This is a genomic window from Bradyrhizobium sp. MOS001 (genome assembly GCF_004634465.1).
Classification (GTDB): Bacteria; Pseudomonadota; Alphaproteobacteria; order Rhizobiales; family Xanthobacteraceae; genus Bradyrhizobium; species Bradyrhizobium barranii.
Map to the genome: position 1 here is coordinate 1 of NZ_SPVJ01000055.1, position 44738 is coordinate 44738.

The window sequence follows — 44738 nt, forward strand, 5'->3', positions numbered from 1 at the left end:
CCGCGCGCATCGTGGCCCACGACATGGAACGAGTTTTTGCCGATATCGATGCCGATCACGGCGATCGCGGTATTGAGTGTCTGGGACATGGCGTGCTCCTTGTCTTGGCGCCCCTGGCCAGCTTATCGCTGGCGGGGCAGGAGCACGGCCGGACCATCCCATTAGCAGAAATCGCCGTTGAAACCAATCATTGCCCGCAATCCATCGGCACCTCACGCTCATGTGTCCCCGGCGAGGCCACCAATTCTATTGAATTACGATCGTAATTTAATATTGTGACCGTAATGGCATCGAGCTGAGCCGCTGTTGGGCGGCGGCCGGGTGCCGCCAAACAGCTCCTAGCGAGGATTTCATGGACGACACGACCACGGCCTCACGCCACGTCGCATCGCGACAAACCACAGATGTCGACTCGCTTGGGCTCGCAACCGCTGCAGCAGCGATTCGCAACGGCGACATCACCTCGGAGGCCTACACCGCGGCGCTCTTACAGCGCGCCCGAGCGCTTGCCGAGCTGAACGCCTTCATCACTATCGACGAGGCCGGGGTGCTCGCGGCCGCGAGGGCCGCAGACAAATCGCGTGCGGCCGGATCGGCGGCCCCGCTCCTTGGCGTGCCGCTTGGGGTGAAGGACAGTTATTTGACGAAAGGGCTACCTACCAGCCTGGGCGTCGAAGGCCTCGCTCACTTCGTGCCGCGCGAAGATGCCGACGCTGTCCGGGCCATTAAGGGGGCAGGCGCCTTGGTCTTCGGCAAGAACAACCTCGTCGAGATGTCATACGGCTTGACTGGTCACAACGCACGTTATGGCCAGGTGAAGAATCCGCACGCACGAGATCGCGTGTCGGGCGGCTCCTCGAGCGGCTCCGCCGCATCCGTGGCCGCCGGCATCGTTCCCGCGTCCTTGGGCGGTGACACCGTTGGGTCCATCCGGGTACCCGCATCGTTCTGTGGGGTCGTGGGCTTCAAGCCAACCACTGGACGTTGGCCACGCGACGGCGTTGCGCCGATCTCCCATACGCTCGATACGACGGGCGTGTTCGCCCGAAACGTCGAGGACTGCATTTTGGTGGATCAGGTCGTGACCGGTGAACAAGCTGCGGAGTTCTCCAACGGCGGCTACGACCTGAAGGGAGTCCGGCTGGCCTTCGCGCCGCGACAGTTCCTGGATCTGGTGGACTCAGAAGTCGAGACCCGCTTCCGCGAGGTGGTTCGGCGCTTGCAGCACGCCGGCGCCGAGATCGTTGAAGTAGATCTTGGCGACGATTTCAATTCCCTCGTCCAAACCGCAACATGGGGCATCTTCGCTCATGAGACGATGGGCGAAATTTCGGAATTTCTTCGCCGCCATGACATTCCGACCACGTTCGAGGCCATTTATGAGGGCCTTAAGCCCCAACTTCGGCAGGCGTGGGGGCACATCGTGCTGCCGGGTGGCGCAGGTGCTACCTCGGCAGAGGCCTATCAGACTGCGCTCGACGTGAGCCGGCCGGAAATCCAGCGCCGACTCAACACGGTGTTCGTCTCTCATGGGGCGCTGGTCATTCTGCAACCGACCACGCCCTGCACGGCGCCTTTGATCGAGGAGCAGGCGACCGTCCATATCGGGGGGCAGGAAGTTAGCTACCTCGCTTTGGCGAACCACACCGTGTCGGCAAGCAGCGTGGGGTTGCCCGGTGTCAGCCTTCCTGTTGGCTTGTCTCGCGCGGGGCTGCCGATTGGGCTTGAGCTGGATGCCCCCTTAGGGAGCGACCGAGGGCTTCTAAACCTTGCCCGCGGCATCGAGGGCATCTTGGGCGCAGAGTCGAGTGCGATCTAACGTCGTGATCGACCAGCATCCGTTTTCAGTCGGTTTGGCCGCGATGATGTCGATCCAGTGGCCTAGCAACTTGATCGCGACCTCCAAGCTTTGCTGGAAGCGGCCGCAGCGTAAGGGCCGCGGGATATTGGAGGAGAGGAGAGAAGATGCGCTTCGAGAAAGGTCATAAGGCGGCGACGCGACGGCACATCATCGATGTGGCGTCGAAGTGCATGCGCCGGAACGGCATCTCCGCCACCGGGATCGCCGGGATCATGGACGAGGCCGGCCTGACCAAAGGCGCATTCTCTCCGCACTTCGAATCCAAAGATGCGCTAGTTCGCGAGGCGCTGGCGAGCGCGCTCGACGACCAGCAACATCGCCTCGATGAGGATCAGCGGAGCGGCCCGGACCTTGAGGGCGCGATCCGGAGATACCTGAACCGTGCTCACCTCGAAGACCCGACGGGCGGATGCCCCTCGGCGGCGTTGCTCCCCGAAATCGCCCGACAGCCCCTGTCCACAAGGAAAGATTACGAGAAGGGGCTGCGAAGCTACGTTGCGACATTGGCCGCACTGCTTCCTGACGCAGATGCATCAGCGAGCCGCCGCCGCGCGACCGCCATCTTCGGCCTCATGGTGGGCACCCTTCAGTTCGCGCGGGCCGTGCCCAACGCTGCGCAGGCGGAGCAGATCCTGGAAGGCGGCGTTGAGGCCGCCTTGCACTTGGCACGAGCTCCCTCTCGCTAGATTAGGAAGCCGGGAGAGGCAGTCCCTCGAGGTCCGCTTCACCAAACAGAGCAGGCACCGCGTCGCATTGTCCGCCGCGAGCAGCGAAGGGCGTCGCCGGCTCCGAGCGCAACGATTGGGCGATCTGATTCGCGCATTCAATCGCGCTTTGATGCTGCTTTGGTTTTGCTTCATATGATTGGCAGGCCGCCAGGGCGGCTCAATAAGGGGGTTTTGAAATGAGGAAGTTTGCACTTGCATTGCTGTCGGCAGTCGCTCTCGGCCCGATCACGGCCCAGGCTGCGGATCTGGCGCCGGTCCGTATGTCGTCGAAGGCTCCCGCTCAGGTGGGCAACTGGACGGGATTCTATATCGGCGGCAACGTTGGTTATGGCTGGGGCAGCTACGGTGCGTCGAACGCCACCGGGACAATCGTGAACTCGAATGGCGGTTCGGGCATCTATGGCTTCAACCCCGTATCCGGCAACGGCAATGGGGTCACCGCCGGTATCCAGGCCGGCTACAACTGGCAGATCGAGCAGACTGTGCTCGGCATCGAGGCTGATTGGCAGTATCTCAATTCAAAGGCCAGCACCGGCAACTCGGCTATTGCTGTTCCCGTCTTCATCGGCGGCAATTTCAGCGGCAGCACGTCCGTCAGCACCGATTGGTATGCGACCTTCCGTGGCCGAGTGGGTTATGCGTTTGGGCCGGCGTTGCTCTACGCGACCGGCGGTATTGCGTTGGCCGATACCAAGGTCAGTGCGAACGCTACGGGCAGTATCGTCACTGCCCTCTTCCCGCCAACCCTGGGACCGCTGGGCTCCATGAGCGCTTCTGACAGCGCCGTCCTGATCGGCTACGCGGTTGGCGGCGGTTTCGAATATGCTCTGGGGGCAGGGTGGTCGGTCAAGGGCGAGTATCTGCACATGGGTTTCGGCACAAAAGGCTACAACTTGACCGGCTCGCTTCAATCGCCGGCCGGGTTGACGGGCGTCATCGCGACTCACGTCGATATCAAGCCGAGCTTCGACATCGCCCGCGTTGGTGTGAACTATCGCTTCTAATCAGCGGATCTGAAGACGTGAAGAAAGGGAGACTTCAGGTCTCCCTTTCTCGCAATCGCAGGCCGCTTAGGCGTGCCTACTCGTCATCCTCGTCTTCGTCCTCATCCTCGTCGTGATCTTCCACTTCCAGGCGGTCGAGCGCGGCCAGCGGCAGTGTCTCGCGGAACAGATCGCCTTCCGAGCCCATCCAGAGGCAGAGGATGTCGTCGCCTTTCACCTCTGCGACGGTCAGCGGCTGGCCGCCGGATTTCAGCATCACGACGTCGCCGGTTTTCAGTTCCATGGATGGTCCTTTCGGGGTTGATCGACGAGAGGGGAGGCTAGCAAGCCGTCATGACAGGCCGATCACGGGCTATGGGACCCGTGAATTGGCTGCGGCTTGCACAGACTGCCGAAACGTCGATGGCAGAGGTTCGAGTGGGGGATCGCTCGAGGTCACCAGGGGCTATTCCGTCCCAGGCGCGGCGATGATGGCATCATGCGCCTGTTTTGCCCGACGCGTCAAATGATTTCGTAAAATCAGCAATGCATTGCGTTTGCGGCAAGCTGTTGAAATTGCAGCAGCCGGCTACTGTGCATGGGGTTGTTTTCGATGTTTTGTTTTCGCCTGGGTTACGGCTGGTCCGGCACGAGTTCGGTCAGCGAGCGGATGATGCGGTCGGGCTTGACGGCCGAGCCTTCGGGCAGGCCGTCGCCATGCACGTCGATCCAGATCGAGAAGATGCCGAGGCGCTGCGGCGTCACGACTTCCCATTCCAGATTGTCGCCGATCATCCAGGTGTCTTTCGCGGTGACGCCGAGCGCCTCCATCGCGTGCAGATAGGCGCGCTCCTCGGGCTTGCCGAAACCGTGCTCGCCCTCGATCTGGATGTGATCGAAGCGATGCGTGAGCTCGAAGCGCTCGACCTTGGCGCGCTGCATGTCGGCGGCGCCGTTGGTGACCAGCGCGAGTTTGACGCCGCGTGCCTTGAAAGAGTCGATCGCATCATGCGCACCGGGGAACACGAAGATCGCTTCTTCGCGATAGGTCGTGAAGCGGTTGGCGAGGCGATCGGCGAGATCGTCGGAGAGGGCGCGGTGGCCGTCGGCGGCGAGCGCGGCGAAGCCGCCCCGCACCGTGAGCCGCCGTGCCTCGCCAAGCTTCATCCGCCACGCGGCTTCCGCATTCGCCCAGAAGTTTCGTGCGAAGGCCAAAACTGCGGTCGCGACCTGCTGCGGCGGCAGCGGCGCGAGCTCGTCGGCAAATTCTTCTGCGATCGTATTCCAGGCGATCTCGGGCCGGCCGTAGGCCGAAAGGATGGTGTCGTCCATGTCGATCAGCATGGCGCGCGGCAGCGGAGGCATCGCGGTGCTCATGGCCATTTCACCTCCGGCGGCAGCGACGACAGGATGGAGTCCACGTTGCCGCCGGTCTTGAGCCCGAAGATGGTGCCGCGGTCGTAGAGCAGGTTGAATTCGACATAGCGTCCGCGCCGGATCAATTGCTCCTCGCGATCCTCAGCGGTCCAGGCGCTCGCGAAATTGCGCCTGACGATGTCAGGGTAGATTTTCTGGAAGGCGCGGCCGACATCCTGGGTGAAAGCGAGGTCGGCGTCCCAGTCGCCGCTGTCGTGCCAGTCGTAGAAGATGCCGCCGATGCCGCGCGCCTCTTTGCGGTGCGGCAGGTAGAAATACTCGTCGCACCATTTCTTGTACTTGTCGTAGTCGGCAACGCCGTTCGGGCCCGTGCAGGCCTCCTTCATCGCGGCGTGGAAGGCGAGCGTGTCGGGATCGTCCTGGGTGCGCCGGCGGTCGAGCACCGGCGTGAGATCGGCGCCGCCGCCGAACCAGGCTTTTGTGGTGACGACGAAGCGGGTGTTCATGTGCACGGCGGGCACGTGCGGATTGCGCAGATGCGCGATCAGCGAGATGCCGGAGGCCCAGAACTTGGGGTCGTCTGCCGCGCCGGGGATCTGGGCGCGAAACTCGGGCGCGAATTCGCCGTGCACCGTCGAGCAATGCACGCCGACCTTCTCGAACAGGCGGCCGGACATCATCGACATCACGCCGCCACCGCCGGGCGCGCCGGTATGATCGGTGCGCTGCCAGGGCGTGCGTTTGAAGCGGCCGGCATCGCCCGGATAAAGGCTTTGGGGGGCGTCATCCTCCAGCCGCTCGAAGCTCGCGCAGATGTCGTCGCGCAAAGCTTCGAACCAGGCGCGGGCGCGCGTCTTGCGGTCTTCGATTGTCGAGATGTCCATGTCCAATTCCAAAACCGGTCTCGTAGGGTGGGCAAAGGCGCTCTTGCGCCGTGCCCACCATATTCACTGTCGTCTTGATTGGTGGGCACGCTTCGCTTTGCCCACCCTACGAAGTCTAACCCTGCGGACCGTAATAGGTGCAGCTCTCGTTGCAACTGTCGCGGTGGATGCTGACGCGGGTGAGCTTGCCGATATGCTGGAGCCGCTCCCAGACGAAGCGCGAGAGGTTTTCCAGCGTCGGTGTGCCCAGCGCCTCGATCTTGTTGAGGTATTTGTGGTCGAGCGTGAGCCGCACGTCCTCGATGGCGCGCTGGACGAGGCCGAGATCGACCACCATGCCGGTCGCAGGGTCGGGCGTGCCGCGCAACGTCACCTCGGCGCGGAAGGAGTGGCCGTGGATCTCTTCGCTTGCGGCGCCAAAGGTCGTCCCCGACAATGAGTGCGCCGCCTCGAAGCGGAACGATTTCGTCAATTCCCACATCTGTTCGAAAACCAATCCTATCTGATGCCGAGCGATTTATGCGTCTGCACGCTCAGCCGCCATTGCGGATGGCGCAGGCAATAGTCGATCGCACGCACGGTGTTTTGGGCAACCTCGGGTCCGTCCATCGGTTGCAGCGAGAAGCGTTCGAAGGCGAGACCCTCGAAGGTCTCGGGCGCGGCGAGGGCCTGCGGATAGACCAGCTTCAGCTCGTGGCCGCGGCGCTGGACGAGCTCGCTGCCGCCCTTGGGGCTGACGCAGATCCAGTCGAGCCCCTCAGGCGCCACAATCGTGCCGTTGGTCTCGACGCCGATCTCGAAGCCGCGGGCGTGGAGGGCGTCGATCAGGGCGGCATCGACCTGGAGCAGCGGCTCGCCGCCGGTGAGCACCACGTAACGGTTGCTGTCGGTGGCAGCCGTCCATTGCGCGGCGACGGTGTTGGCGAGTTCCGCGGCCGAGGCATAGCGGCCGCCGAGCGTGCCGTCGGTGCCGACGAAGTCGGTGTCGCAGAATTTGCAGGTCGCGGCCTCGCGGTCGGCCTCGCGGCCGCTCCAGAGGTTGCAGCCGGCAAAGCGGCAGAACACGGACGCGCGCCCGGCATGGGCGCCTTCGCCTTGCAGGGTCAGGAAGATTTCCTTGACCGCGTAACTCAATGATCTCTCCTCAACATCTCAAACTTACGGGTTCCGGAGCTGCCGCAGCGCCTCGCCTGCGGCCATCGCCGCGGTCATGGCGACATTGAGCGACCGCAGCCCCGCCGTGATCGGGATCACCAGCCGCGCGTCCGCAGCCTCGACCACCGCGTCGGTGACGCCGGCGCTCTCGCGCCCGAATAGCAGGATGTCCGACGTCTGGTAATGAAAATCGCGGTAATCGGTGGCGGCCTTGGTGGTGAACAGCAGCAGGCGGTAGCCCTGTGTCGCACGCCATTCCTCGAATTTCGACCAGGAGTCGTGGCGGGTCACGCTGACATGATCGAGGTAGTCCATTCCCGCCCGGCGGAACAAGCGGTCGGAGAACGGGAAGCCCGCCGGCTCGATGATGTGGGCGGCCATGCCCAGGCAGGCACAGAGCCTGAGAATCGTGCCGGTGTTCTGGGCGATGTCGGGTTGGAAAAGCGCGATCTGCATGGGCTGTATCGGGGTCGGTGCGGGCCGGAAATGTCTCAATAAAACATCGCTGGCTGCGGAATTCGTGCATTGCACGCCCCCACGCCGTTAGCGGGCTTGCGCTCGCCCGGCAAGGGTGCCAATAGAACGATTCTGGACTGCTGTTTTCGCCTTGTTTCGGTGGGGACAAGTGAAGTTCTGCCGCCGCGGGGGGCCGCGGGCGCCGGCACACTGTTTTGGGGACCTTGGGGGCTCCCGGAACGGTTCCGTCGGCAGCATAAGAAGAAAGGGTTGGAATCGTGACGACAGCGTCTTCGGCGGACCATCCGACACGCCGTGATTTCTTATTCGTTGCAACGGGGGCAGCTGCAGCAGTAGGGGGCGCAGCTGCGCTCTGGCCCTTCATCTCTCAAATGAATCCTGATGCGTCGACCATCGCCGCCGGTGCGCCGATCGAGGTCGATCTCAGCCCGGTCGCCGAGGGGCAGGACATCAAGGTGTTCTGGCGCGGCAAGCCGATCTACGTCAGCCACCGCACCAAGAAGCAGATCGACGAGGCGCGCGCCGTCAACGTGGCGAGCCTGCCCGATCCGCAGTCCGACGAGGCCCGGGTCAAGCCGGGCCACGAGCAGTGGCTGGTCGTGATCGGCATCTGCACCCATCTCGGCTGCATCCCGATCGCTCATGAGGGCAATTACGACGGGTTCTTCTGCCCCTGCCATGGTTCGCAGTACGATTCGTCCGGCCGCATCCGCCAGGGGCCCGCGCCCGCGAACCTGCCGGTGCCGCCGTACCAGTTCGTTTCCGACACCAAAATCCAGATCGGCTGAGCTTCGGGCCTTCGCCCGAAGCTTCGCGCCGTCTCGTCGTTATATTTCCTCAGGATCGCATCATGAGCGGACCATCCGACTACCAGCCGAGCAATCCGGCCCTGCAATGGATCGAGCGACGTCTGCCGATCATCGGTCTCGTCCATTCCTCCTTCGTCGTCTATCCCACCCCGCGCAACCTGAATTACTGGTGGACCTTCGGCGCCATCCTCTCCTTCATGCTGGGGATGCAGATCCTGACCGGCGTGGTCCTGGCGATGCACTACACGCCGCACGCCGATCTCGCCTTCAAGTCGGTCGAGCTGATCGTCCGTGACGTCAATTACGGCTGGCTGCTGCGCAACATGCATGCCTGCGGCGCGTCGATGTTCTTCTTCGCGGTCTACGTCCACATGCTGCGCGGTCTCTATTACGGCTCCTACAAGGAGCCGCGCGAGGTGTTGTGGATCCTCGGCGTCATCATCTACCTCCTGATGATGGCGACGGGCTTCATGGGCTACGTGCTGCCGTGGGGCCAGATGAGCTTCTGGGGCGCCACCGTCATCACCAATCTGTTCTCCGCCATTCCCTATGTCGGCGAGAGCATCGTGACGCTGTTGTGGGGCGGCTATTCGGTCGGCAACCCGACGCTGAACCGCTTCTTCTCGCTGCACTATCTGCTGCCGTTCCTGATCGCTGGCGTCGTCGTGCTCCACGTCTGGGCGCTGCATGTCGCCGGCCAGAACAATCCTGACGGCGTCGAGCCGAAGACGGAAAAGGACACGGTGCCGTTCACGCCGCACGCGACCATCAAGGACGGGTTCGGAGTCGCCTGCTTCCTGCTGCTCTACGCCTGGTTCATCTTCTACATGCCGAACTATCTCGGCGACGCCGACAACTACATCCCGGCGAACCCGGGCGTGACGCCGCCGCACATCGTGCCGGAATGGTATTACCTGCCGTTCTACGCGATCCTGCGTTCGATCCCGAACAAGCTCGCGGGCGTGATCGGGATGTTCTCGGCGATCATCATCCTGTGCTTCCTGCCCTGGCTCGATGCCGCCAAGACCAGGTCGTCGAAGTACCGGCCGCTGGCCAAGCAGTTCTTCTGGATCTTCGTCGCGGTCTGCATCCTGCTCGGCTATCTCGGCGCGCAGCCGCCGGAAGGCATCTACGTGATCGCCGGCCGGGTCCTGACGGTCTGCTACTTCGCCTACTTCCTGATCGTGCTGCCGCTGCTCTCGCGCATCGAGACGCCGCGGCCGGTGCCGAACTCGATCTCGGAGGCGATCCTGGCCAAGGGCGGCAAGGCGGTGGCTTCGGTCGCCATCGCGCTCGTTGCCGCCGGCGCGCTGTTCCTCGGCAGCCTTCAGGACGCTCGCGCCTCCGAAGGCAGCGACAGGCCGCCGGGCAACAAATGGTCGTTCTCCGGCCCTTTCGGTAAGTACGACCGCGGCGCGCTCCAGCGCGGCCTGCAGGTCTACAAGGAGGTCTGCTCGAGCTGCCATGGCCTGTCCTACATCGCCTTCCGCAACCTCGCGGAAGCCGGCGGCCCCGGCTATTCGGTGGCGCAGGCAGCGGCGTTTGCGTCCGACTACAAGGTCAAGGACGGCCCGAACGATGCGGGCGACATGTTCGAGCGCCCGGGCCGGCCGGCGGACTATTTCCCCTCGCCATTCCCGAACGAGCAGGCGGCCCGTGCGGCGAACGGCGGTGCGGCGCCGCCCGATTTGTCGCTGATCACCAAGGCGCGCTCCTACGGCCGCGGCTTCCCTTGGTTCATCTTCGACTTCTTCACCCAGTACCAGGAGCAGGGCCCGGACTATGTCGCGGCGGTGCTCCAGGGCTTTGAGGACAAGGTGCCTGAAGGCGTCACCATCCCCGAAGGCTCCTACTACAACAAGTACTTCCCGGGCCACGCCATCAAGATGCCGAAGCCGCTCAGCGACGGCCAGGTAACCTATGGCGACGGCTCGCCGACCACGGTCGCGCAATATTCCAAGGACGTCACCACGTTCCTGATGTGGACCGCCGAGCCCCACATGGAAGCGCGCAAGCGCCTCGGCTTCCAGGTGTTCGTGTTCCTGATCATCTTCGCGGGCCTGATGTACTTCACGAAGAAAAAGGTCTGGGCCGACTCCCACTGAGCGGATCGAGACGAAAATGAAGAGGCCCCCGCAAGGGGGCTTTTTTGTTGGACACGAGCGTGTGTTGTTTGGCGCGATTGCCTATCGCTCGCTCAAACGCCAAAATACCGCCAACCGCTCCCCCAGAAACTCATCGGAGGACACCATGGGAACCACCATCACCTTCAAGCGCCCGGACGGCAAGGACGCCTCGGGCTATCTCGCCAACGCCGCGCGCGGCAACGCGCCGGGCGTGGTCGTGATCCAGGAATGGTGGGGCCTGTCGGATCAGATCAAGGGCCTGTGCGACCGCTTTGCGCTCGCCGGCTTCGATGCGCTGGCGCCCGATCTCTACAAGGGCAAGGTGGTGCCGTATCACGACACGGACGCCGCCGGCAAAGAGATGAACTCGCTCGATTTCATGGACGCCACCACGCAGACCGTGCGCGGCGCCACGCAATATCTGTCGCGCAACGGCGCCAAGGTCGGGCTAACAGGCTTCTGCCTCGGCGGCGCCGTCACCATCATCGGCGCGACCAAGATTCCGGAGCTCGCGGCCGGCGTCGTCTTCTACGGCATCCCGCCCGAGCAGGCGGCCAAGCCCGCCGACGTCAAGATCCCGCTCCAGGCCCATTTCGCCAACAAGGACGACTGGTGCACGCCGCAACTGGTCGATGCCTTTGAAAGCGGCATGAAGGCCGCCGGCAAGTCGCTCGAGCTGTTCCGCTATGATGCCGAGCACGCTTTCGTCAACGAGCAGCGCCAAGCCGTGCACGACCGCGAAGCCGCCGAGCTCGCCTGGGGCAGGGCGACGGAGTTTTTCCGGAAGCATCTCGGCTGATCGCCTGGAGCTCGGACGGCGCCCGCCCACCCTTGACGCCGTCCCCGCGCCATGGTGAGTATCCGCCCCATGAGCACCGCCGTCCGCCCAGCCCGTCTTTGGTGGCGCACCTCCTAAAGAGGTGGCCGGTGCGATTTCATTTCTCAAAATCGTCGAAGGTCGCCACGCAGTGCGGCGGCCTGATCGTTTGTCCTGTGTGGCGTTTCCTCGGCAAGTTTCGTAAGAGGACGACATGAACAGGACAGTCTTTGCCCTCCCGGCTCGAAGCGACTACGTGACCCGCGGCGGTCTCGTGATCACGCGTGTGGCGGAGCAGTTCACTGGCGGCGCCAACAGGCTCGACGATCTCATCAACCTGCTCGACCGCCGCCGCGGCGTGGTGCTGTCCTCGGGCACGACCGTGCCCGGCCGCTACGAGAGCTTTGACCTCGGCTTCTCCGACCCGCCGCTCAAGCTCGAGACCACAGGCGTCAATTTCAAGCTGGAAGCGCTCAATGAACGCGGCCAGGTGCTGATCGCCTTCCTCGCAGACGTGCTGCACGAGCCCTGCGTCGTGATCTCCGAGAAGACCGCCACGCGGCTTGCCGGCCACATCATCCGCGGCGATGCGCCGGTCGAGGAAGACCAGCGCACGCGGCGCGCCAGCGTGATGTCGCTGGTGCGCGATCTCGTCGCCGCCTTCTCCGCCAACGATGACGGGCTGCTCGGCCTGTTCGGCGCCTTCGCCTACGACCTCGTGTTCCAGATCGAGGACCTCGTGCAGAAGCGCGCACGCGAGCAGGACCAGCGCGATATCGTGCTCTACGTCCCCGATCGCCTGCTCGCCTACGACCGTGCGACCGGCCGCGGCGTGGTGCTGAGTTACGATTTTGCGTGGAAGGGCAAGTCCACCGAAGGCCTGCCGCGCGAGACCGTCGAGAGCCCGTACCTGAAGACACCGCGCCAGGGCTTTGCCGATCACGCGCCTGGTGAATATCAGGCCACGGTCGAGACCGCGCGCGCGGCTTTCGCGCGCGGCGATCTGTTCGAGGCGGTGCCCGGACAACTCTTCGCCGAGCCCTGCGATCGCTCGCCGGCGGAAGTGTTCCAGCGCCTCTGCGTCATCAACCCGTCGCCCTACGGCGCGCTGATGAATCTCGGCGAGGGCGAGTTCCTCGTCTCCGCCTCGCCGGAAATGTTCGTGCGCTCCGACGGACGCCGCGTCGAGACCTGCCCGATATCAGGGACGATCGCGCGCGGCACCGATGCGATCGGCGATGCCGAGCAGATCCGCCAGCTCCTGAACTCGGAGAAGGACGAGTTCGAACTCAACATGTGCACCGACGTCGACCGCAACGACAAGGCGCGCGTCTGCGTGCCGGGCACGATCAAGGTCTTGGCGCGCCGCCAGATCGAGACCTACTCAAAACTGTTCCACACCGTCGATCACGTCGAGGGCATGCTGCGTCCCGGCTTCGACGCGCTCGATGCCTTCCTTACCCATGCCTGGGCGGTGACGGTGACGGGCGCGCCAAAACTCTGGGCGATGCAGTTCGTCGAGGATCACGAGCGTTCGCCGCGGCGCTGGTATGCCGGCGCGATCGGCGCGGTGAATTTCGACGGCAGCATCAACACCGGCCTCACCATCCGCACCATCCGCATGAAGGATGGTCTCGCCGAGGTGCGCGTCGGTGCCACCTGCCTGTTCGATTCCGATCCCGCGGCCGAAGACCGCGAGTGCCAGGTCAAGGCCGCAGCCCTGTTCCAGGCGCTGCGCGGCGATCCGCCAAAGCCGCTGTCGGCCTTCGCGCCCGATGCGACCGGCTCGGGCAAGCAGGTGCTGCTGATCGATCACGACGACAGCTTCGTGCACATGCTGGCCGATTATTTCCGCCAGGTCGGCGCCGACGTCACCGTGGTCCGCCATGTGCATGCGCTCGACATGCTCAAGCGGAAGAGGTGGGATTTGCTGGTGCTGTCACCCGGACCAGGCAGGCCCGAAGATTTCGGGATCAAGAAGACCATCGATGCGGCGCTGGAGAAGAAGCTGCCGGTGTTCGGCGTCTGTCTCGGCGTGCAGGCGATCGGCGAATATTTCGGCGGGGAGCTCGGTCAACTCACGCATCCCGCGCACGGCCGGCCCTCGCGGGTGCAGGTGCGCGGCGGCCGCCTGATGCGCAATTTGCCGAACGAGATCGTGATCGGCCGCTATCACTCGCTCTATGTCGAGCGCGACAGCATGCCCGAGGTGCTTGATGTCACCGCCAGCACCGAGGACGGTGTCGCCATGGCGCTCGAGCACAAGACGCTGCCGGTTGCCGGCGTGCAGTTCCATCCGGAATCGCTGATGTCGCTCAGCGGCGAGGTGGGCCTGAGGATTGTCGAGAATGCGTTCCGGCTGGATGCGCGCGTTGATTGAGAGGCACCAATGACCTTTGACCACGATCTGAAGGCGAGCGTCCGCACCATCGTCGACTATCCCAAGCCGGGGATCATGTTCCGCGACATCACCACGCTGCTCGCGGATGCGCGCGCGTTCCGCCGCGCGGTCGACGAGCTCGTCAATCCCTGGGCCGGCAACAAGATCGACAAGGTCGCCGGCATGGAGGCGCGCGGCTTCATCATCGGCGGCGCGGTGGCGCATCAGCTCTCCGCCGGCTTCGTGCCGATCCGCAAGAAAGGCAAGCTGCCGCACACCACCGTGCGCATTGCCTACTCGCTCGAATACGGCATCGACGAGATGGAGATGCATGTCGACGCGATCCAGCCCGGCGAGCGCGTCATCCTGGTCGACGATCTCATCGCCACCGGCGGCACCGCGGAAGGCGCGGTGAAGCTCCTCCGCCAAATCGGCGCCAATGTCGTCGCCGCCTGCTTCATTGTCGACCTCCCCGATCTCGGCGGCGCCGCCAAGCTGCGCGCGATGGACGTGCCGGTGCGAACGCTGATGACGTTCGAAGGGCATTGAGCCGCGTCGCCACCCCGGCGATCGTCAGATCGCCTCGGCCTTCAATGCGGACCGCCAATGCAGCATGCGCTCCTTCAGGAGCGCGTTCCTGACGTAGTCAGTCTCCTCATTTTCCAGCCGCTCGCATTCGCCGAACGTCAGGCCCGCCTCGCCATGCGCGTTCCACGCAGCCTGGAGGGTACGGCAGGTGTGGCTGCCCTGGCGGAGCGAGAACCAGATGCGGTTCTGGATGGTCTGCAGGTTCGGCGCCTGGCCGACCCAGGCCTCGCCCGATGCCGCGCAGCGGACGACGTAGATGCCCGCAATGGTCTTGCGCTCCTTGTAGGCGGCGATGGCTGCCTTCCGGTCGATGCTCACGGGGGTGGGACCTTGCTGAGAGGGATACCGATCTCCGCCTCAATAGGCGCGGTCAGCCCCGCAGTCAATATTATCCGGGTAAAATTATCGCCTCAGGAGCTTTGCAGGATCAGGCTGAGCTCGAGCTCGCGGAAGGCGAGGTAGTTCCGCCGGGTCCACTGGTGCAGCTCGGTGGAGGCGTCCTTCTCCTGGCGCAGATAGCCGGTGAAGGAGAAGTTGAGCCGGTCGATATAGGTCTTGAGGAAGCCGGGTAGCGCGGGCAGGCGGAACAGCCGCCCGGTCGCCATCGCGGCCGGCAGCTCGCCGCGCACGATGTGCTCATTGTCCACCGTGATCAGGTTCATCCGCGGGATCTGTCCGCGCAGCATCTCGTGGGCGCGGGCCGAGACGCGGTCGGTGTCGGCGACGAACAGGATCATCGGCGCGACGTGCCGGCGTGCGGCCTCCTTCAACAGGCCGATCTCGTCGGTCATCTTGAAGAACTCGTCGAAGGCGTGGAAGCCGAGGTCGATCACCTTGGCTAGGCCGTCATCGACGATGACGCGGTCCATCAGCTGCATCTTGCCGTAGGTGTCGATCACATCAGCCGTTTCGGTGACCTTCGGCAGATAGTCGAGCAGCGACGGTTCCTTCAGGTTGACGTCGAAGGCCGCGACGTCGCCGTTCTTGAGCAGCAAAAATTCGCTCAATAGCCGCGCCAGCAGCGTCTTGCCGACCTGCGGGCGGGGCGAGCAGATGATGTAAAGGGGCGTCGCGGGCATCGACAGCTATATCAGGCGAACTCACCGTCCAATCCAGCCGTATCCGCCCGGGCTCTGCAACTATTTTTCGCTGTTGCGGGTGGCGGGCTTCGAACCGACGATGTCGGTCAGCCGGATCCGGTCGAACTCGCTCCAGACATTCGCCAGCCAGTGGCGGACATAGCCGCGCAGCACGAAGGAATAGTTCGCGGCTTCGTCGTTGATGCCCTTGTTGGCGACGAATTTCAGGAACGGGACGGAGGACACTTCGACCTGCTCATAGGCCATTTCGTTGAGCTTGGGGATGGTCAGCTCGGTCGCGTCCTTGATGCGGTGGAAGTAGGAATTGTAGGTCGCCTGGTCCCACTGGAAGAACTGGGTGTCGTTGATGAAGTTCTTCACCAGGAAATATTTTGCGCCGCCCATGAAGCCTGCGGTCTCGGCGATTTCGTCGAGCGACGCGATCGAGGGGCCCAGGATGTGGAACACCGCGAAGGTGATCTGGCCGGCCTTGGCTGCGTCGAGGAAGCCGATGTCGCGCAGCGAGGCCAGCGCCGGCGAGAGCAGGCCGGCGCGGACGTCGATCACGGTCACCGACGGGCTCGCCGCGTTGAGCGTGTCGAAGATCTTCATCTGGTCCGAGGTCGTCATCATGTCGACGATCTCGGTGATCTCGGGGTGAAAGCGCTTCAGGGTTCCGCGCGGCGACTCCGTGTCGAAGGCGCGCGTCGGTACGTTGTTGGCGGAAAAATAATCGAGCAAGGTGCGCGACACCGTGGTCTTGCCCACCCCGCCCTTGTCCGCGCCCACCACAACCACTGCCGGCTTTGCCATTGCTGTCCCCTAACGCGCCCTCCGATTGCGCCTTGCAATCGGTCGGGCCCCAAATCGATGTCCCAAGTCTGCTGTTGGGCGCGAACATGGCAGAAACAAGGGAGAATTCAAATCCTCGGCCTCTGGTTGTGGCAATTTCCGAGGTTTTTCCCAATCGCAACGCAACCCTTCGCAAGTCGCTTAAAATCCCGCCCTTAACGACGGCCCCATGGACCCATCGGATTGCCGGCTGCAGTTCCGGAGGGGGCGGGCACGGGCGGTGGACCGGCCGAGCTGCCTGCATCGTCCCAAGGCCCCTGGCGCAACGGCGGCGGGCCGTCCTGCCGCTTCACCTGTGCCTCAGGCTCGTCCGCCTCGTCGGGCGGCGGCAGCGGGCCGGGATCATGGCCGCCGGCGAACTTGACCAGCGCGTCGACCCGGGACTGCACCGAGGGATGGGTCGCGAACAAATCGGCAAAGCCCTCGCGCGGATTGTCGACGCAGAGCTCCATCACCGCCGAAGTCGCGCCCGGCAGCTCGCCGCGGTTCTCGATCTTGCGCAGCGCCGAGATCATGGCGTCCGGATCTTTCGTCAGCTCGACGGAGCCTGCGTCGGCGAGATATTCGCGCGAACGCGACAGCGCGAGCTTCACCACCTGCGACAACAGCCACGCCACCACGATCAGCACGACCGCGATGATGATCACGATCACCGCGCCGCCGCCGGAGCTCTTGCTGTCGCTCGACGACGAGGACGATCGCGACGATGAGGACGAGCCCGACGACCACGAGCCGCCGGAGCCGGAGCTCCAGTTGAAGCTCGTGAACAGGCGGAAGAACAACTCGCCGAAGAAGCCGACCACGCCGGCGATGATGACGGCGACGACCATGAGCTGGACGTCGCCGTTCTTGATGTGGGTCAGCTCGTGGCCCAGCACCGCCTCGATCTCCTTGTCATCAAGCGCATTGAGGAGACCCGTGGTCACGGTGATCGAATATTGCCGCGGATTGAGGCCGGTCGCGAACGCGTTCAGCGCCGGGCTCTCCATGATCTTCAGCTTCGGCATGGTGATGCCGCGCGAGATGCAGAGGTTTTCGAGCAGATTGTAGAGTCGCGGCTCTTCCTGCCGGGTGACGTCGTGGCCGCCGGTCACGGCATCGATCATTGACTGGTGGAAGAAATAGGCGATGACGATCCAGACCGCCGCCGCGATCGTCGCGAACGGCGCGGCGACGATGAGGTCGTGGAAAGCGCGGCTCAGATAGTAGGCGACAGTGCCATTGCTGTTGATGACGACTTCCGCGACCAGCGCGCCGGCATAGACCAGCACGTAGACCAGCATGAACAGGCCGGCGAGCAGCAGCATCGAACGAAACTTGTTCGAGGCGATGTGCGTGTAGAGACCATACGCGGCCATGACGCGATGCCCTGCCGGCCTATCGGCTCAACTCAGAACTTCACCTGCGGAGTGGCCTCGACTTCGGTGCGGCTGGCGCCGAGATCGAAGAAGTCCTTCTTGGTGAAGCCGAACATGCCGGCGAACAGGGCGGCGGGCATCTGCTGGATGCCGGTGTTGTACTCCTGGACCGCGTTGTTGAAGAAGCGGCGGCTCGCCGCGATCTTGTTCTCGAGGTCGGAGAGCTCACTGGCGAGCTGCTGGAAGTTGGCGTTGGCCTTGAGGTCCGGATAGGCCTCCGACAGCGCGATCAGCCGGCCGAGCGCGCCGGAGAGCTGGTTCTCGGCGGCGGATACCTGTGCCGGTCCCTGCGCCGACATCGCCGAGTTGCGCGCCTTGATGACGTCGTCGAGCGTGCCACGCTCATGCGAAGCATAGCCCTTCACCGTCTCGACCAGGTTCGGGATCAGATCGTGGCGCTGCTTGAGCTGCACGTCGATGTCGGCAAAGGCCTGGCCGACGCGCTGGCCCAGCGCCACCAGCCGGTTGTAGGCGCTGAACGCCAGGAACACGAGGACGACGATGACGCCGAGAACGATCCAGCCGGTCGACATGGAGAACTCCTGAAGGGGGAAGCAGGCGGGCGCAGCCTAGACCAAATTGGCACAGGACGAGAGCCCGGCGCAGAGGAAGGTAAGACTTGGTCGAATGGGGAACCATCCGAGTTCAAGGCAAAAGCGTCCGACGAAGTTAACTTTCGGCAATGACCGCGTCGCCCCAGCGCCAGCGCCGGGCGCTTGCATAGCCGGCCTTGTCGCGCCGCGGGACCTTGGTGATAGCGAGGCCGCCCTCCGTGCAGAGCTTTGCGGTGATCTCGGCTTTGCCGACATCCGGCGGCGCCAGCACGCGCGCGGCACGTGTTGCGGGCGCTGTCCGGGTCAGGGCGGTGTAGATGAAGCGCTCGTCCTCGAACGGCACGTCGGCGCCCTTGATCTGCCGGTGCGCCTGCGAGCGCGGCAGGCGTTGGCTGAAATGGCACCAGTCGGGCGCTACGAGGGGGCAGGGTTTTTCGTGCGGGCAGGGCGCGGCGACGTAGGCACCTAGCGCGATCAGCTGCTGGCGCAGCGCGAGGATGCGCGCGTAGCCGGCCGGTGTGCCGGGCTCGATCACGACCAGCGCGTGGCGTGCTTTCGCCCACATCGTTTCCGAAAGCTTGCGCTGATCGGTCTCGCTGAGCTCGCCGATGACGTAGCTCGCGACGACGAGATCGGCTTGCGAGACCTCGGCGAGATTGGCACCGGCGTCGCCCGGCAGATAGCGGCAATCGGCGAGACGTGTGCTGTCATGCGCCAGTTCGAGCGCGAGACGGCTGAGGGTGGCGTTGGCGTCGAGCAGGGTAAAATCCTGCAGCGACGGAAAGGCCTCAGCAGCGGCCCAGCTCGCGGTGCCCGGGCCTGCGCCGACGTCGAGCAGGGTTTCCGGGGCGAGGTCCGGCGCCATCTCGGTCAGCGCATTCAGGCTGGCGGCCACGGCCGCATAGGTCGCTGGCATCCGCGCCAGCGCGTAGGCGAGCGCATCGGCCTCCGACTTGATGGTGCCGGAGGTGCCGCCTGCGCGATAGGCGGTCGAGATTTTTTGCGAGCGCTGTGCGGCGTCGGTGCGGGAGAAGCCCTGAAGCTTGCCGTCGAGGGCGGCTTTCAGTTCGGCGGGGAGGGTGGGTGAGATCATTTTCTCATCGTCATGCCCCGCGTAGGCGGGGCATCCAGTATTCCGAGACGGCGCCGTGAACCGAGAGGCCGCGGCGTACTGGATCATCCGCTTTCGCGGATGATGACGTCAATAGGTGTGGAACGACCGGAGGCTCACGCCACGTTCTGGTCGAGAATGTCCACCGCCTCTGACAGGCTCACCGACACCAGTTGCGAGACGCCGCGCTCGGCCATGGTGACGCCGAACAGCCGGTTCATCCGCGCCATCGTGATCGGGTTGTGTGTGATGATGATGAAGCGGGTGTCGGTCGAGCTGGTCATCTCGTGCAGCAGGTTGCAGTAGCGCTCGACGTTGTGGTCGTCGAGCGGTGCGTCGACTTCGTCCAGCACGCAGATCGGCGAGGGGTTGGTGAGGAACACCGCGAAGATCAGCGCCATCGCGGTCAGCGCCTGCTCGCCGCCCGAAAGCAGCGACAGCGTCTGCGGCTTCTTGCCCGGCGGCTTTGCGATGATCTCGAGACCGGCTTCGAGCGGGTCGTCGCTCTCGATCAGGTGCAGCGCGGCCTCGCCGCCGCCGAACAGCTCGACGAACAGGCGCTTGAAGTGGTTGTTGACGACCTCGAACGAGGTCAGGAGCCGCTCGCGCGCTTCCTTGTTGAGGCTCTGGATGCCCTGGCGCAGCCGCTTGATGGCTTCGACGAGGTCATCGCGCTCGGTGACGAGGCCGGTGTGCTGGGTCTCGACCTCGCGCAGCTCTTCCTCGGCGCGCAGGTTCACCGCACCCAGGCGCTCGCGGTCGCGGCGCATCTTTTCGAGGTCTTCCTCGATGTCGTGCAGCGGCGGCAGCTCGGCGCCGGGCTCGATCTCGGCGAGGCCGGCAACGGCCTGCGGCTCGACCTCCAGCATGTCGCGGATCTCGCGCTCGATGTCCTCGAGCCGGCGCCGTGCGCCTTCCATGCGCTCCTCGGCGCGGGCGGTTGCTTCGCGGGAGCTCGACAGCGCTTCGAGTGTCAGCTTGGCGACGCGATCGGTTTCGGCCATCGCGGTCTCGGCCGAGGCGAGCGCGTCGGCGGCCATGCGGCGGTCGTTTTCCGCGTATTCGATCTCGGTGATCAGCGCGCTGCGCTTCTCGGCGAACACGGCGGGCGCGTTTTCGAGATCGCTGCGCTCGATCGAGACCTCGGTGATGCGGGTCTGGATGGTGTCGATGTGTGAGGCCGCACTCTCCTTGCGGTTCTGCCACTCGGTGCGCTCGGCGAGGATCGCCTGCACGCGGCGGTCGGCGAGCTCCGCTTCGCGCGCCAGCGCCTGCGCCTCGGCGCGGACCTGGGCGGCCATGCGGCGATGGCCTTCGATGTCGCTGCGGACGGCGGCGAGACGGGTCTCCGTGTCCTCGCTCGACGGCAGCTCGGTGATGCCGGCCTCGGCATATTCGTACGCGGCCTCGGCCTCGGCGCGGTCGGCGGCGAGGCGGCTATGGGCTTCCGACAGCGTCGCCTTGCGCGCGGCGCGGCGGCTGATCTCGCGTTCGGCCGTCGCATGGCGCTCACGCGCGACGTTGAGCTCGCGCTGGGCGGCGCGCCAGGCATCGCGGCTCGCACCTTCGGTGCTGGCGGCCATCTGCAGCTCGGACTCGGCGTTCTCCAGCGCCTGACGCTTGATCTGCGCGTCGATGCCGGCCTGCTCCAGCTCGTTCTCGATGTCGACGAGGCGGGCGCGCTCGGCGAGGCGCCGTGCCGCACCGGTCGGGGCGTGGGCCGCGGCGACAAAGCCGTCCCAGCGCCAGACGTCGCCTTCGGGCGAGACCAGCCGCTGGCCGGTCTTGAGCTGCGAGACCAGTTCGGCGCCCCGCTCGCGCGGCACCACGCCGATCTGCGCCAGGCGGCGCGCCAGCTCGGCGGGCGCCTGAACGTGGCTCGCGAGCGGCACGACGCCCTCGGGCAGCTCCGGATCGCCGTCGGTCACGCCGGCATTGGTCCAGCGCATCGGCGCGGACGGATCGACCGGCGCGTCGAGATCGTCGCCGAGCGCGGCACCGATCGCCTTCTCAAAGCCCTTGTCGACGGTGATGCCGTCGATGATCGGCGGCCACAGATTCTTGGTCTCGCCGTTGACGATCTTGGAGATCGTGCGCGCCTCGGTATCGAGGCGCTGCACGCGCTTGTCGGCTTCGACCAGCGGCGAGCGTGAGGATTCCAGCGTCTGGCGCGCGGCAACATGCGCAGCTTCGCTGGCCTGGGCCGCGGCTTCCGAAGCGGCAAGGGTCTGCTCCGCGTTCTCGACCGTTGCGGTCAGCTCGTCGAGATCGCCGAAGCCGCCGGTCTCGTCGGCAAGCTTCTGCTCCTCGGCCGCGACGTTCGAAATCTCCTGGTCGAGCCGGGCGAGCTTGTCGCGGTGGGTGCGGACATTGGCTTCGAGCTGGTTGCGCTTGGCGGTGAGGTCGGCAAGCGCCGTGGTGAGCTCGGCGAACTGCTGCTCGGTTTCGGTCAGCACCGCCTCGGCTTCGCCGACGCGCTCGTCGACGCCGGAGCGCTTCTCGACCCGCGACTTGATCTCTTCCTTCAGCTCGGCGTCTTCGGTGTCGAGCCGCTGGAGCGCGACGTCGGCGTCCATGGTCTGCTGCTGGGCGCGCGAGATGTCGCCCTCGAACTGGGCGAGGCGCCGCTCTAGCTCGGCGACGCGCTCCTTGGCGCGCTCTTCCTCGCGGTCGAGCAGTTCGCGTGCATTGGTCAGGCGCTGCAGCCCGGCCGCGGCGCGCGCTTCGGCATCGCGCAGCGCCGGCATTTCGGTGGCGCGGATCGCCTGGATGCGGGCGGCTTCGGCCTGGTGCTGGGTGCGCTCGGCCATTTCGCGAACCGCGAGATCATGGGTCTGGCCGGATTCGTTGACGTCGGCATGCGCGCCGATCCAGCGCAGGTGGAACAGCGTGGCTTCCGCCTTGCGGACCTTGGCCGCGACCTCGCGATAGCGCACGGCCTGGCGGGCCTGCTTCTTCAGGCCTTCCATCTGGCCGGCGAGCTGGCCGATCACGTCCTCGACGCGGGTGAGGTTGGTTTCGGCGGCTTTCAGCCGCAACTCGGCCTCGTGGCGGCGGGCGTGCAGGCCGGCGACGCCGGCAGCGTCTTCCAGCACGCGGCGGCGCTGCTCGGGCTTGGCCTGGATGATCTCGCCGATCTTGCCCTGGTGGACGAGGGCGGGCGAGCGCGCACCGGTGGCGGCGTCCGCGAACAGGATCTGCACGTCGCGCGCACGCACGTCGCGGCCGTTGATGCGATAGACCGAGCCCGCCTCGCGCTCGATGCGGCGGGAGATTTCGAGCAGCTGGCTGTCGTTCATCGCCGCCGGCGCGGTGCGATCGGTGTTGTCGATCGTCATCGTCACTTCGGCGTGGTTGCGCGCAGGACGGTTGCCGGAGCCGGCGAAGATCACCGCGTCCATGTCGGCCGCGCGCAGCGACTTGTACGAGGTTTCGCCCATCGCCCAGCGCAGCGCCTCGACGAGATTCGACTTGCCGCAGCCGTTGGGTCCGACCACGCCGGTCAGGCCGGGCTCGATGACGAAGTCGGTGGCCTCAACGAAGGACTTGAAGCCGTGAAGGCGCAGGCGGGTGATTTTCATAAGCACGCATCTCTGTTGGCAGGCGCGAATCCCCCTGCCGGGACAATACCATGGAAGGCAATGTCACTCTCTGGGTGAGTCGCGCGAGGCGCCTCATGCGGTCGGACAATGGCCGCGGTGCGCCGCGAGGGCAACCGGCGAAAACCGCTTTTCCCAAGGGATTTATGCCGGGAAAGATACGGCTTTCGAGATGCGAATCAGGCGTTGAGCGGGGAAAATCAGCTCTTCAGCAGCGGATTGATCTTCTTGGCGAATTCATCGAACGAGGCTTCGCCCTTGATCTTCTCGCCGTTGATGAAGAACGTCGGCGTCGAATCCACCTTCAGAACGTCGCTGGCGTACTTCTGGTCGGCGGCGATCTTGTCGAGCAGCGCCTGGTCCTTCAGGCAGGCCTCGACCTGCTGCTGGGTGAGGCCGGCCTGCTTGCCGATCCGCGTCAGGGTCTCGGTGGTGTTCTTCAGCACCCAATCGTTCTGCTGGCGGAACAGCATGTCGGTGACCGCGAAATATTTCGACGCGTCGTCCTTGGCGATGCAGCGCGACAGCATCGAGCCGGCGGCGGCCTTGATGTCGAGCGGGAACTCGCGGAAGATGTAACGCACCTTGCCGGTGTCGATGTATTCCGACTTGATCTTGGGGAACACCTGCTCGTTGAACGCCGCACAATGCGGGCAGGTCATCGAGGCATATTCGGTGATGGTGACGGGGGCGTCCTTGGCGCCGAGTGCCATGTCGGGCAGCGACACGGGCTTGGCCACATCGGCGGCCGACTGCGCCATCGCCTCGGAGATGAACCGCAGCGGCGACAGCCCGGCGAGCGCGGCAAGACCGGTCAGCGACAGCATCGTGTTGAAGGCGCGGCGGGTGATGATCAAGGTCGGCTCCCGGATTGGTGTGGTCTCGCCCCAAGGTTCTTATCAAAGTTCCCGTTCAGGCGGCCTGTCGCTAGCTTGAAACGTAGTTCGAGGCAATGGCGAGCGACAGGGACGGGTTCAGATTACCGGCGGAATGAGGCTCAATTTCGCTTGAAGGCGGCCCCGAGCCGCGCCAGCGCTGTCTTCAATTCTTCATCTTCGATGTCCCCCAGGCTCTCCGCCACCTTGGCCACCGATTTGGGATCCGGCGGACCGGGCCGGACCGGCGGCCGGGCGCGCGACAGGGGGGCCTGGCGGAAGGCGAGCTTGCCGACCGCGCTCCAGCCGAAGAAGCGATTGACCCGCTCCAGGATCACGTCGGCGGAGTGCTGGATCTCCAGCGCCATCGGCCCCTCGACCCGCAGCACCAGGGTCGCCGGCTCCTGCGGCTGGCCCTCGACCGGCCGCGGCCATTGCATCTTCAAAGGCTCGGCATGGGCCGCAATCTCCGGCCCGGCAATCTGCGCCCATCGGGTCACCAGCTCGCGCGCCGCAAAACCCTGCTTGGCATAGGCCTCGGCAAAGACGTCGTTGAGCAGCAGCGACAGCGGCTTGGCGCTGATGGGACCGGGTCTGGGAGGGAATTTGGACATGGACCCTTATAGCACCTTGGAGCGCAGGCCTCACCATTGGGGAGCGTTCCGCGAAGAAAGACGTGGATGCCCGCGACGAGCGCGGCCATGACGTGGAGAGGCCGGCGCGTTGCCGCTACAGTGAGGGCATGAGCCCCAAATCGGCACTAATGGCCAAGTCGGAACCAATTCAGTCGGAGGCATCGGCTCGCCCAACGCTGTTGCTCGCCTGGTACGACCGCCATCGCCGCCGTCTGCCATGGCGCGCGATGCCCGGCGAGACCTCGGACCCTTACCGCGTCTGGCTATCGGAGATCATGCTCCAGCAGACCACCGTGAAAGCCGTCGGCCCCTATTTCGAAAAGTTCGTCGCGCGCTGGCCGGATGTCACGGCGCTGGGCCGGGCGTCGCAGGATGACGTGCTGCGGATGTGGGCCGGGCTCGGCTATTACTCCCGCGCGCGCAATCTCCATGCCTGCGCGGTGGCCGTGACGCGCGAGCACGGCGGTGTGTTTCCGGACACGGAAGAGGGGCTGCGCGCGCTGCCGGGCATCGGGCCCTATACGGCGGCCGCGATCGCCGCGATCGCGTTCGACCGCCGCACCATGCCTGTTGACGGCAACATCGAGCGCGTGGTGTCGCGCCTGTTCGCCGTCGAGGAGGAGCTGCCGCAGGCCAAGCCGCTGATCCAGCAACTGGCGGCGACGCTGCTTGCGGACGCTCGCGCCGGCGACGAGACGTCTCGTGCTGGCGACAGCGCGCAGGCGCTGATGGATCTGGGCGCCTCGATCTGCACGCCGAAGAAGCCGGCCTGCTCGCTCTGTCCGCTCAATGAGGATTGCACCGCGCGTGCGCTGGCGACGCAGGAAACGTTTCCGCGCAAGGCGCCGAAGAAGAGCGGAACGTTGCGGCGCGGGGCTGCCTTCGTCGTGACGCGCGGCGGCGAGCTGCTGGTCCGCTCGAGGCCCGAAAAAGGCCTCCTTGGCGGCATGACCGAGGTGCCGGGCTCGGACTGGCTGGCCGGCCAGGAGGACGCGACGGCGAAGCAGCAGGCACCGGACCTGAAGGGGCTGTCGCGCTGGCAGCGCAAGGTGGGCGTCGTCACCCACGTCTTCACGCATTTTCCGCTGGAGCTGGTGGTCTACACGGCGAAGGCCGAAGCGCGTACGCGCGCGCCCGAGGGCATGCGCTGGGTGCCGATCGCGACCCTCGCCGGTGAAGCGCTGCCCAACGTCATGCGCAAGGTGATCGCACACGCGCTGGACCCTTCAAGGGCCCCACCTTCCTGACAGCACGCTGGCAGCAGCGCTACGCTATCAGCGCCCGATACGGAGGCTGCCAATGGTCAAGACCGCACTCAACAACTTTCCAAGGCCGCCCTGCGCCGAGCTGCTCGGATGGCGCCTGCTCGATGCCCGTCCGGAGGAGGGCTGGATCAGGCTCGCCTTCGAGGGCAAGCCCGAGTTCTGCAATCCGGCGGGCTTCATCCAGGGCGGCATGCTCTCTGCCATGCTCGACGACACCATGGGGCCGGCCGTGCTGGTGATGAGCGAGGGCCGGCTCTACACCACCACGATCAGCATGACCGTGAATTTCCTCAGCCCCGCAAGGCCCGGCCCGATCATCGGTGAGGCCAGGGTGACGCAACTCGGCAAGACGATTGCGTTCGTCGAGGCGAAGCTGATGGCGGAAGACGGCACGGTGCTGGCGACGGCGAGCGCCAGCGAGCGGCTGCTGGAGGCGGCGAGGGTGGTGGGGAAATAGTCGAGCCGCGCATTCCTCTTCCCTTCTCCCCTTGCGGGAGAAGGTGGCATAGGCGGCCTTCGGGCCGCCGTTCTTAAGAGAACGCCGAAGCGAAGCTTCGGCTATGGCGCCGGATGAGGGGTTTCTCTCCGCGAACTCAAATGCGAGTTGGACTCGCGGAGACGGACCCCTCACCCAAGCGAGTGTATGTTTGCCAGTGGTGCTGCCCTCTCCCGCAAGGGGCGAGGGCACATTAATGCGCATCTCGCTTCTTGCGCGAGCTCACGCTCCCATCCGCTTTGCATCCGCGCTCACGATCGGCGGCTTCGCATTCAGCGCCTCGACCTGGAAGCCGGCGACGCGCTTGTAGTTTGCGGCGATGTCTTCCAACTCCTGCTGCGACAGCACGTCGGTGACGATGTCGTAGCCGTCGGGCGCGCGCTCCTCGACGAGCTGCATCACCTGCTCGGGGCCGTTCTTGCGGTTGAGCAGGACGAGGTCGGTGGTCGCAGGCCTCCGCTCGGCCTCATAGGCGAGCAGCGCCGCGGTCGTCGGGCCATGCGCCAGGATCTCGCGGGTGATGGTGCGGGCATCGAGGATCGCCTGCGAGGCGCCGTTCGAGCCGATCGGGTACATCGGATGCGCGGCGTCGCCCATCAGCGTGACGCGGCCGAAGGTCCATTGCGACACCGGATCGCGGTCGACCAGCGGATATTCGTAGGCGTGCGGGCAGTTCTTGATCAGGCCGGGCACGTCCAGCCAGTCGAACTGCCAGCTCTCGAACCAGGGCAGAAACTCCTCCAGGCGCGCCGTGCGGTTATAGTCCTCGCGCCGCCACTGATAGGTCGGCGGCATGTGGCGCTCGGCAACCCAGTTGATCAGATGGTTGCCCGCCGCATCGGGCGCCTTCGAAATCGGATAGCAGACGAATTTCAGGATCTCGTGCCCGGCCATGATCATGGTGCGGCCGGTGAGGAAGGCTTTTGACGGCGTGACGCCGCGCCAGAGGATGCGGCCATTCCAGATCGGTGGTCCCTCCTGCGGATAGAGCTTTTCTCGCACGGCGGAATGGATACCGTCGGCGGCGATCAGGATCGCGCCGTCGTAACTGCCGGCAGCCTTGCCGGTCGCCCTGTCGATGAAGTCGGCGCGCACGCCGTTTTCCGTCTCGGTCCAGCCGGTCAGATGGTGGCCGGTCAAGATATTCTCGCGGCCGAGCCGCTCGATCGCGGTGTCGAGCAGGAGCTGCTGGAGGGTGCCGCGATGGATCGAGAATTGCGGCCATTTGTAGCCGGCTTCCAGCCCGCGCGGCTCGCTCCAGATCGGCTTGCCGTGCTTGGAGAAATAGGCGAGTTCGCAGGTCCGCACGCCGCTGGCGTCCAGTCTGTCCATCAGCCCGAGCTCGATCAGCTCGCGCACGGCATGCGGCAGCACGTTGATGCCGACGCCGAGTGGCTTCAGCTCGGCGACGCTCTCGAACACTTTTACGGGAACGCCGATTCCGTGCAGGCTGAGCGCAAGCGTCAGCCCGCCGATGCCGCCACCGGCGATGAGTACCGTCATGACAAAACCCCTCCGATTGCGGGCGTCTTGGCACAGGCGGGCGGCGGTGGGCAACTGCGAAGAGCAAAAGCACGGAGAACGTCGTGCTATGGACCTTGGGGACGACAGCCGTTAACTTCCAGCTTTCCCATGAGGTCCGACATGTTCAAGCTCTACTACGCCACCGGCACCTGCGCGCTCGCCACTTACATCACCCTGGAAGAGGCCGGTGCCGACTACACGGCCGAGCGGCTGAGCTTCAAGACCAACCAGCAGAACAGCCCGGATTACCTCGCGATCAACCCGAAGGGCCGCGTGCCCGCGCTGGTGACCGATCGCGGCGTGCTGACCGAGACGCCCGCGATGCTGGCCTATGTCGCGCAGACCTTCCCCAAGGCGAAGCTCGCGCCGCTCGACGATCCCTTCGATTTCGCCCGGGTGCAGTCGTTCAACTCCTATCTCTGCTCGACCGTGCACATCAACCATGCCCACAAGATGCGCGGCGCGCGCTGGGCTGCCGAGGAGAGCTCGTTCGCCGACATGAAGGCGATGATTCCGAAGACCATGGGCGCCTGCTTCTCCCTGATCGAACAGAAGATGTTCAAGGGACCGTGGGTGATGGGCGAGCAGTACACGATCTGCGACCCCTATCTCTATACCCTGTCGACCTGGCTCGAAGGCGACAGCGTCGACATCAACGCCACGCCGAAGATCGCCGACCACTTCAAGCGCATGTCCGACCGTCCCGCCGTGCGCAAGGTGATGGACGCGCAGAAGGCGTAGGAACGTAGCTCTCGTAGGGTGGGTTAGACGAGCAGATGCGCGAAGCGTATCTGCTCGGCGTAACCCACCTCTGTTTGTCTCCGCAGATGCAAAAGTTGGTGGATTACGCCTTCGGCTAATCCACCCTACGATAGCTTGCGCTTGGCTTGCTCCAATTCACGTCCCGTCTCCAGCATCAGTCGCCGCAGCCAGATCGAGCCGGGGTCCATCTGCGCGCGGGTCGGATGGAACATGAACTGCTCGTCGATCCCGGGGTCGAGCGGCGGCGTCACCGTGACGAGGCCGAGCTGCTTCGACAGCGCGGCGATCAGCCGGCGCGGCACGAAGGCGACGAGGTCGGTGCGGGCGGCGACGTGCAGCGCTTCGAGATAGCCTGACACCACCAGCGAAATGTGTCGCTCGATGCCCTTGGTGCGCAGCCAGGTGTCGATCAAATCCTCGCTGCTGCCGCGGATGATCACGCCGACATGGCGTGCGGCCAGGAACGTCTCGCGCCGCTTCAGCTTCGCAGCCATGGGATGGCCGCGCCGCACCGCCAGCGCGTCGCTGTCGGTGTAGAGCAGCTGGCGGTGAAAACCCTTGAAGGCGTTGCCGATCGAGATCACGAGATCGATGGTGCGGGCGAATTCTGCGTGGAAGATCGTCGACCCTCGCCAAGGCACGACGTCGATGCGGACGTTGGGGGCGGCCTGGGTGACTTTCTCCATCAGGGGCGGCATCAGCAGCTCGACCGCGAGATCAGGCATCATCAGGCGGAATTGCCGCTCGCTGCGCGCGGCGTCGAAGTCGTCAGGTATGAACAGCCCGCGCACCTGGTCGAGCGCCTGGGCCAGCGGCGCGCGGAGCGCTTGCGCCCGCGGCGTCAGCTCCATGCGCGCGCCGGTGCGCACCAGCAACGGATCGCCGAAGATGTCGCGCAGGCGTTGCAACGCATGGCTCGTGGCCGGCTGCGACAGCCCGATCCGAAGCGCGGCCCGGCTGACATTGGCCTCGCGCAGCAGCGCGTCGAGCGCGGTCAGGAGATTGAGGTCAAGCGAATTCAAATTCATGAGGCGAATAGATATCATATCCACTATCGATTTGAAGAATTCTTATCCGGCAGGGATGATCTCCGTGTTGCCACCAAACGGAGATGCCGCCATGAGCGCGAGCGCCAACAAGAAACTGATGCAGGATATCTTTGCCGCCGCCGCCAGCCCCGATCCGGCCGCACGCGACCGGGCCCTGTTCACCGCAAGCCTTGCCGACGATGCCAGATGGGTCGTGACCGGCCAGTATTCCTGGTCCCGCACCTTCACCGGCAAGGAGGCGATCCTCAACGATCTGCACGGTTATGTGCGCACCCGCTTGCGCAACCGGACCCGCACCGTAGCTCACCGTTTCATCGCCGATGGCGACGTGGTCGTGGTGGAAGCCAAGGGCGACAACGTCACGCCCGAGGGCGTTCGTTATGACAACGACTACTGCCTGGTGTTTCGCCTCGAGGACGGGAAGATCAAGGAGATCCGGGAATATTGCGACTCGACCCTGACCGAGAGGGCGCTTGGTCCGTTTCCGCAGACGCCCGTGAGGGCCGCGAGCTGACCGGATTGAGGACCATCTCGTCCGCCGACCGGTGCCGTCGGCCCCGTTCGGCGATGGTCGTGTCGATCTGGCGCAGGCTGATAGCGATCGTCGTTGTCAGGCGCGAGCGGTCCCAGGCCCGGTACCAGCTCGCCGCCATGAGCGAACGGGAGCTTCAGGACTGCGGCATGACCTGGGCGGAGATCGCGTACGAACTGAGGAGACCGGTGCGACGGAGTTAGACGAACGGACGAGATCCAGCCGCCGCCTGCCTCCCATTTTATCGGAGCCGGCGGAACCTTCGGGTTCCGCCGGGCGTTTGCTCGGTTCGGGGGCAATCGCGCCCCCGGCATTGCACGCGTTTGGGAAATTCATGCTGGCTGGGGTTTCGGACGTTTCAACACAGGTGGGCCGCAGCTTTCCCGGACTCCGCGAACGATTGAGAGATGCGACTGCGAATGCGCACCGCGAGCTCGATGCGCAGCTTTCGTCGTTCGACCTCACGGTCTTGTCCGGTTACCGCCGTTTCCTGCAAGCCAGCGCCGGCGCACTTCTTCCGCTCGAAGCTGCGCTTGTGCAGGCTGGCGTCGCCACGATGTTTCCGGATTGGCTGGAGCGGGCGCGTAGCGCCGCAATCGCGGCCGATCTCGGGCAGCTCGGCAGCGCCGCGCAATCCACCGTATCCGTGCCGCCGCTGACGCGCAGTGGCATGCTCGGCACGTTGTATGTTCTGGAGGGCTCCCGTCTCGGCGCAAAGTTTCTGCTGAAGGCGGTCGCGGATGCGGGCGATCCGCGCATCGGCGAGGCCACCGCGTATCTCAGTCATGGCGCGGGCAAGCGGCTCTGGCAGAGCTTTCTGGCGCAGCTTCAAAACGAAGAGGATTGCGACGCGGACGAGACGATCGAATCGGCACGTGTCGCTTTCGCGGCCTTCGAGCAGGCGGCGGACCGCGCATGAACGAGGCGGTCAATCTCACCAATTGCGATCGCGAGCCGATCCACATTCCCGGCAGCGTCCAGCCGTTCGGCTTCCTGCTCACGGTGCTGTCGGATTTCACGATCTGCATGGCCTCCGACAATGTCGGCAGCTTTCTTGGGACTGACGTCGCCGACCTGCTGCAGCAGCCGCTGTCGCGCGTCATCTCGGAAGCCGCCGTCGAGACCATTCGCGGCCGCGTCGATCATCTCACCGGCCCGGATACGACCGAGCGCCTGTTCGGTGTCGAGCTCCAGGCGGGCAAGCCGCCTTACGATCTCTCCATCCACTTCTCCGGCGCCTATCTGGTCATCGAGGCAGAGCCCAGCGTCAACGAGCCCGGCGTCAATTCCGGCGAGCTCGTCCGCCTGATGCTGGAGCGAATCCGCAAGACGCGCGGCATGACCGAGCTCGCCCGCGAGGCGGCGCGCCAGCTCAAGGTCCTGACCGGCTTCGACCGCGTCATGGTCTATCAATTTCATCCGGACGGATCGGGCGAGGTGATCGCTGAAGCTGCGGAAGCCGGCCTCGAACGGTTTCTCGGCCTGCACTATCCGGCCTCCGACATCCCCAAGCAGGCCCGCATCCTTTATCAGCGCAACTGGCTGCGCATCATCGCCGATATCAATTCGAAACCAGCCGCGTTGTTTTCGACGGCAACGCACAATGCGGGGCTGCTCGATCTCTCCATGAGCGTGCTGCGCTCGGTCTCGCCGATTCACATCGAATATTTGCGCAACATGGGCGTCGGGGCCTCGATGTCGGTGTCGATCCTGCGCGACGGCAAGCTGTGGGGCCTGTTCGCCTGCCATCATTATTCGCCGCGCTACATCTCGTTCGAGAAGCGCACCGCGTCCGAGCTGTTCGGGCAGATGTTCTCCTGGATCGTGGAGGGGCGCGAGCGCGAGGGCAATGTCGCCTATGAGATGCGCGCTCACCAGGTGCAGGAGCGGTTGATCGAGACCGCGGCCTCGCACGAGCACAGCCGGCGCGCGATCGTCGACTTCCTCGGCGACTATCGCGGGATGATCGATTGCGACGGCGTGGCGGTATGGTCCGACAACAAGATCACGCTTCAGGGCCAGACGCCGACCGAGGACGAGGTGAAGGAGCTGGTCGCCTTCATCAACCGGACCTCGCCGGGACGGATTTTCGCCAGTGCCGAGATTGCCAAGGTCTATGCTGCCGGGCAGTCCTTTCGCGACCGCGCAGCCGGATTTCTCGCCATTCCGATCTCGCGGACTCCGCGCGATTGCCTGATCTTCTTCCGGCGCGAGGTCGTGCGCTCAGTGAACTGGGCCGGCGCGCCCGACAAGGTCTATGACGAGGGACCGAACGGACCGCGCCTGACGCCGCGCAAGAGCTTTGAGCTCTGGCAGGAAACGGTGGCGGGCCAGTCGAAACCTTGGTCCACGGCCGACATCCGCATCGCCGAGAGCCTGCGCGTCACGCTGCTCGAAGTGATCCTGCAACTGTCCGACCTTGCCGCCCGCGAGCGTCGCGGCGCGCAGGAGCGGCAGGAGTTGATGATCGCCGAGCTTAATCACCGCGTCCGCAACATTTTGAGCCTTGTCCGCGCGCTGGTCGCGCAGAGCAAGGACACTGCAACTTCGGTTGAGGAGTTTGCCGGCGTGCTCGGTGGCCGCATCCAGGCTTTGGCCCGCGCCCACGACCAGATCACCAATTTGAACTGGGCGCCGGTTGCGCTGCGCTCGCTGGTCGAGTCCGAGGCCGGCGCCTATCTCGGCGCGCGCGCCGGCCGCGTGAAGATGGGCGGGCCCGACGTCGCGCTCGATCCCAAGGCGTTCGCGACGCTGGCGCTGGTCGTGCACGAGATGATGACCAATTCCGCCAAATATGGCGCGCTGGCCGATTCCACCGGCAGCGTCGAGGTGGTGTGGCGCCTCGATCCATCTTCCAGCCTTGTCATCGAATGGAAGGAGAGCGGCGGGCCGCCGGTGCAGCCGCCGTCGCGCCGCGGCTTCGGGACCACCATCATCGAGCGTTCCGTCCCCTTCGACCTTAAGGGCGAAGCCGAAATCCGGTTCGACCTGCTCGGGGTGCAGGCCAAGTTCATCATCCCGCCCAATTTTGTCGAACTGGTGCCATCAATCGGAGGAGCCGCCATGCGCGTCGAGGAGCAGCAACCCGCCCGTCCGCGAATTTCCGAGACCGCGCTGATCGTCGAGGACAATCTGATCATCGCCATGGCGGCCGAAGTCATCCTGCTCGATCTCGGTGCCCGCCATGTCGACACTGCGGCGAGCGTCGACCAGGCGTTGCGCGCGATCGAGCGCACGCGTCCGGGCTTTGCGCTGCTCGATCTCAACCTCGGCAACGAGAGCAGCATCAAGGTGGCCGAGAAGCTGAAGGAGATCGGCGTGCCCTTCATGTTCGCGACCGGCTATGGCGAGCGCGCGCCGATCCCGGAAGAGCTGGCGTTCGCGCCGGTGGTCCAGAAGCCCTACACGCTGGAAGTCGTCGAGAACGCGCTCGGCAAATTGCAGGGGACGGTCGCTCAATAGACATCCATCCCGGCGACGCGTGCAGCGCTCTGCAAGCGGCTGCGGGCTTTGCACCGAAACCTGCGCAACTGCCGATAAAATCAGCAGGTCCTGTGCGGGCCGGCACACACATGCGCGAAAAATCGGAAGGTTCAATTAACGAGTGTCCCTCATTGTACCGCGGTGCAGCGTGGGTGCCGAAAAGCGACTCGCGGCTGCCGGGGGTGGCCGTGACGATTGCCGGGGTCGTTCGTCCGCCCGAATTCACATGCACCTGGGTGGACAGTGGGAATGCCGAACTTTCGTTTGCGGATCAGGGGACGCCTGTACGCGGGTTTCATGGCCTTGGTGGCGGTTGGTCTCGTGATGGCGGTGGTCGCCATCTGGAATTTGCGGTCCGTGCAGGACCAGGTCGCAAAGGCTTCGGCATTTTCGGACAGCACGGCGCGGGTCCTGGAGGTCTCGACCCATCTTCAGGCGATCCAGCGCGCCAATCTGCGCTACATCTACGACGCCAGCGAGCCCGCAATGAAGGAGGCCGCAGAGCGTGAAACCGCGGCGACCGAGCTGTTGAAGGTCGGGGCGCAGGGAACGCTCTCCGAGGAGCGGCGGAAGCTCTACAACGATCTGATCGCCGACATCGCGAAAATGCGAAGCCTGCGTGACAATCTCGGCGACGCCGTCAACGAGGCGCGGACCGGCAAGGCGACGCTGCTGCCGAGCGGTGACGAGTTGACTGTCAAGATGGGCAAGCTGGTCGATGTGGCGCGCGCAGCCGTCGACGAAGACACCGGGGCCCTCGTTGCGGACCTCGAATCCAGACTCCTGCTCGTCCAGATCGCGAACTGGCGTTTCCTGGCCCTGCGCGACAGCAAGGGGCCCGCCAACTTCAGAACCAATGTGGACAGGGCGTCGCAGCGCCTCTCGGCGCTCGAAAAGAGCCCGCAGGCGACCGAACTGCGTACGACGCTCGCGCCGGTGAAGACCTCGCTCGGAATCTACAAATCCGCGTTCGAGACGACGTCGGCCGCGATGCTGCAGGCCGACGAGATCTACCACAAGAGCCTCGCGCCCCTCATCGTCGACAGCATCGCCAAGCTCAAGGTCGCGGAAGCCGCCTTGAAGAAGGACTACAAGGAGTCGCGCAGCCAGGCCGAAGCCGTGATTGACGGCACGACCACCGTGCAGGCGATCGCGGGCGGCCTTGCCACCCTGTTCGGATTGATCGTCGCCTTCCTGATCGCCCGCAGCATCGTCGGTCCCCTGACGTCGATGACGCGAGCGATGGGGCTGCTGGCCGGCGGCAATCTCGAGGTCGGGATTCCCGGGCGCGGCAAGGCCGACGAGATCGGCGACATGGCCAAGGCGATCGAGGTGTTCAAGACCAACATGATCGACACCGAACGGCTGCGCACGGAGCAGACCGAGACCGAGGCGCGGCAGGCGGAGAGCCGCAAGGCCGACATGGTCCGGCTCGCCGACCAGTTCGAGCAGGCGGTCGGCGAGATCGTCGACACCGTGTCGTCGGCATCGAACGAGTTGGAGGCGTCGGCGGGCACCCTGACGACGACCGCGACGCGCGCGCAGAATCTGTCGACCGAGGTGGCGTCGGCGTCACAGGAGGCCACGGCCAATGTGCAGGCGGTGGCGTCCGCGACCGAGCAGCTGTCCTCCTCGGTCACCGAGATCGCCCGCCAGGTGCAGGAATCGGCCCGGATCGCCAACGAGGCGGTCGGGCAGGCAAGCAGGACCAATGAGCGCGTCGGCGAGCTGTCCAAGGCGGCCGCCCGCATCGGCGACGTGGTCGAGCTGATCAGCACGATTGCCGGCCAGACCAACCTCCTGGCGCTGAACGCCACCATCGAGGCCGCGCGCGCCGGCGAGGCCGGCCGCGGCTTTGCGGTGGTCGCCTCCGAGGTCAAGGCGCTGGCCGAGCAGACCGCGAAGGCGACCGGCGAGATCGGCCAGCAGATTTCGAGCATCCAGGCCGCGACCGAGCAGTCGGTCGGCTCCATCCGGGAGATCAGCGGCACGATCGAGCGGCTGTCGGAAATCTCGTCGGCGGTGGCCGCCGCCGTGGAAGAGCAGGGCGCGGCGACGAAGGACATCTCCCGCAACGTCCAGCAGGCCGCCCATGGCACGCAGCGCGTCTCGATCAATATCGGCGACGTCCAGCGCGGCGCCTCCGAGACCGGCTCGGCCTCCTCGCAGGTGCTCTCGGCGGCGCGCTCGCTGTCTTCAGACAGCAACCGGCTGAAACAGGAAGTCGCGAAGTTCCTGGACTCGGTCCACGCTGCCTGATCGGCGCCGACCCGCAAAAGCAAAAGGTCCACGCGCATGCGCGTGGACCTGCCATGGCGGCGTGGTGGGATGAGGACATCGCTCGCGCGCGCCACCGCTTGATGTCCGGAATACGGTGGTGTCTTCGTCGGCTTCTCCGTATTCGACACCGGTAAAATACAGCCGCAATTAACAATTGTTCCGCATTGTACGGCAGCGCAGCGCGATTCTCGCAGGCGTGGCTGCAATGATCAGTCGTTGCAATCGCGCCAAGGTCGTCGGCTGCTTCTGCTTTTCTGCTGCAATGGGTGGACAGTGATGCCGAGCTTGCGTTTGAGAATTCGGGGGCGTCTCTACGCCGGATTTTCGGTTCTCGTGGTCGTTGGTTTGATCATGGCCGCGGTTGCGGTCTGGAATTTGTGGGCCGTCCAGGGCCAGATGGCGCGGCTCTCCGCGCTCTCGGACAACACCGCCCGCGTGCAGGAAATCTCGATCAACCTCCAGGCGCTGCGGCGTGCCAATCTGCGTTACATCTATGACGCCAACGAGCCGGCCTTCAAGGAGGCTGCGGAGCGGGAGGCGGCGACGGCCGAGCTGTTGAGGGCCGCGGCCAAGTCGACGGTCTCCGAGGAGCGGCTCAAGATCTACAATGGCCTCGTCGGCGACGTCGACAAGATGAAGTCCCTGCGCGAGCGCATGGGCGCTGCCGTCAACGAGACGACGAAAGGCAAGGCCACTTTGCTCGCCGGCGGCGACGAGCTCACCGCCAACACCGGCAAGCTGGTCGAGGCCGCGGGTGCAACCGGCGACACCAGCGTGACCGCCCCCGTCGCCGATCTCGAATCCAAGATCCTCCTTGTTCGTGTCTCAAACTGGCGCTTCCTCGCCGTCCGGGACGCGAAGGGGCCGGCGACCTTCAGGACCAATGTCGATCGGGCGCAGCAAGCACTCAAGTCACTTGAGGGGGCCGGTCTCCCGGACGAGGTCAAGGCCGCGTTCGGGCCGATCAAGAGTTCACTTTCGACCTACAAGGGGGCTTTCGAGACGACATCCGCCGCAATCCTCCAGGCCGATGAAATCTACCGCAATGAGATCGCCCCCTTGATCAGCGATAGCGTCGACAGGCTCAAGGTGGCGGAGACCGGATTGAAGGCCGACTACCAGAAGTCGCGCGCGGCCGCCGATGGCGTCATTGCCAGCACGACCTGGATTCAGGAAGTCGCCGGCGGCCTTGCGGTCCTGTTCGGCGGCCTCGTCGCCTTCCTGATCGCGCGCAGCATCGTCGGACCGCTGACCACGATGACCCGGGCGATGGGAGCCCTCGCCGGTGGCGATCTCAAGGTTGAGATCCCCGGCCGCGGAAATCGCGACGAGATCGGCGAGATGGCCAAGGCGATCCAGGTGTTCAAGGAGAGCATGGTCGAGACCGACCGCCTGCGCCACGAGCAGGTCGAGGTCGAGGCGCGGCAGGCGGAGAGCCGCAAGGCCGACATGCGAAACCTGGCCAATCAGTTCGAACGAGCGGTGGGCGAGATCGTCGACACCGTGTCGTCGGCATCAAACGAGCTCGAGGCTTCCGCGGGCACCCTGACCACGACGGCCAGCCGCGCCCAGGATCTGTCGACGGAAGTCGCCAGCGCCTCCCAGGAAGCCTCGGCCAATGTGCAGGCCGTTGCCTCGGCGACCGAGGAACTGTCCTCCTCGGTCTCGGAGATCGCCCGCCAGGTGCAGGAATCCGCCCGCATCGCCAGCGAGGCTGTGGGTCAGGCAACGCGGACCAACGAACGGGTCGGTGAACTGTCCAAGGCCGCCGCCCGTATCGGCGACGTGGTCGAGCTGATCAGCACGATTGCCGGCCAGACCAATCTGCTGGCACTGAACGCGACGATCGAGGCGGCGCGTGCGGGCGAGGCCGGTCGCGGCTTTGCCGTGGTCGCCTCCGAGGTCAAGGCGCTGGCCGAGCAGACCGCGAAGGCCACGGGCGAGATCGCCCAGCAGGTCTCCGGCATCCAGGCCGCGACGGAGGAGTCGGTCGGCTCGATCCGGGAGATCAGCGGCACCATCGAGCGGCTGTCGGAGATCTCGTCGACGGTTGCGGCGGCCGTGGAAGAGCAGGGCGCTGCCACACAGGAAATCTCCCGCAACGTCCAGCAGGCCGCTCACGGCACGCAGCGCGTATCGACCAATATCGGCGACGTGCAGCGCGGAGCCTCCGAGACCGGCTCGGCCTCCTCGCAGGTGCTCTCGGCGGCGCGCTCGCTGTCTTCAGACAGCAATCGGCTGAAGCAGGAAGTCGCAAAATTCCTGAGCTCGGTCCACGCCGCCTGAGCCGCAAACGCAAAAGGCCACGCGCATGCGCGTGGCCTCCAAAAGCTGCGTCGCGCGATCAGGCGACCTTCGTCGTCATGTGCTTGAACATGTTGGCGCGCGCCTCGTCGTCCATCTCGGCCTTGAAGGTGAACTTGTCCTTCAGCGCGATCGCGCGCGCCGCCGCCGGCCGCGCCGAGATCTCGTCCACCAGCCGCTTCACGTTCGGATAGCGCGCAAAGGCATCGTCGCCGAGCTTGAACGGCACCATCCGCGCCCAGCCCCACAGCGCCATGTCGACGATCGAATAGCTGTCGCCGACCATGTAGCAGCGGCCTTCAAGGTGACCGTCGAGAATCTTGTAGTGGCGATCGGTCTCGTACTGGTAGCGGTTATGGGCGTAGTCGTGGTTCTGGTCCTTCGGCGCAAAATGCTTGAAGTGCACGGCCTGGCCCGAATACGGCCCGACGCCGGTGGCAATGAACATCAGCCATGACAGCGTCTCGCCGCGGACGTTGGCGGCGGGAAGGAACTTGCCGGTCTTCTCGGCGAGGTAGAGCAGGATGGCGTTCGAGTCGAACACGATGGTGCCGTTGTCGTCGATCGCCGGCACCTTGCCGTTCGGATTGATCTTCAGATAGTCCGGCGCGAACTGCTCGCCCGTGCGGGTGTCGATCTTGACCGGCTCGAACGCCAGGCCGGCCTCTTCCAGATAAAGCGCGACCTTGGTCGGGTTCGGCGAACCGTTGAAATAGAACTTGAGCATGTTTGTCTCCCCAATTCCCTTTTTAGAGAATGAATGCAGCGTCGCGGCCTTCTGTGCCTGAACATGGCCGGGGAGAGCAACCGGCGAGTTTGCCGGGCGGTGTCTGCGCGGTACGCAGATCAGCCTGCGTAACAAAGGCCGATCGCCGCCGTAATGACGATTCAAGTCCGGCTGAGCCGTTCCCGCAGGAATTCAATGAAGCGCTGCGTCTTGGCTGGCAGCAGGCGCGTCTCGGTGACTGCGTAGACGGTGACGGGCGAGCCCTGCCATTGCGGCATGATGCGACGCAGCCGGCCATCCGCCACTTCGTCGGCCACGATCTCTTGCGGAAGAAAGGCGATGCCCGTGTCGAGCGTTGCGAGGCGGCGGATCAGTCCCACGTTGTTGAGCCGAAAACGGCCGCCGACGTCGGTCTGCTCCATCTGCGTGCCCCTGTGTAACGTCCACGCACTCACCTTCGTCATGCACAAGCATTGATGACGGGTGAGGTCCGCCGGTTCATGCGGCTCGCCGTTGGTCTCGAGATAGCGCGGCGAGGCGTAGAGATATCCCGGCATACGGGCGAGCGGCCGCGCGATCATGTGGGATGGCTCTGATTCTCCGACGCGGATCGCCAGATCGAACGGCTCCGATACGAGATCGACACGTCGCGGCGTCAGGTCGAATTCGAAATCGATGTCGGGATATTGCCGCGCGAATTCGGCGATCAACGGTGCGAGGTAGGTGTTCGCGAAATCCACCGGCAGCGAGACGCGGAGCATGCCGCTCGGCTGCGCCAGCATCCCGTCCAGTTGCTCATGCGCCAGGCGCGCCTCGTCCACGATGCGCTTGCAGCGCTCGAAGTAGATCTGGCCGGCTTCGGTCAATTCGATCTTGCGGGTCGTCCGGTTCAACAGGCGAAGCCCGATCTCCTTCTCCAACAGATCGATCCGGCGCGACAGCGTCGAATTGGGCATGTCGAGGGTCTTGGCGGCGCGACGGAAGCTGCGGGCCTTCGCGACCTCCACGAACAGCGCCATATCGTTCAACAACGCCATTTCATTATTCCATCAGTGGATCAATCAGTTCCATTTTACGGCATTTATTCCATTGAGTGGAAGGTCCATCTGCCCTTTGCTGACATTGCAGGGCAAGCCATCCATGAAACGCGTAGAACTCGACAAGAACCTGAAGGTGAATCCGCCGGCGCTCGAAGGCCTCAGGCTCGCTGGATTGAATGTGGCGGTGATCGGCGGCACCGGCGGCATTGGCCGGGCGTTCAGCCGCCAATTGGCGGCCAAGGGGGCGCGTGTCCTCGTCGTCGGCCAGACGTTCCGCGATCAGAACGTGCCGGGCATCGCATTCATGCAGGCCGATCTGAGCCTGATGCGAGAAGCCAGGCGGATCGGCCGTGAGCTTCCCGCCGAGACGCTCGACATCGTCGTCTTCACGACCGGCATCATGGCGGGGCCCAGGCGTGAGGTGACGGCGGAAGGCATCGAACGCGATCTTGCCGTCAGCTATCTGAGCCGCTTCGTCATCCTGAACGCGATCGCCTCTCGTCTTGGAAGGGACAGGGCCACGGCCACATTCAAGTCTCGGATATTCGTCATGGGATTCCCCGGGACGGAGCAGAGGGCCGATGTCGCCGATCTGAATTCGGAGCGGCGCTACAAGCGGTTCGCAGCCCACTCGAACACCGTGGCGGGCAACGAAGTGCTCGTCCTCGAGGCCGCCAGGCGCTTTGCCGATGTCGATGTGTTCGGCCTTAATCCCGGCTTCGTGAAGACCGATATTCGCGCCAATCTGTTCGGGTCGCGTGCGCTCGTCTCGCTGATCAACTGGCTGACCAGCTTCATGATGGTCGAGCCGGACGCCTATGCCGAGCGACTGGTGCCGCTCCTGGTGTCGCCTGATCTCAACGGCCGCAGCGGTGTCATGCTCAACAACAAGGCTGAGGCGATCCTGCCGAGCCCTTCGTCTGCGGAGCGATCCTATGCGACGGCGCTCATGGATGCCTCCGATCGATTGATCGCCCGTCTGGCGCCGTGAGGCCGCGCCTCGACGCTCAACTGGAATAGAGCAGGCCGACGACGGCGATGACGATCATCCCGGCGCCGACAGCGTCCAGCCGCATCGCGAGCCGCGTTGCGGCGTGCATGCTGGAGGCCCGCGCCTTGCGCTCCGATCCGCGCGCGTAGCCGTGCACGATGACGTCGTGATTGAAATTGTCGTGGGCCTCGTTGCTGCTGGCCAGCCCGACGCAGACCACCAGCACGCCGAAGATGGCGAGGCCGAAAAAGCCGAGCAGGGCGATCAGGAACATCGGAAACATGCCGAGCAGGAAGATCGGCAGCAGCGGCACCAGCAGCAATGTCTCGGACTGTCGTCGCATGGGAGCCGGACCGGTCAGGACGGGGCTGATCGGTGAAATCTAGTCCTGGCTGTGGCGGCATTCAAGGAGCCGTAGGGTGGGCAAAGGCGCGAAGCGCCGTGCCCACCGCGTCGCTTGCGGCATATTCCAAGGTGGTGGGCACGCTTCGCTTTGCCCACCCTACGGGACCGCGGAGAAAACTACTCCGCCCCGATCCCCGCACGGATCTCGGCGCGGAACTCGTCGATCAGCTTGAGACCCTTCTTGGTCTCGACATGCCAGAAGGTCCAGCCGTTGCAGGCTTGCGCCCCTTGCGCCACGGCGCCGATGCGGTGGATCGAGCCGACCTTGTCGCCCAGCATGATGGCGCCGTCGGCGCGCACGAGTGCGCCGAGCTTCTTCTTGGCGTCGAACAGCTTCGTGCCGGGCAGGATCATGCCGCGCTCGATCAGCTCGGAGAACGCGACCCGCGGCGCTTCGCGCGCGGTCATGAACGGAGCGAGGCTTTCCTCCGGCAGCGGCTCGACCGCGGCGATGCGCGCTTCGGCGGCCTTCGCGTAGGTCTTGTCGCGCTCGAAGCCGATATAGGAGCGGCCGAGACGTTTTGCGACCGCGCCGGTGGTGCCGGTGCCGTTGAAGGGATCGATCACGAGATCGCCGGGTTTCGACGACGACAGCAGCACGCGCGCGAGCAGGCCTTCCGGCTTCTGCGTCGGATGCACTTTCTTGCCGTCGGCGCCCTTGAGGCGCTCCTCGCCGGTGCAGAGCGGGATCAGCCAATCGGACCGTGCCTGCACGTCCTCGTTGGCGGCCTTCAGTGCCTCGTAGTTGAACGTGTAGCCCTTGGCCTTCTCGTCGCGCGCGGCCCAGATCATGGTCTCGTGCGCGTTGGTGAAGCGGCGGCCGCGGAAATTCGGCATCGGGTTCGACTTGCGCCAGACGATGTCGTTCAGGAGCCAGAAGCCGAGGTCCTGCATGATCGCGCCGACGCGGAAGATGTTGTGATAGGAGCCGATCACCCAGATCGTCGCCGACGGCTTCATCGCGCGGCGGGCGGCAAGCAGCCAGGCGCGGGTGAAATCGTCATAGGCGGAGAACGAATCGAACTTGTCCCAGTCGTCGTTGACGGCATCGACATGGGATTCGTCGGGGCGCTTCAGATCGCCCTTGAGCTGGAGATTGTAGGGCGGATCGGCGAACACGAGGTCGACCGAACCGGCCTGAAGCTTCGACATCTCGGCGACGCAATCACCGAGGATGATGCTGTGCGAAGCGGACTCAAAATTTGTGCGGGGCGCCCTTGCAGACGCCCCGCGACGCGACACTACCATGACTCAAGAACTCTGACTCAGGCGACGCTGTCGGCGACGCGGGACCAAACAACCGACTGACCGTTACAATGGAGCGGCAAAGTAAAAATCGACTTAACCCGCCGCTTTGGTGAGCAGCCCTCGCATCACGCATTGTGCGCGTTTCGCTCTGCGCATTCGTCGTGTTTTCCAGTGTATTTCGTATTTCTTCGCGTTGCGGGAGCAGTCAGGTCGCCAAATTTCTCTCGGAAAAAATTGCACGACCCCGGAAAAAATTGCTGGCATCGGCATGCTGTCGCACTAGGCAATAATTGCCGAGCGGGATATTGATTAACGCATTGGAAATTTTACGTGTGTGGCGCGTTGAGCTTTCGCGCTTATGCGCCCAAATGACGCCAATTGAGGACTGAGGGAAACCCGCCATGCGTTATGATGATTTCCGCCGCAGCGACGACATTGAGGATCGCCGCGACGGCGGTGGCGGCATGGGCGGCGGCGGAGGCGGGTTCGGCCTGCCGATGGGCGGCGGCGGTCTGGGCATCGGCACCATCATCGTGCTCGGCCTGGTCGGTTATGCCTTCGGCATCGATCCGCGCATCCTGATCGGCGGCGCCGAGATCCTCACCGGCGGCGGCCAGGCGCCTTCCTACCAGACCGATCGTCAGTCGACCTCCGCCAAGCGCGGCGCGCCGACCGACGAGATGGGCAGCATGATCTCCGGCATCCTCGGCGAGATCGACGACCGCTGGAGCGAAATCTTCCAGGCCAGCGGCCAGTCCTACACCGGTCCGAAGGTCGTGCTGTTCCGCAACGTCACCAATGGCGGCCGCTGCGGCCGGGCAGAGTCGGCGATGGGGCCGTTCTACTGTCCGCCGGATCGTACCATCTTCCTAGACACCAGTTTCTTCCGCGAGGTCGAGACGCGCTTCCGCGGCTGCTCCGGCAAGTCCGCCTGCAACTTCACCACCGCCTACATCATCGCGCATGAGGCCGGCCATCACATCCAGAACCTGCTCGGCATCATTCCGCGCGTGACGCGGCTGCAGCAGCAGGCCGGCAGCAAGGCCGAGGCCAATGCGCTCCAGGTGAAGGTCGAATTGCAGGCCGATTGCCTGTCCGGCGTCTGGGTCAATCGCGAGTCGAAAAAGCGTCCGAACTTCCTCGAGCCCGGCGACATCGACGCCGCGTTGACCACGGCGAGCGCGATCGGTGATGACACGCTGCAACGCCAGGCCACGGGACGCGTCGTGCCCGATTCCTTCACGCACGGCTCGGCGGCGCAACGCAAGCAGTGGTTCATGACCGGCTACCAGCAAGGGACCGTCCAGGCCTGCAACACGTTCGGCAGCGGGTCGTAGTCGCCAGGACTTCGTGCCCCAGACGCAGCGCAGCGCTTCTTCAGCGGTGCGCTGCAGAGCCGGGGCCCACAATGCCGGTCTCTCAGCTCTGGGTCCCGGCTCTGCGACGCACCGCTGACGCGCTGCATCGCGTCCGGGACACGAGAGGAAGGACCAATGGCCTCGATCGACGAGTCAAAACAATTCATCCCGCTCAACATCGCGGTGCTCACCGTCTCTGACACGCGCGCGCTCGCCGACGACAAGTCCGGCCAGACGCTGGCCGACCGCCTCACCGCGGCGGGCCATCATCTCGCCGCGCGCGAGATCGTCACCGACGACGTCGAGGCGATCCGCGCCGTCGTCCGCCGCTGGATTGCCGATGCCGGCATCGACGTCGTCATCACCACCGGCGGCACCGGTTTTACCGGACGCGACGTCACGCCGGAGGCGATCGAGCCACTGTTCGAGAAGCGCATGGACGGCTTCTCGATCGCCTTCCACATGCTCAGCCACGCCAAGATCGGCACGTCGACGATCCAGAGCCGCGCCACCGCCGGCGTCGCCGGCGCCACCTACATCTTCTGCCTGCCGGGCTCACCCGGCGCCTGTCGCGACGGCTGGGACGGCATCCTCGCGGCCCAGCTCGACTACCGCACGCGTCCCTGCAATTTCGTCGAGATCATGCCGCGCCTGGACGAGCATCTGCGAAGGGCAAAGGCGCAGGGCGCGACGGTGTGAGTGCGTTGCTTTGACGCTGCTTTGCTGAGCTAGGCGCGGACCTCTTCCCTTCTCCCCTTGTGGGAGAGGGTGGCTCGCCGCGGAGCGGCGAGACGGGTGAGCGACTGTGTTCGCTGTCAAGCGGGTTGCCATGGTGTTTTCGTCCTGATCATGACATTGAGGATGGTCAGCAGCTTGCGGGCGACGGCGATCAGGGCAACGAGCTTCGGCTTTCCATTGGCCACGAGGCGCTCAAAGAAGGCCTTGAGGACGGGGTTGTGACGTCTG

42 protein-coding genes and 1 pseudogene are annotated in these 44738 nt (G+C 64.9%); 21 read left to right on the forward strand and 22 right to left on the reverse strand.

The annotated features are described in order from the left end of the window. From CT676_RS44525 to CT676_RS37710, 4 genes are all read left to right on the forward strand, one after another. Positions 1–266, forward strand: a 266-nt coding sequence (locus tag CT676_RS44525; RefSeq protein ID WP_167768299.1) for a hypothetical protein, incomplete at its 5' end; no start/stop codon positions are given. An 86-nt stretch (positions 267–352) separates the two neighbouring features. Next, on the forward strand, positions 353–1819 hold the full coding sequence (locus CT676_RS37700; protein WP_135216708.1) for an amidase family protein: 1467 nt from the start codon (positions 353–355) through the stop codon (positions 1817–1819). 146 nt (positions 1820–1965) lie between these two features. After that, positions 1966–2547: a TetR/AcrR family transcriptional regulator gene (locus CT676_RS37705; RefSeq protein ID WP_135216709.1), complete on the forward strand. Its 582-nt coding sequence runs from the start codon at positions 1966–1968 to the stop codon at positions 2545–2547. Between the two features lie 218 nt (positions 2548–2765). Further along, positions 2766–3593, forward strand: coding sequence for an outer membrane beta-barrel protein (locus CT676_RS37710; RefSeq protein ID WP_135216710.1), 828 nt, complete (start codon positions 2766–2768; stop codon positions 3591–3593). Positions 3594–3669: 76 nt separating this feature from the next. Here CT676_RS37710 and CT676_RS37715 read toward each other — a convergent pair whose 3' ends face one another. The 6 genes from CT676_RS37715 to CT676_RS37740 form a co-directional block, all read right to left on the reverse strand. Then, a complete protein-coding gene (locus CT676_RS37715) occupies positions 3670–3876 on the reverse strand; it encodes a DUF2158 domain-containing protein (protein WP_028153663.1) in 207 nt (68 codons plus the stop codon). A gap of 329 nt (positions 3877–4205) precedes the next feature. Beyond that, positions 4206–4955, reverse strand: coding sequence for an HAD family hydrolase (locus tag CT676_RS37720; RefSeq protein ID WP_135216711.1), 750 nt, complete (start codon positions 4953–4955; stop codon positions 4206–4208). Then, the gene (gene hemF, locus CT676_RS37725; protein WP_085402517.1) at positions 4946–5833 is read right to left on the reverse strand and encodes an oxygen-dependent coproporphyrinogen oxidase; all 888 of its coding nucleotides are present in this window, start codon (positions 5831–5833) and stop codon (positions 4946–4948) included. The genes CT676_RS37720 and hemF overlap by 10 nt, the downstream gene beginning before the upstream one ends. 115 nt (positions 5834–5948) lie before the next feature. Then, the gene (locus CT676_RS37730) at positions 5949–6314 is read right to left on the reverse strand and encodes a 6-carboxytetrahydropterin synthase (RefSeq protein WP_028153666.1); all 366 of its coding nucleotides are present in this window, start codon (positions 6312–6314) and stop codon (positions 5949–5951) included. Positions 6315–6331: 17 nt separating this feature from the next. After that, positions 6332–6967 (reverse strand): 7-carboxy-7-deazaguanine synthase, encoded by a 636-nt coding sequence (gene queE / locus CT676_RS37735; RefSeq protein ID WP_085402518.1) that lies wholly within the window; start codon positions 6965–6967, stop codon positions 6332–6334. Positions 6968–6991: 24 nt separating this feature from the next. Further along, positions 6992–7444: a tRNA (cytidine(34)-2'-O)-methyltransferase gene (locus CT676_RS37740; protein WP_085402519.1), complete on the reverse strand. Its 453-nt coding sequence runs from the start codon at positions 7442–7444 to the stop codon at positions 6992–6994. Positions 7445–7722: 278 nt separating this feature from the next. Here CT676_RS37740 and petA point away from each other — a divergent pair, with 278 nt between their 5' ends. From petA to CT676_RS37765, 5 genes are all read left to right on the forward strand, one after another. After that, the gene (petA, locus tag CT676_RS37745) at positions 7723–8253 is read left to right on the forward strand and encodes a ubiquinol-cytochrome c reductase iron-sulfur subunit (protein WP_063985148.1); all 531 of its coding nucleotides are present in this window, start codon (positions 7723–7725) and stop codon (positions 8251–8253) included. Positions 8254–8315: 62 nt separating this feature from the next. Next, a complete protein-coding gene (fbcH, locus tag CT676_RS37750) occupies positions 8316–10379 on the forward strand; it encodes a cytochrome b/c1 (protein WP_071916174.1) in 2064 nt (687 codons plus the stop codon). 145 nt (positions 10380–10524) lie between these two features. After that, positions 10525–11199 carry a dienelactone hydrolase family protein gene (locus CT676_RS37755; RefSeq protein ID WP_085402587.1) on the forward strand — a complete coding sequence of 225 codons (675 nt, stop codon included), beginning with the start codon at positions 10525–10527 and terminating at the stop codon, positions 11197–11199. A gap of 232 nt (positions 11200–11431) precedes the next feature. Further along, the gene (locus CT676_RS37760; protein WP_135216712.1) at positions 11432–13597 is read left to right on the forward strand and encodes an anthranilate synthase component I; all 2166 of its coding nucleotides are present in this window, start codon (positions 11432–11434) and stop codon (positions 13595–13597) included. Between the two features lie 9 nt (positions 13598–13606). Continuing rightward, positions 13607–14146, forward strand: a complete 540-nt coding sequence (locus tag CT676_RS37765; protein ID WP_038943444.1) for an adenine phosphoribosyltransferase — start codon at positions 13607–13609, stop codon at positions 14144–14146. A gap of 24 nt (positions 14147–14170) precedes the next feature. Here CT676_RS37765 and CT676_RS37770 read toward each other — a convergent pair whose 3' ends face one another. The 9 genes from CT676_RS37770 to CT676_RS37810 form a co-directional block, all read right to left on the reverse strand. Next, positions 14171–14503, reverse strand: a complete 333-nt coding sequence (locus tag CT676_RS37770) for a GIY-YIG nuclease family protein (protein ID WP_085402521.1) — start codon at positions 14501–14503, stop codon at positions 14171–14173. 92 nt (positions 14504–14595) lie between these two features. Then, the gene (locus CT676_RS37775; protein ID WP_085402522.1) at positions 14596–15264 is read right to left on the reverse strand and encodes a hypothetical protein; all 669 of its coding nucleotides are present in this window, start codon (positions 15262–15264) and stop codon (positions 14596–14598) included. 60 nt (positions 15265–15324) lie between these two features. Next, positions 15325–16077: a hypothetical protein gene (locus tag CT676_RS37780; protein ID WP_085402523.1), complete on the reverse strand. Its 753-nt coding sequence runs from the start codon at positions 16075–16077 to the stop codon at positions 15325–15327. Between the two features lie 194 nt (positions 16078–16271). Continuing rightward, positions 16272–17474, reverse strand: a complete 1203-nt coding sequence (locus CT676_RS37785) for a M48 family metalloprotease (RefSeq protein WP_085402524.1) — start codon at positions 17472–17474, stop codon at positions 16272–16274. Positions 17475–17506: 32 nt separating this feature from the next. Then, positions 17507–18067 (reverse strand): LemA family protein, encoded by a 561-nt coding sequence (locus tag CT676_RS37790; RefSeq protein WP_014497379.1) that lies wholly within the window; start codon positions 18065–18067, stop codon positions 17507–17509. Between the two features lie 136 nt (positions 18068–18203). Next, positions 18204–19181 (reverse strand): small ribosomal subunit Rsm22 family protein, encoded by a 978-nt coding sequence (locus CT676_RS37795; protein WP_085402525.1) that lies wholly within the window; start codon positions 19179–19181, stop codon positions 18204–18206. Positions 19182–19315: 134 nt separating this feature from the next. After that, positions 19316–22780 carry a chromosome segregation protein SMC gene (gene smc / locus CT676_RS37800; RefSeq protein WP_135216713.1) on the reverse strand — a complete coding sequence of 1155 codons (3465 nt, stop codon included), beginning with the start codon at positions 22778–22780 and terminating at the stop codon, positions 19316–19318. Between the two features lie 218 nt (positions 22781–22998). After that, entirely contained in the window at positions 22999–23655 is a 657-nt protein-coding gene (locus CT676_RS37805) for a DsbA family protein (RefSeq protein WP_085402527.1), read from the reverse strand. A 140-nt stretch (positions 23656–23795) separates the two neighbouring features. Then, positions 23796–24287, reverse strand: coding sequence for a DciA family protein (locus tag CT676_RS37810; protein ID WP_135216714.1), 492 nt, complete (start codon positions 24285–24287; stop codon positions 23796–23798). Between the two features lie 128 nt (positions 24288–24415). On the opposite strand from CT676_RS37810, the gene mutY reads away from it, so the two are divergent. Beyond that, positions 24416–25555: an A/G-specific adenine glycosylase gene (gene mutY, locus CT676_RS37815; RefSeq protein WP_085402588.1), complete on the forward strand. Its 1140-nt coding sequence runs from the start codon at positions 24416–24418 to the stop codon at positions 25553–25555. A gap of 52 nt (positions 25556–25607) precedes the next feature. Then, positions 25608–26030 carry a PaaI family thioesterase gene (locus tag CT676_RS37820; protein WP_085402528.1) on the forward strand — a complete coding sequence of 141 codons (423 nt, stop codon included), beginning with the start codon at positions 25608–25610 and terminating at the stop codon, positions 26028–26030. A 261-nt stretch (positions 26031–26291) separates the two neighbouring features. Here CT676_RS37820 and CT676_RS37825 read toward each other — a convergent pair whose 3' ends face one another. After that, positions 26292–27572, reverse strand: a complete 1281-nt coding sequence (locus tag CT676_RS37825; RefSeq protein WP_085402529.1) for a flavin-dependent oxidoreductase — start codon at positions 27570–27572, stop codon at positions 26292–26294. Between the two features lie 141 nt (positions 27573–27713). On the opposite strand from CT676_RS37825, the gene CT676_RS37830 reads away from it, so the two are divergent. Then, the gene (locus CT676_RS37830) at positions 27714–28334 is read left to right on the forward strand and encodes a glutathione S-transferase family protein (protein WP_085402530.1); all 621 of its coding nucleotides are present in this window, start codon (positions 27714–27716) and stop codon (positions 28332–28334) included. A gap of 125 nt (positions 28335–28459) precedes the next feature. On the opposite strand, the gene CT676_RS37835 is transcribed toward CT676_RS37830, so the two are convergent. Next, entirely contained in the window at positions 28460–29383 is a 924-nt protein-coding gene (locus tag CT676_RS37835; RefSeq protein WP_085402531.1) for a LysR family transcriptional regulator, read from the reverse strand. 91 nt (positions 29384–29474) lie between these two features. Here CT676_RS37835 and CT676_RS37840 point away from each other — a divergent pair, with 91 nt between their 5' ends. The 6 genes from CT676_RS37840 to CT676_RS37865 all read left to right on the forward strand — a co-directional run bounded on the left by CT676_RS37840 (position 29475) and on the right by CT676_RS37865 (position 37985). Continuing rightward, positions 29475–29918 carry a nuclear transport factor 2 family protein gene (locus CT676_RS37840; RefSeq protein WP_085402589.1) on the forward strand — a complete coding sequence of 148 codons (444 nt, stop codon included), beginning with the start codon at positions 29475–29477 and terminating at the stop codon, positions 29916–29918. Positions 29919–29971: 53 nt separating this feature from the next. Beyond that, the gene (locus CT676_RS37845; protein WP_085402532.1) at positions 29972–30139 is read left to right on the forward strand and encodes a DUF1127 domain-containing protein; all 168 of its coding nucleotides are present in this window, start codon (positions 29972–29974) and stop codon (positions 30137–30139) included. Positions 30140–30336: 197 nt separating this feature from the next. After that, positions 30337–30855: a biliverdin-producing heme oxygenase gene (locus CT676_RS37850; RefSeq protein ID WP_244623415.1), complete on the forward strand. Its 519-nt coding sequence runs from the start codon at positions 30337–30339 to the stop codon at positions 30853–30855. Beyond that, positions 30852–33398, forward strand: coding sequence for an HWE histidine kinase domain-containing protein (locus tag CT676_RS37855; RefSeq protein ID WP_135216715.1), 2547 nt, complete (start codon positions 30852–30854; stop codon positions 33396–33398). Before CT676_RS37850 ends, CT676_RS37855 begins: the two co-directional genes overlap by 4 nt. 270 nt (positions 33399–33668) lie before the next feature. Continuing rightward, positions 33669–35678: a methyl-accepting chemotaxis protein gene (locus CT676_RS37860; protein WP_085402535.1), complete on the forward strand. Its 2010-nt coding sequence runs from the start codon at positions 33669–33671 to the stop codon at positions 35676–35678. A gap of 297 nt (positions 35679–35975) precedes the next feature. Beyond that, positions 35976–37985 (forward strand): HAMP domain-containing methyl-accepting chemotaxis protein, encoded by a 2010-nt coding sequence (locus tag CT676_RS37865; protein ID WP_071916158.1) that lies wholly within the window; start codon positions 35976–35978, stop codon positions 37983–37985. A 58-nt stretch (positions 37986–38043) separates the two neighbouring features. On the opposite strand, the gene CT676_RS37870 is transcribed toward CT676_RS37865, so the two are convergent. Next, the gene (locus CT676_RS37870) at positions 38044–38730 is read right to left on the reverse strand and encodes a glutathione S-transferase family protein (RefSeq protein WP_085402536.1); all 687 of its coding nucleotides are present in this window, start codon (positions 38728–38730) and stop codon (positions 38044–38046) included. Positions 38731–38891: 161 nt separating this feature from the next. Continuing rightward, a complete protein-coding gene (locus CT676_RS37875) occupies positions 38892–39767 on the reverse strand; it encodes a LysR family transcriptional regulator (protein WP_085402537.1) in 876 nt (291 codons plus the stop codon). Positions 39768–39870: 103 nt separating this feature from the next. Between CT676_RS37875 and CT676_RS37880 the strand changes: the two genes are divergently transcribed. Continuing rightward, the gene (locus CT676_RS37880; protein ID WP_085402538.1) at positions 39871–40761 is read left to right on the forward strand and encodes an SDR family NAD(P)-dependent oxidoreductase; all 891 of its coding nucleotides are present in this window, start codon (positions 39871–39873) and stop codon (positions 40759–40761) included. A gap of 16 nt (positions 40762–40777) precedes the next feature. On the opposite strand, the gene CT676_RS37885 is transcribed toward CT676_RS37880, so the two are convergent. Beyond that, the gene (locus tag CT676_RS37885; RefSeq protein WP_028158214.1) at positions 40778–41104 is read right to left on the reverse strand and encodes a hypothetical protein; all 327 of its coding nucleotides are present in this window, start codon (positions 41102–41104) and stop codon (positions 40778–40780) included. Positions 41105–41283: 179 nt separating this feature from the next. Beyond that, positions 41284–42414: a site-specific DNA-methyltransferase gene (locus CT676_RS37890; RefSeq protein ID WP_135216716.1), complete on the reverse strand. Its 1131-nt coding sequence runs from the start codon at positions 42412–42414 to the stop codon at positions 41284–41286. A gap of 401 nt (positions 42415–42815) precedes the next feature. Here CT676_RS37890 and CT676_RS37895 point away from each other — a divergent pair, with 401 nt between their 5' ends. Continuing rightward, entirely contained in the window at positions 42816–43751 is a 936-nt protein-coding gene (locus CT676_RS37895; RefSeq protein ID WP_063985124.1) for a neutral zinc metallopeptidase, read from the forward strand. Positions 43752–43907: 156 nt separating this feature from the next. After that, the gene (moaB, locus tag CT676_RS37900; protein ID WP_085402539.1) at positions 43908–44471 is read left to right on the forward strand and encodes a molybdenum cofactor biosynthesis protein B; all 564 of its coding nucleotides are present in this window, start codon (positions 43908–43910) and stop codon (positions 44469–44471) included. Between the two features lie 116 nt (positions 44472–44587). Here moaB and CT676_RS37905 read toward each other — a convergent pair. Continuing rightward, positions 44588–44738, reverse strand: a pseudogene (locus tag CT676_RS37905) (IS110 family transposase); the annotation flags it as partial.

Excerpts from the sequence above, each read along its gene's own strand:
- CT676_RS37890 (WP_135216716.1), bottom strand. The coding sequence starts at position 42,414 with ATGGTAGTGTCGCGTCGCGGGGCGTCTGCAAGGGCGCCCCGCACAAAT.
- CT676_RS37830 (WP_085402530.1), top strand. The coding sequence starts at position 27,714 with ATGTTCAAGCTCTACTACGCCACCGGCACCTGCGCGCTCGCCACTTAC.
- CT676_RS37740 (WP_085402519.1), bottom strand. The coding sequence starts at position 7,444 with ATGCAGATCGCGCTTTTCCAACCCGACATCGCCCAGAACACCGGCACG.
- CT676_RS37840 (WP_085402589.1), top strand. The coding sequence starts at position 29,475 with ATGAGCGCGAGCGCCAACAAGAAACTGATGCAGGATATCTTTGCCGCC.
- CT676_RS37845 (WP_085402532.1), top strand. The coding sequence starts at position 29,972 with ATGGTCGTGTCGATCTGGCGCAGGCTGATAGCGATCGTCGTTGTCAGG.
- CT676_RS37720 (WP_135216711.1), bottom strand. The coding sequence starts at position 4,955 with ATGGCCATGAGCACCGCGATGCCTCCGCTGCCGCGCGCCATGCTGATC.
- CT676_RS37790 (WP_014497379.1), bottom strand. The coding sequence starts at position 18,067 with ATGTCGACCGGCTGGATCGTTCTCGGCGTCATCGTCGTCCTCGTGTTC.
- CT676_RS37895 (WP_063985124.1), top strand. The coding sequence starts at position 42,816 with ATGCGTTATGATGATTTCCGCCGCAGCGACGACATTGAGGATCGCCGC.
- CT676_RS37775 (WP_085402522.1), bottom strand. The coding sequence starts at position 15,264 with ATGCCCGCGACGCCCCTTTACATCATCTGCTCGCCCCGCCCGCAGGTC.
- CT676_RS37865 (WP_071916158.1), top strand. The coding sequence starts at position 35,976 with ATGCCGAGCTTGCGTTTGAGAATTCGGGGGCGTCTCTACGCCGGATTT.
- CT676_RS37765 (WP_038943444.1), top strand. The coding sequence starts at position 13,607 with ATGACCTTTGACCACGATCTGAAGGCGAGCGTCCGCACCATCGTCGAC.
- CT676_RS37705 (WP_135216709.1), top strand. The coding sequence starts at position 1,966 with ATGCGCTTCGAGAAAGGTCATAAGGCGGCGACGCGACGGCACATCATC.
- CT676_RS37760 (WP_135216712.1), top strand. The coding sequence starts at position 11,432 with ATGAACAGGACAGTCTTTGCCCTCCCGGCTCGAAGCGACTACGTGACC.
- CT676_RS37870 (WP_085402536.1), bottom strand. The coding sequence starts at position 38,730 with ATGCTCAAGTTCTATTTCAACGGTTCGCCGAACCCGACCAAGGTCGCG.
- smc (WP_135216713.1), bottom strand. The coding sequence starts at position 22,780 with ATGAAAATCACCCGCCTGCGCCTTCACGGCTTCAAGTCCTTCGTTGAG.
- CT676_RS37810 (WP_135216714.1), bottom strand. The coding sequence starts at position 24,287 with ATGTCCAAATTCCCTCCCAGACCCGGTCCCATCAGCGCCAAGCCGCTG.
- hemF (WP_085402517.1), bottom strand. The coding sequence starts at position 5,833 with ATGGACATCTCGACAATCGAAGACCGCAAGACGCGCGCCCGCGCCTGG.
- CT676_RS37835 (WP_085402531.1), bottom strand. The coding sequence starts at position 29,383 with ATGAATTTGAATTCGCTTGACCTCAATCTCCTGACCGCGCTCGACGCG.
- CT676_RS37825 (WP_085402529.1), bottom strand. The coding sequence starts at position 27,572 with ATGACGGTACTCATCGCCGGTGGCGGCATCGGCGGGCTGACGCTTGCG.
- CT676_RS37780 (WP_085402523.1), bottom strand. The coding sequence starts at position 16,077 with ATGGCAAAGCCGGCAGTGGTTGTGGTGGGCGCGGACAAGGGCGGGGTG.
- CT676_RS37710 (WP_135216710.1), top strand. The coding sequence starts at position 2,766 with ATGAGGAAGTTTGCACTTGCATTGCTGTCGGCAGTCGCTCTCGGCCCG.
- CT676_RS37730 (WP_028153666.1), bottom strand. The coding sequence starts at position 6,314 with ATGTGGGAATTGACGAAATCGTTCCGCTTCGAGGCGGCGCACTCATTG.
- mutY (WP_085402588.1), top strand. The coding sequence starts at position 24,416 with ATGAGCCCCAAATCGGCACTAATGGCCAAGTCGGAACCAATTCAGTCG.
- CT676_RS37785 (WP_085402524.1), bottom strand. The coding sequence starts at position 17,474 with ATGGCCGCGTATGGTCTCTACACGCACATCGCCTCGAACAAGTTTCGT.
- CT676_RS37885 (WP_028158214.1), bottom strand. The coding sequence starts at position 41,104 with ATGCGACGACAGTCCGAGACATTGCTGCTGGTGCCGCTGCTGCCGATC.
- CT676_RS37700 (WP_135216708.1), top strand. The coding sequence starts at position 353 with ATGGACGACACGACCACGGCCTCACGCCACGTCGCATCGCGACAAACC.
- CT676_RS37855 (WP_135216715.1), top strand. The coding sequence starts at position 30,852 with ATGAACGAGGCGGTCAATCTCACCAATTGCGATCGCGAGCCGATCCAC.
- CT676_RS37820 (WP_085402528.1), top strand. The coding sequence starts at position 25,608 with ATGGTCAAGACCGCACTCAACAACTTTCCAAGGCCGCCCTGCGCCGAG.
- CT676_RS37715 (WP_028153663.1), bottom strand. The coding sequence starts at position 3,876 with ATGGAACTGAAAACCGGCGACGTCGTGATGCTGAAATCCGGCGGCCAG.
- CT676_RS37795 (WP_085402525.1), bottom strand. The coding sequence starts at position 19,181 with ATGATCTCACCCACCCTCCCCGCCGAACTGAAAGCCGCCCTCGACGGC.
- moaB (WP_085402539.1), top strand. The coding sequence starts at position 43,908 with ATGGCCTCGATCGACGAGTCAAAACAATTCATCCCGCTCAACATCGCG.
- CT676_RS37860 (WP_085402535.1), top strand. The coding sequence starts at position 33,669 with ATGCCGAACTTTCGTTTGCGGATCAGGGGACGCCTGTACGCGGGTTTC.
- CT676_RS37875 (WP_085402537.1), bottom strand. The coding sequence starts at position 39,767 with ATGGCGTTGTTGAACGATATGGCGCTGTTCGTGGAGGTCGCGAAGGCC.
- CT676_RS37880 (WP_085402538.1), top strand. The coding sequence starts at position 39,871 with ATGAAACGCGTAGAACTCGACAAGAACCTGAAGGTGAATCCGCCGGCG.
- CT676_RS37755 (WP_085402587.1), top strand. The coding sequence starts at position 10,525 with ATGGGAACCACCATCACCTTCAAGCGCCCGGACGGCAAGGACGCCTCG.
- fbcH (WP_071916174.1), top strand. The coding sequence starts at position 8,316 with ATGAGCGGACCATCCGACTACCAGCCGAGCAATCCGGCCCTGCAATGG.